The sequence below is a fragment of the Sphingomonas sp. genome, assembly GCF_004799495.1.
Taxonomy (GTDB): domain Bacteria; phylum Pseudomonadota; class Alphaproteobacteria; order Sphingomonadales; family Sphingomonadaceae; genus Sphingomonas.
On the sequence record NZ_SSMY01000010.1, the window covers coordinates 54391 to 112061 of the forward strand.

At 66.8% G+C, this 57671-nt stretch carries 53 protein-coding genes and 1 pseudogene (2 of these 54 only partly in view); 26 read left to right on the plus strand and 28 right to left on the minus strand.

Annotation, left to right across the window (positions count from 1 at the left end):
- Positions 1-1058, minus strand: partial view of a penicillin acylase family protein gene (locus E7773_RS10965; protein ID WP_293991101.1) — the beginning only. 1087 nt of this gene lie to the left of the window's left edge; the window shows 1058 of its 2145 coding nt (coding positions 1-1058); it begins with the start codon at positions 1056-1058; its stop codon lies off the left edge, out of view.
- A 122-nt stretch (positions 1059-1180) separates the two neighbouring features.
- Here E7773_RS10965 and E7773_RS10970 point away from each other — a divergent pair, with 122 nt between their 5' ends.
- Positions 1181-3058, plus strand: coding sequence for a DUF4157 domain-containing protein (locus E7773_RS10970; RefSeq protein ID WP_293991103.1), 1878 nt, complete (start codon positions 1181-1183; stop codon positions 3056-3058).
- Between the two features lie 90 nt (positions 3059-3148).
- On the plus strand, positions 3149-5728 hold the full coding sequence (clpB, locus tag E7773_RS10975; protein ID WP_293991105.1) for an ATP-dependent chaperone ClpB: 2580 nt from the start codon (positions 3149-3151) through the stop codon (positions 5726-5728).
- 99 nt (positions 5729-5827) lie between these two features.
- Here clpB and E7773_RS10980 read toward each other — a convergent pair whose 3' ends face one another.
- The 5 genes from E7773_RS10980 to xseA form a co-directional block, all read right to left on the minus strand.
- A complete protein-coding gene (locus E7773_RS10980; protein WP_293991107.1) occupies positions 5828-8929 on the minus strand; it encodes a TonB-dependent receptor in 3102 nt (1033 codons plus the stop codon).
- Positions 8930-9237: 308 nt separating this feature from the next.
- Entirely contained in the window at positions 9238-12291 is a 3054-nt protein-coding gene (locus E7773_RS10985; RefSeq protein WP_293991109.1) for a TonB-dependent receptor, read from the minus strand.
- Positions 12292-12544: 253 nt separating this feature from the next.
- Entirely contained in the window at positions 12545-13456 is a 912-nt protein-coding gene (locus E7773_RS10990; protein WP_293991111.1) for a M23 family metallopeptidase, read from the minus strand.
- Positions 13453-13653, minus strand: a complete 201-nt coding sequence (locus E7773_RS10995; protein WP_293991113.1) for a DUF2093 domain-containing protein — start codon at positions 13651-13653, stop codon at positions 13453-13455. The genes E7773_RS10990 and E7773_RS10995 overlap by 4 nt, the downstream gene beginning before the upstream one ends.
- 17 nt (positions 13654-13670) lie before the next feature.
- Positions 13671-15044: an exodeoxyribonuclease VII large subunit gene (xseA, locus tag E7773_RS11000; protein WP_293991115.1), complete on the minus strand. Its 1374-nt coding sequence runs from the start codon at positions 15042-15044 to the stop codon at positions 13671-13673.
- Between xseA and purD the strand changes: the two genes are divergently transcribed.
- The 3 genes from purD to E7773_RS11015 all read left to right on the plus strand — a co-directional run bounded on the left by purD (position 15043) and on the right by E7773_RS11015 (position 19010).
- On the plus strand, positions 15043-16305 hold the full coding sequence (gene purD, locus E7773_RS11005) for a phosphoribosylamine--glycine ligase (RefSeq protein ID WP_293991117.1): 1263 nt from the start codon (positions 15043-15045) through the stop codon (positions 16303-16305). The two genes, xseA and purD, sit on opposite strands and share 2 nt — an antisense overlap.
- A gap of 95 nt (positions 16306-16400) precedes the next feature.
- Positions 16401-18206, plus strand: coding sequence for a VWA domain-containing protein (locus E7773_RS11010; RefSeq protein ID WP_293991119.1), 1806 nt, complete (start codon positions 16401-16403; stop codon positions 18204-18206).
- Between the two features lie 66 nt (positions 18207-18272).
- The gene (locus E7773_RS11015) at positions 18273-19010 is read left to right on the plus strand and encodes a hypothetical protein (protein WP_293991121.1); all 738 of its coding nucleotides are present in this window, start codon (positions 18273-18275) and stop codon (positions 19008-19010) included.
- Here the strand turns inward: E7773_RS11015 and E7773_RS11020 are convergent.
- Entirely contained in the window at positions 19007-20302 is a 1296-nt protein-coding gene (locus tag E7773_RS11020; RefSeq protein ID WP_293991123.1) for a hemolysin family protein, read from the minus strand. The two genes, E7773_RS11015 and E7773_RS11020, sit on opposite strands and share 4 nt — an antisense overlap.
- A 116-nt stretch (positions 20303-20418) precedes the next feature.
- Here E7773_RS11020 and E7773_RS15570 point away from each other — a divergent pair.
- Together E7773_RS15570 and E7773_RS11025 are read left to right on the plus strand one after the other, a co-directional pair.
- Positions 20419-20562 (plus strand): annotated as a pseudogene (locus E7773_RS15570) (DUF4236 domain-containing protein); the annotation flags it as partial.
- 123 nt (positions 20563-20685) lie between these two features.
- Positions 20686-21555 carry a hypothetical protein gene (locus tag E7773_RS11025; RefSeq protein ID WP_293991125.1) on the plus strand — a complete coding sequence of 290 codons (870 nt, stop codon included), beginning with the start codon at positions 20686-20688 and terminating at the stop codon, positions 21553-21555.
- 42 nt (positions 21556-21597) lie between these two features.
- Here the strand turns inward: E7773_RS11025 and E7773_RS11030 are convergent, their stop codons facing one another.
- Both E7773_RS11030 and E7773_RS11035 read right to left on the minus strand, forming a co-directional pair.
- On the minus strand, positions 21598-22026 hold the full coding sequence (locus E7773_RS11030) for a nucleoside deaminase (protein WP_293991127.1): 429 nt from the start codon (positions 22024-22026) through the stop codon (positions 21598-21600).
- Positions 22027-22049: 23 nt separating this feature from the next.
- A complete protein-coding gene (locus E7773_RS11035) occupies positions 22050-22298 on the minus strand; it encodes a hypothetical protein (RefSeq protein WP_293991129.1) in 249 nt (82 codons plus the stop codon).
- A gap of 160 nt (positions 22299-22458) precedes the next feature.
- Between E7773_RS11035 and rpmB the strand changes: the two genes are divergently transcribed.
- Positions 22459-22755, plus strand: a complete 297-nt coding sequence (gene rpmB, locus E7773_RS11040) for a 50S ribosomal protein L28 (RefSeq protein ID WP_293991131.1) — start codon at positions 22459-22461, stop codon at positions 22753-22755.
- A gap of 72 nt (positions 22756-22827) precedes the next feature.
- Here rpmB and E7773_RS11045 read toward each other — a convergent pair whose 3' ends face one another.
- Positions 22828-23805: an esterase-like activity of phytase family protein gene (locus tag E7773_RS11045; protein ID WP_293991133.1), complete on the minus strand. Its 978-nt coding sequence runs from the start codon at positions 23803-23805 to the stop codon at positions 22828-22830.
- A 160-nt stretch (positions 23806-23965) separates the two neighbouring features.
- Between E7773_RS11045 and E7773_RS11050 the strand changes: the two genes are divergently transcribed.
- Positions 23966-24352, plus strand: coding sequence for a glycine zipper 2TM domain-containing protein (locus E7773_RS11050; RefSeq protein WP_293991134.1), 387 nt, complete (start codon positions 23966-23968; stop codon positions 24350-24352).
- A 309-nt stretch (positions 24353-24661) separates the two neighbouring features.
- Here E7773_RS11050 and phbB read toward each other — a convergent pair whose 3' ends face one another.
- From phbB to E7773_RS11070, 4 genes are all read right to left on the minus strand, one after another.
- Positions 24662-25384, minus strand: a complete 723-nt coding sequence (gene phbB / locus E7773_RS11055; RefSeq protein ID WP_293991135.1) for an acetoacetyl-CoA reductase — start codon at positions 25382-25384, stop codon at positions 24662-24664.
- 48 nt (positions 25385-25432) lie between these two features.
- Positions 25433-26440: a ferrochelatase gene (hemH, locus tag E7773_RS11060; protein WP_293991136.1), complete on the minus strand. Its 1008-nt coding sequence runs from the start codon at positions 26438-26440 to the stop codon at positions 25433-25435.
- 148 nt (positions 26441-26588) lie between these two features.
- Positions 26589-28838: a molybdopterin cofactor-binding domain-containing protein gene (locus E7773_RS11065; RefSeq protein ID WP_293991138.1), complete on the minus strand. Its 2250-nt coding sequence runs from the start codon at positions 28836-28838 to the stop codon at positions 26589-26591.
- 181 nt (positions 28839-29019) lie between these two features.
- The gene (locus tag E7773_RS11070; protein ID WP_293991140.1) at positions 29020-30699 is read right to left on the minus strand and encodes a class I adenylate-forming enzyme family protein; all 1680 of its coding nucleotides are present in this window, start codon (positions 30697-30699) and stop codon (positions 29020-29022) included.
- A 104-nt stretch (positions 30700-30803) separates the two neighbouring features.
- Between E7773_RS11070 and lgt the strand changes: the two genes are divergently transcribed.
- The 5 genes from lgt (at position 30804) to E7773_RS11095 (ending at position 35496) form a co-directional block, all read left to right on the plus strand.
- Positions 30804-31646 carry a prolipoprotein diacylglyceryl transferase gene (gene lgt / locus E7773_RS11075; RefSeq protein ID WP_293991223.1) on the plus strand — a complete coding sequence of 281 codons (843 nt, stop codon included), beginning with the start codon at positions 30804-30806 and terminating at the stop codon, positions 31644-31646.
- Between the two features lie 46 nt (positions 31647-31692).
- A complete protein-coding gene (locus tag E7773_RS11080; RefSeq protein ID WP_293991225.1) occupies positions 31693-32694 on the plus strand; it encodes an SAM-dependent methyltransferase in 1002 nt (333 codons plus the stop codon).
- 143 nt (positions 32695-32837) lie between these two features.
- Positions 32838-33353: an N-acetyltransferase gene (locus tag E7773_RS11085; protein ID WP_293991141.1), complete on the plus strand. Its 516-nt coding sequence runs from the start codon at positions 32838-32840 to the stop codon at positions 33351-33353.
- Entirely contained in the window at positions 33350-34114 is a 765-nt protein-coding gene (gene pgeF / locus E7773_RS11090; RefSeq protein ID WP_293991143.1) for a peptidoglycan editing factor PgeF, read from the plus strand. Before E7773_RS11085 ends, pgeF begins: the two co-directional genes overlap by 4 nt.
- A 53-nt stretch (positions 34115-34167) precedes the next feature.
- A complete protein-coding gene (locus E7773_RS11095; RefSeq protein WP_293991145.1) occupies positions 34168-35496 on the plus strand; it encodes a cystathionine gamma-synthase family protein in 1329 nt (442 codons plus the stop codon).
- Here E7773_RS11095 and E7773_RS11100 read toward each other — a convergent pair.
- Both E7773_RS11100 and murA read right to left on the minus strand, forming a co-directional pair.
- Complete coding sequence (locus E7773_RS11100; RefSeq protein ID WP_293991147.1) at positions 35493-37061, minus strand: MFS transporter; 1569 nt, start codon at positions 37059-37061, stop codon at positions 35493-35495. The two genes, E7773_RS11095 and E7773_RS11100, sit on opposite strands and share 4 nt — an antisense overlap.
- 5 nt (positions 37062-37066) lie before the next feature.
- Complete coding sequence (gene murA, locus E7773_RS11105) at positions 37067-38350, minus strand: UDP-N-acetylglucosamine 1-carboxyvinyltransferase (protein ID WP_293991149.1); 1284 nt, start codon at positions 38348-38350, stop codon at positions 37067-37069.
- A 167-nt stretch (positions 38351-38517) separates the two neighbouring features.
- Here murA and E7773_RS11110 point away from each other — a divergent pair, with 167 nt between their 5' ends.
- Entirely contained in the window at positions 38518-39225 is a 708-nt protein-coding gene (locus tag E7773_RS11110; protein WP_293991151.1) for a Crp/Fnr family transcriptional regulator, read from the plus strand.
- Between the two features lie 42 nt (positions 39226-39267).
- On the opposite strand, the gene E7773_RS11115 is transcribed toward E7773_RS11110, so the two are convergent.
- Positions 39268-42111: a pitrilysin family protein gene (locus tag E7773_RS11115; RefSeq protein WP_293991153.1), complete on the minus strand. Its 2844-nt coding sequence runs from the start codon at positions 42109-42111 to the stop codon at positions 39268-39270.
- Between the two features lie 121 nt (positions 42112-42232).
- On the opposite strand from E7773_RS11115, the gene E7773_RS11120 reads away from it, so the two are divergent.
- Positions 42233-42832 carry a hypothetical protein gene (locus tag E7773_RS11120; protein WP_293991155.1) on the plus strand — a complete coding sequence of 200 codons (600 nt, stop codon included), beginning with the start codon at positions 42233-42235 and terminating at the stop codon, positions 42830-42832.
- Between the two features lie 4 nt (positions 42833-42836).
- Here the strand turns inward: E7773_RS11120 and E7773_RS11125 are convergent, their stop codons facing one another.
- The 10 genes from E7773_RS11125 to E7773_RS11170 all read right to left on the minus strand — a co-directional run bounded on the left by E7773_RS11125 (position 42837) and on the right by E7773_RS11170 (position 49305).
- A complete protein-coding gene (locus tag E7773_RS11125; RefSeq protein WP_293991157.1) occupies positions 42837-43046 on the minus strand; it encodes a hypothetical protein in 210 nt (69 codons plus the stop codon).
- A gap of 3 nt (positions 43047-43049) precedes the next feature.
- Positions 43050-44186, minus strand: a complete 1137-nt coding sequence (tgt, locus tag E7773_RS11130; RefSeq protein ID WP_293991228.1) for a tRNA guanosine(34) transglycosylase Tgt — start codon at positions 44184-44186, stop codon at positions 43050-43052.
- Complete coding sequence (locus tag E7773_RS11135; RefSeq protein ID WP_293991159.1) at positions 44186-44818, minus strand: HAD hydrolase-like protein; 633 nt, start codon at positions 44816-44818, stop codon at positions 44186-44188. Before E7773_RS11135 ends, tgt begins: the two co-directional genes overlap by 1 nt.
- Positions 44815-45324 carry an EF-hand domain-containing protein gene (locus tag E7773_RS11140; RefSeq protein ID WP_293991161.1) on the minus strand — a complete coding sequence of 170 codons (510 nt, stop codon included), beginning with the start codon at positions 45322-45324 and terminating at the stop codon, positions 44815-44817. The genes E7773_RS11135 and E7773_RS11140 overlap by 4 nt, the downstream gene beginning before the upstream one ends.
- Before the next feature lie 2 nt (positions 45325-45326).
- On the minus strand, positions 45327-46361 hold the full coding sequence (gene queA / locus E7773_RS11145; RefSeq protein WP_293991163.1) for a tRNA preQ1(34) S-adenosylmethionine ribosyltransferase-isomerase QueA: 1035 nt from the start codon (positions 46359-46361) through the stop codon (positions 45327-45329).
- A gap of 89 nt (positions 46362-46450) precedes the next feature.
- Positions 46451-47149, minus strand: a complete 699-nt coding sequence (locus tag E7773_RS11150; protein WP_293991230.1) for a peptidylprolyl isomerase — start codon at positions 47147-47149, stop codon at positions 46451-46453.
- 163 nt (positions 47150-47312) lie between these two features.
- Complete coding sequence (gene coaD, locus E7773_RS11155) at positions 47313-47816, minus strand: pantetheine-phosphate adenylyltransferase (protein WP_293991165.1); 504 nt, start codon at positions 47814-47816, stop codon at positions 47313-47315.
- A 17-nt stretch (positions 47817-47833) separates the two neighbouring features.
- Positions 47834-48730 carry a farnesyl diphosphate synthase gene (locus tag E7773_RS11160; RefSeq protein ID WP_293991168.1) on the minus strand — a complete coding sequence of 299 codons (897 nt, stop codon included), beginning with the start codon at positions 48728-48730 and terminating at the stop codon, positions 47834-47836.
- 11 nt (positions 48731-48741) lie between these two features.
- The gene (locus tag E7773_RS11165; RefSeq protein WP_293991170.1) at positions 48742-48981 is read right to left on the minus strand and encodes an exodeoxyribonuclease VII small subunit; all 240 of its coding nucleotides are present in this window, start codon (positions 48979-48981) and stop codon (positions 48742-48744) included.
- Positions 48982-49044: 63 nt separating this feature from the next.
- Positions 49045-49305 (minus strand): GlsB/YeaQ/YmgE family stress response membrane protein, encoded by a 261-nt coding sequence (locus E7773_RS11170; protein ID WP_293991172.1) that lies wholly within the window; start codon positions 49303-49305, stop codon positions 49045-49047.
- Positions 49306-49425: 120 nt separating this feature from the next.
- Here E7773_RS11170 and E7773_RS11175 point away from each other — a divergent pair, with 120 nt between their 5' ends.
- Positions 49426-49995: an ATP-dependent Clp protease proteolytic subunit gene (locus tag E7773_RS11175; protein ID WP_293991174.1), complete on the plus strand. Its 570-nt coding sequence runs from the start codon at positions 49426-49428 to the stop codon at positions 49993-49995.
- Positions 49996-50001: 6 nt separating this feature from the next.
- Here the strand turns inward: E7773_RS11175 and E7773_RS11180 are convergent, their stop codons facing one another.
- Entirely contained in the window at positions 50002-51660 is a 1659-nt protein-coding gene (locus tag E7773_RS11180) for a hypothetical protein (protein ID WP_293991176.1), read from the minus strand.
- Between the two features lie 134 nt (positions 51661-51794).
- Here E7773_RS11180 and E7773_RS11185 point away from each other — a divergent pair, with 134 nt between their 5' ends.
- The 9 genes from E7773_RS11185 to sucD all read left to right on the plus strand — a co-directional run.
- Entirely contained in the window at positions 51795-52580 is a 786-nt protein-coding gene (locus E7773_RS11185; protein ID WP_293991178.1) for a succinate dehydrogenase iron-sulfur subunit, read from the plus strand.
- A complete protein-coding gene (locus E7773_RS11190; protein ID WP_293991180.1) occupies positions 52573-53049 on the plus strand; it encodes a PaaI family thioesterase in 477 nt (158 codons plus the stop codon). Before E7773_RS11185 ends, E7773_RS11190 begins: the two co-directional genes overlap by 8 nt.
- 115 nt (positions 53050-53164) lie before the next feature.
- Entirely contained in the window at positions 53165-54277 is a 1113-nt protein-coding gene (gene zapE, locus E7773_RS11195) for a cell division protein ZapE (protein ID WP_293991182.1), read from the plus strand.
- Positions 54278-54302: 25 nt separating this feature from the next.
- Positions 54303-55127 carry a hypothetical protein gene (locus E7773_RS11200; RefSeq protein WP_293991184.1) on the plus strand — a complete coding sequence of 275 codons (825 nt, stop codon included), beginning with the start codon at positions 54303-54305 and terminating at the stop codon, positions 55125-55127.
- Entirely contained in the window at positions 55124-55447 is a 324-nt protein-coding gene (locus tag E7773_RS11205; protein ID WP_293991186.1) for a heavy metal-binding domain-containing protein, read from the plus strand. The genes E7773_RS11200 and E7773_RS11205 overlap by 4 nt, the downstream gene beginning before the upstream one ends.
- The gene (locus E7773_RS11210) at positions 55444-55722 is read left to right on the plus strand and encodes a hypothetical protein (RefSeq protein WP_293991188.1); all 279 of its coding nucleotides are present in this window, start codon (positions 55444-55446) and stop codon (positions 55720-55722) included. The genes E7773_RS11205 and E7773_RS11210 overlap by 4 nt, the downstream gene beginning before the upstream one ends.
- Positions 55723-56000: 278 nt before the next feature.
- On the plus strand, positions 56001-56963 hold the full coding sequence (gene mdh, locus E7773_RS11215; protein WP_293991190.1) for a malate dehydrogenase: 963 nt from the start codon (positions 56001-56003) through the stop codon (positions 56961-56963).
- A 45-nt stretch (positions 56964-57008) separates the two neighbouring features.
- Positions 57009-57305 (plus strand): GIY-YIG nuclease family protein, encoded by a 297-nt coding sequence (locus E7773_RS11220; RefSeq protein WP_293991192.1) that lies wholly within the window; start codon positions 57009-57011, stop codon positions 57303-57305.
- 48 nt (positions 57306-57353) lie between these two features.
- Positions 57354-57671, plus strand: partial view of a succinate--CoA ligase subunit alpha gene (gene sucD, locus E7773_RS11225; RefSeq protein WP_293991194.1) — the 5' end (the start) only. Its footprint extends 567 nt past the window's final position; the window shows 318 of its 885 coding nt (coding positions 1-318); its start codon is at positions 57354-57356; its stop codon lies beyond the right edge, outside the window.

The window sequence follows — 57671 nt, forward strand, 5'->3', positions numbered from 1 at the left end:
GCATACGCGCCCGATGTGTTGACGATCACCGGGCCCTGGACGGCGCGATAGACGTATTTGGGCACCGGGACGACGAACGGTCCCCACAGCTTCACGCGCAACCAGATCAGGTGGCGTTCGAGCGGGCGCCACTGGCCGTCATAGCTGTACTGATCCCCGCCCGCGTTCATCTTGAGCTTGTAGATGTCGATCAGGTCTGGGCGGTTGACCGTGTTGGTCCAGCCCAGCGTCTCGTTATGCCCGAGCAACGGATAGGGCGCGCCGGGGAAGGTCGCGCCGGCGAAGTTCCACCCGCCCTGCGAATGGACGACGAGTTCGTACCACGCGACCGGACCGCTCCATGGCTGGTGCGAGTTCGACACCATCCGCGTCGCGGCGTCGGGCGTGCGCTTGGGCGCGACGACGAACGCGTTCGATCCGTTGGGGCGCTCCGCCCCGTCGCCGGTCGCGGGCGCGGCGGCGGGCGGATAGTTCTCCGGCGGTGCCTTTTCCGGCGGCAGCGGCTTGTCGCCGACCAGCGCGCCGAGCGTCCCGTCGAGCCCGAAGAAGAACGGCGACCGCATCACGAACCCCGTTGCGATGTCACGTCCGTTCACCGGGAACAGCCGCGACAGTCGCACCTCGCCGGGGTGACGCTCGGCGTATTCATTAAGCCCCGCCGCGTACCCGTCGAGCAACGCGCGGACATCGGCGGGCTGCTTCATGTAATCGCGGTCCACGGTCGCGCGCGCGTCGATGAAGTGGAGCGCGAAATCGGCCTGCGCGCCCTTCGCCCCGTCGAGCGCGCCGAGCCGCCCGCGCGTCATCGCCAGCACGTCCTGCAGCGTCGAAAAATCGTCCTCGGCGTGCGCATAGGCGATGCCGTACGCGACATCGGGATCGGTCTTCCCATAGATGTGCGGCACGCCCCATTTGTCGCGCGCGATCGTCGTGTCGTAATGGTGATCAGGCGGCGCGTCGGCGCGCGCGGCGGTCAGCGGTTCCCATGTCGCGAGGAAGATCGCGACGAGGAAGATCAGAACGACGAGCCCGGCCCCGATCCGTTTGACGATCCGCACGCTTCACCCCTCCACTATCGCCGATCCCATCGAGGAACAGGCCGCCGCGACGACCTCCTTCCCATGTCGGCACGGACGTGTCACGCTCCGTCTCGGCATCAGGCATCGAAGGAGCGCGGTTCTTGTTCTCTCGGCCCGTTCAGCGACAGGCGGCAGGCGGTTCGGCGGCCGGTTCGGGAGCAGCACCGTCCGGCGCGCCCGGCATCACGTCCGCCCCCCGCATTGCGCATTCGATCGGCACGACCTTGCCGGTCCATGCCGCCACGCCCGACGCGACCGGTACAACGCCGCCCAATCGGACCGGCCTGCCCGACGATCTGAAGCGCGGTATCGAGGCGCTGTCGGGCGTGTCGATGGACGCGGTCCGTGTGCACCGCGATTCGCACCGGCCCGGCCAGATTCAGGCGGAAGCGTTCGCGCAAGGCACGACGATTCACCTTGCCCCCGGCCGCGACCATCACTTGCCGCATGAAGCCTGGCATATCGTGCAACAGGCGCAGGGTCGTGTGAGACCGACGATGAGGCTGGGACCCGGTGTTCCGGCCAATAACGACGCCGCGCTGGAACGCGAAGCCGATGTGATGGGCCGGCGCGCGCTGAACATGCGAGCGACAGCAGCCGATGCGCCGCTGACGCCCGCCACGCCCGGCGGTACGGTCCTTCAGCCTTATTTGGAAGAAATGGCGGATGGCAACCGTCAGTACCGCGCCGGCTTGGCACCACCGACGCACAAGGTGGTCGGAACGACAGCGGCCGGCGAGCAGATCTACACCCATCAGGACGTGCTGAATCAGCGCGCCGCGGCGGCGCAGCAGCAAAAACAACAACGAAAAGCGCTTCGGCGCGAAATTCGCAATCGCGCCATTCCCGAAACGCGCCGTCGCGATTTCACGGTGGCCGCGAAGGCCAGTATCGCCGCGACGCCCGAACTCGTTACCCGGGAAGACACCAACTTGCGCCGTACCACCGGCGACTGGGGGCAGCGCAAGGCGCATCTTACCGATCGCGGCCTGGTAACCGCAGGCAACGTCAAAATCAGCGCAGCCGGTCAGATGAACCAGCAGTCGGCGGACAAGCCGAGAGGCAACCGGGTGTCGGCCAAGGGGCCGGTCGTCGGCGCCAAACCCGACAATTCACAAGGCTACGGTGGCGAGGTCATCGGAATCAAGACGCGAAAGATCGAGCGGGCCCGGCAACGCGGCAAGCCGGATGCGCAACATATCCGGACTCGGACAACGAACGACATTCTTGCCGAGCTCGACGCTGCGGCCCTGAGCCAAGGCGACCGCAACGCGTACAAGGCGATGGCCAAAAAGGACCGCGAGCACCACGTTGTGGTCGATGCTGTGGCGGCGGACGACGAGGACAATTATATCCCGTCCCGTTTCCTGAAATACCAGGGACACGACGTCCACGACAGCGATTCCGAGGCCGATTCGGATGACGATGCCGATGCGGACGGCGATGCTCCAGTGGCGGTCGCCGTCGCGGCGAAGCCGCGCGCGACTTCCGTGGTCGCTGCATCCGCTGCGCTCAAGCCGCCCAGCGCCGAACGCTCGAACAAATCCCCCAAGCCGCAAGCGCCGACGGGTGCGGCAGCGCCGGTGGCCAAGCTCGCCGTCAAGCCAGGCGCCAGCCGGTCGAACAACTCTTCCCCGCCGAACCCGATATCCGCTGCTGCGCTCGTCAAACCGCCCGCTACCAGCCCATCGACCATCGCCGCTGCGCCGAAACCGCAAAGCGGCGCGGTGCCGCCGGTCGCAAAAACCAAAGCAGCGGCCCGCCCAGCGCAATCGACCAATGCACCGCCACCCAAGGCAGCGATCGGGGGAGCAGCGGCCGCCAAACCGCCGGTCACCGGCCAAGTGAAGACCGCGCCTCCGCCCGCACCCAAAACGGCGGCGCCAAAAGCAGACGAATGGCAAACGGCGACCAACGCAAAAGCCAGATCCAGGCAACGCAGGAAGGATACCCAGGGAAACAATGGTCAGGGGTGGTGATCGACAGCTAGGCGGTCGACCGCCGACCAGCCCGATATTGTGTTGCAGGAACGCAACACTACATGCACCCCGACCTATTTCGGAGAGCCAATGAACCTCGAAAAATTCACCGACCGCGCCAAGGGCTTCCTGCAATCGGCGCTGACCGTCGCGATCCGCCTGAGCCATCAGCAGATCGCACCCGAGCATCTGCTCAAGGCGTTGCTCGAGGACGAGCAGGGCTTGGCTGCGGGACTGATCCAGAAAGCTGGCGGCGACGCCAAAAAGGCGGCGAGCGAGACCGATCTTGCGCTGAGCAAGATCGCCGCGGTGTCGGGTTCCGGCGCGCAAGCGCAGCCGGGGCTCAACAACGATGCGGTCCGCGTGCTCGACCAGGCCGAGCAGATCGCGGCCAAGGCGGGCGACAGCTACGTCACGGTCGAGCGGCTGCTCGTCGCGCTGGCGCTCAGCCTCAACACCGCGGCGGGCAAGGCGCTCAAGGCCGCGGGTGTCACGCCCGAGGGCCTCAACGCCGCGATCAACGAGCTGCGCGGCGGGCGCACTGCCGATACCGCGGGCGCCGAGGACCGCTATGACGCACTCAAGAAATTCGCGCGCGACCTGACGCAGGTGGCACGCGACGGGAAACTCGATCCGGTGATCGGCCGCGACGAGGAAATTCGCCGCACGATCCAGATCCTCGCGCGCCGCACCAAGAACAATCCCGCGCTGATCGGCGAGCCCGGCGTCGGCAAGACCGCGATCGCGGAAGGATTGGCGCTCCGTATCGCCAATGGCGACGTGCCCGATACGCTGAAGGACCGTCGCCTGATGGCGCTCGACATGGGCGCTCTGATCGCCGGCGCCAAATATCGCGGCGAGTTCGAGGAGCGGCTCAAGGGCGTGCTCGACGAGGTCAAGGCGGCCGAGGGCGACATCATCCTGTTCATCGACGAGATGCACCAGCTGATCGGCGCGGGGAAGACCGAGGGCGCGATGGACGCGTCGAATCTGCTCAAGCCGGCGCTGGCGCGCGGCGAACTGCATTGCGTCGGCGCCACCACGCTCGACGAGTATCGCAAATATGTCGAGAAGGACCCGGCGCTCCAGCGGCGTTTCCAGCCGGTGTTCGTCGGCGAACCGACGGTCGAGGACACGATCTCGATCCTGCGCGGGCTCAAGGAGAAATACGAGCTCCACCATGGCGTGCGGATCACCGACGCGGCGCTCGTATCGGCGGCGACCTTGTCGAACCGCTACATCACCGACCGATTCCTGCCCGACAAGGCGATCGACCTGATGGACGAGGCGGCAAGCCGGATCCGGATGGAGGTGGAGTCGAAGCCCGAGGAGATCGAGACGCTCGACCGCCGGATCATCCAGCTCAAGATCGAGCGCGAGGCGCTGAAGAAGGAAAGCGACGCCGCGTCGAAGGAGCGGCTGGCGACGCTCGAGGGCGAGCTCGCCAATCTCGAGCAGCAATCGGCCGAGCTGACGCAGCGCTGGCAAGCCGAGAAGGACAAGATCGGCGCCGAGGCCAAGCTGAAGGAACAGCTCGATGCTGCGCGGATCGCGCTCGACCAAGCGCAGCGTTCGGGCGACTTGGCCAAGGCGGGTGAGCTTTCGTACGGGACGATCCCGCAACTGGAAAAGCAGCTCGCCGATGCGGCCGGCGCGAGCAAGGGCGCGATGCTGCGTGAGGAAGTCACCGCCGAGGATATCGCGAGCGTGGTCAGCCGCTGGACCGGCATCCCCGTCGACCGAATGATGGAGGGCGAGCGCGAGAAACTGCTCCAGATGGAGGAAGCGCTCGGCAAGCGCGTGATCGGCCAGGCCGAGGCGGTGCGCGCGGTCTCGACCGCGGTGCGCCGCGCGCGCGCCGGGTTGCAGGACCCCAACCGCCCGCTCGGCAGCTTCCTGTTCCTGGGCCCCACCGGCGTCGGCAAGACCGAGCTCACCAAGGCGCTTGCCGAATTCCTGTTCGACGACCCGAACGCGATGGTCCGCATCGACATGAGCGAGTTCATGGAGAAGCATTCGGTCGCGCGGCTGATCGGCGCGCCGCCGGGCTATGTCGGTTATGAAGAGGGCGGCACGCTAACCGAAGCGGTTCGCCGCCGCCCCTATCAGGTCGTGTTGTTCGACGAGGTCGAGAAAGCACATGGCGACGTGTTCAACGTGCTGCTTCAGGTGCTCGACGACGGCCGCCTGACCGACGGCCAGGGCCGCACCGTCGATTTCACCAACACGATCATCGTGCTGACGTCGAACCTCGGCTCGCAATTCCTGACCGGCCTCGGAGACGGCGAGAGCGTGGCGAGCGTCGAACCGCAAGTGATGGAGATCGTTCGCGCGCATTTCCGCCCCGAATTCCTCAATCGGCTCGACGAGATCGTGCTCTTCCACCGGCTCGGGCAAGGCGAGATGGCGCCAATCGTCGACATCCAGGTGGCGCGTGTCGCCAGGCTGCTTGCTGACCGCAAGATCGCGATCGATCTCACGCCCGCGGCGCGCGATTGGCTCGGCCGTGTCGGCTACGACCCGGTCTATGGCGCGCGGCCGCTGAAGCGCGCGGTGCAGCGCTATCTGCAGGATCCGCTCGCCGACCTGATCCTGCGCGGCGATGTCCGCGATGGACAAACGGTTGTCGTCGATGAGGGCGACGGGAAGCTGAGCCTCAGCGTCGCCTGACCTCTGGCCCGGCAGTACCGATCATCCGCCTTCAGCTTTAGACAAAAAAAGGGCCGCTCCCGAAGGAGCGGCCCGAACTTTTCGTACCGTAGGCCGGCTTTAGAAGTCGACCTTCGCGCCGAAGCGGAACGAACGGCCGATGAACAGACGGTCGGCCCACGCCGGGTTGAACTGATACAGGCCGTAAGCGGCGTTCGGATCGTACGGCGGACGGCGGTTCATGATGTTCTGGACGTCGCCGTAGAAGGTGAACTTCTTGCCGACGTAGAACTCGAAGTGGCCGTCGAGGTCGAAGATCGACTTCGAGTTGCACTGGATCGGATCGCCGTTCAGCGGGTAGATCGCCTGCTGGCCATTCAGCGCGCTGGCCGCGCAGTCGCCATAGACGCCACCCGAGTCCGTCGCCACCGACGAGAAGCCGGCGGTGTAGTAGCCGGTCAGGCTGACGCTGGCGGTGTCGCCGAACTTCAGCGTGTTCTGCCACGACCAACGCCACTTCGGCGCACCCGAACAGGACGTGATGTTGCACGAGCCGAGCGAGTTGTCGTAGCGGTTGATCGTCCCGTCCTCGTTCGTCTGCTGCAAGCGGAGCAGCAGCGAAACGTTGGCGTTGGTCTGCCACTGGATCCCGTTCGTGATATCGAACTTCCCGCTAGCCGAGAAGTCGATGCCCTTCGCCAGGAACGAGTCGGCGTTCTTGTACGAACCGACCGCGAAGCCGAGCAACGGCAGCGCGTTCAGGTTCTGCGGATCGGCAATGCCCTTGATCGCCGTGATACCCGGGGTCGTGATGACGCCGTTGTTGGTATAATATTGGGCGATGTCGGCCGCCGACACGGATGCGCCGATGATCACGTTCTTGATCTTCGTCGACCAGTAATCGACCGTGATCGTGACGCGGCTGATCGGCTGCAGCACGATACCGGCGGTGAGCGACGTTGACACTTCCGGCTTCAGGTTCGGGTTACCCGAAGACGTCAGGCCGTAGCTGTACCCACCCTGATAGTAGGCCGGGTTGCTGGCGTGCGCCGCGCAGAACGCGGTGTACGTCGCCGAGGCGCAGTTGATCGACGCCGACACGTAACCCGTCGTCGGCAGCGAGAACGACTCCGCGAAGCTCGGGATACGGAAGCCCTTGCCGTAGGTACCGCGCAGCTTGATCTGCTCGATCGGCTTGAACTCGGCCTCGAACTTCGGCGAGAACCGGCTCTGGTGCGTCGAGTAGGAGTCGTACGACCCTTCCGCCTTGACCTTCAGCATGTCGAAGATCGGAGCGGTGACTTCGTAACCCGCCGACCAGACGTGGCGCGTACCGTCCACGCCGACCGCGTTGATGCCAAAGTAACGGGCATTCGGGTTAGTCAGGTTAGCGGGGTTGGCACTGGGATTGTGGATCGCTTCGTACCGATACTGCCCGGTGACCGCGACGTTGAGCGCGCCGCCCGGCAGGTTGAACAGATCCTTGTTCAGCGTCGCCTGGATTTGCGTCAGCTTCGAGGTCGACTTGTTGTTGTTCTGCGGGAACACGGCGGCGATCTGCGACGCGGTGTTCTGCGACTGGTCGACGAAGTTGTACGTGCCCTTCGCGATCGCGTCCATCAAACCCTGAAGGTAGATGTAGCCATTGTTCTGGGTCCGCAGAACCACTTCCGAAGCGGTGCCGGCGAGGTTGAAGTTCCAGCCGTCGCCGAACGAGCCGTCGATCCCGCCGCTGATGCGATAGGTCTTGGTGTCCGTGTTGGTGTTGCGCGTCACCTGCGGCAGCGCGACCAGACGGGCGAGGTTACCCTGCGCCGCGAACGGGTTGTTCGGGTTGAGCGTGCCGTTGGCGGCGGTGCAGCCCGACGCGGTCAGGTTGCCGTTGACGATCGTCGAGGTGCCCGCGGAGCAGACATACTGCGGCAGGAAGATAGCGCTGACTGTCGAGATGATCCCGCCAGCGGCCGTCGAGCCGGTGAAGCCCTGCGGACCCGCGTTGTTGCCCTTCGTCGACGTGTTGTAATAATTGGCCATCAAATAGGCTTCGCCGAACGACCCGAGCTTGAAGGTCGCGCGAGCGTTCAGGCCCTTGCGCGTGATGTTCGAGTTGTACGCGCGATATTCGTTGACCAGGTCCTCCTGACAAACCGTTGCGGGAGCGACGAACTGCCCGCCAGCGGTAGTGCCGGAAACGGCGCGCTGCGCAGCCGTGAGCGTGTAGCTCGGGAGCGTCTGACAACCCTGCGCCGGGTTCAGCAGCTGATAGCCGCCGAGCGAGGTCAGGCCAGGGCTGTACGGCCGAACGAACGGAACGCGCGTCGACGCGAAGCCGAGGTAGGTGCCGTCCGCCTGGATACCGTTGCGGATGCCGTTGGTGAGACAGCCCTGCGCGGTGGTGCCGCAGATCTTGCTCAGGTCGGCGGTGTTGAACGGATAGCCGCGGTCGCGAACGAGCAGCGGGTCGTTCCTCTGATATTCGCCGTTGATGTAGACGTTGAAGCCCTGGCGGTCGAGATCGCCATAGCCCGCCGTCGCCGAAAGGCGGCGCTCGCCGTTGTCGCCGAGCTGCGAGATGCCTGCCGAACCGTTGAGGTGCAGACCGGTGATCTGACGCTTGACGATGACGTTGACCACGCCCGCGATCGCGTCCGAACCGTAGGTCGCCGACGCGCCGTCGAGCAGCGTGTCGATGCGGTCGACGATCGAGATCGGAATGGTGTTGATGTCGACGAAGTTGCGATAGCCGTCGTCACCCAGCGGGTAGAAGGCGGTGCGCATGCCATTGAACAGCGTCAGCGTATAGGCGTCGTTGAGGCCGCGCAGCGACGGCGCCGAGGCACCGGTGGCGAAACCGAACGACGACCAGCTCGGCGGCGCGGTGCCGGCGTTGTTGGCGGTCAGCAGCTGGAGCGCGTCGGCAACGGTCGTGACGCCGCGGTTCTGCAGGTCGGCCGCGGTCGTGGTCACGACGGGCGACGCGGTTGCGGCCGCCGGGTTGCGCGAAATCGAACCCGTGATGATGATGTCGTTGCTCTTGTCCGCCTGGGCATCGGCCTGGTCGGGGGTCGGCGTGGTCGCCGGAGTCGGCGTCGCCGTGGTCGCCTGCGCCAGAGCCGGCGTCGCGTACATCGCCGAGGCGATGAAGCCGGCGCCGAGCAGCGTCAGCGCGCGGGTCGCGGTGCTGTCACGCAGCGAGCGCGAAAAATTCGAAGTCTTGGTCACGTAGCGGTTTCCCTCGCTTAACCCGCCGCCGCTGTTTCGCGGTCGTAGCAGGCGGTTGCCAAGCCCCTTAAGACGCAAAGCGCCCCAAGAGCCATGGCGCCGGGGATTGGAACGAAGGGCTTGCGCTGTAAAGGCGGCTTCGCGAGTGCCCGCCTAGATTTCAAACCGCCTGTAGCCAAAATGCCACAGAAGTCCGAGGCGCCGAAAACGGCCGACATGTCCTTCGACACATCGCCCGCGATCGGCTGGTAGCGTTCTGATTATCGGGTCGAAACCGGGGGCGGCGGGACCGCCCCCGGCCCGATCGATCAGAACTTGAAGTTCGCGCCCGCCTTGAACGTACGGCCGATCAGGCCGGCCGAGTGCCACGACGCGAGGTAGTTGGTCTGGGTCGTGTACGCCGTGTTGGCGAACAGCGGGGCGCGCGCGCCGAACACGTTGCCCACGGTGAACGAGAACTGGAACCGGTCGCTCACCTTCGTCGCCAGGTTCACGTCGGTGTAGATGAAGCTGTGGACGTAGCAGAACTGGTTCTTCTGGGCCGTCGTCGTGCCATAAACCGCGGCGTTGCACGAAATGTCGTTCATTGCCGGCGTGGTAGGTGTCGCCGCAATGGCTGAAGTTGCCTGGTCGGCGGCGACCGCCTTGATGCGACCGACATAATAGGTCGTCGCGGTCAACGCGAACGGGCCAGCCACCAGCGTGTTCTGCCAGTTGCCGCGCCAGCGCGGCGTGCCGCCGCCCGACGACAGATCCTCCGGCCCGACGGTCCCGGCATAGTGCTGGACCGGTCCGGTCGCGGGATGCAGGTCGTACTTCAGCGTTTCCTGCAGGTCGAGCCGGCTCTCGAACCGGGCGCCGCCGCCGAGCGGGATTCGCGCGTCGAGGCTGAACTCGAGGCCCGAGCTGATCAGATACGCCGAGTTCACGTACGGCGCGTTGAGCACGAGCAAGCGCGGCAGCGAATTGAGGTTGGACGGATCGGCGCCGTCGATCACGTTGCACGAATAGCCCGCATAGGCGGCAACCTTGGCGCAGCCCGCCGCGGCAGCGGCCGCGGCCGATGCGAAGGTCTGGTTGGCAACCGAGTAATAGTCGGTGATCGCGTTGCCCACGTCTGGACCGGTGACGATCAGGTTCGACTTCTTCACCTGGTAATAGTCGGCGGTGAAGGTCAGCCACCGCACCGGATCAATGATCGCGCCGAGCGTGAAGCTGCGCGAAACCTCGGGCTTGATGTTGGGGTTGCCGACAAAGCCGCGACCCAGGCTATAGGTTGCGGTGTAACCCGCATTGCCCGGGTGCGCCGCGATGAACGCCGCGTTCGGAGTGTAGCCGACGAAACCCGAAAAGGAGCTGGCGGGGTTCGATTCGGCGAAGGTCGGCGCGCGGAAGCCCTCCGAATAGGTACCGCGCAGCGCAATCCCCTTGACCGGCTCGAACTTGATCGTCGCCTTGGGCGAGAAGCGGCCAATCCCCGTGGAGTAATGGTCATACCGGCCCGACAGGTTGACATCGAGCATGTCGAGGATCGGCGCGTCGAGCTCGAAATAGCCCGCCCAGACCGAACGCTTGCCATACGCTTGCGCGGTCGACACGCCCGGCAGATCGAGGTTCGGGTTGAGGCTGCGGTTGGTCAGCTCCTCGCGGCGGAACTGTCCGCCCACGGCGAGCTGCAGATCGCCTCCGGGCAGCGTGACCAGCTTGCCGCTGACCGTCGCGTCGACCGTGAACTCCATCGAATTCGACTTGGCGTTGATCGGCGGCGCCACCGAGTTGCGCACCGCTTCGCTGTTCAGGCTCGGATTGACGAAATTGTACGAGCCGGTGTTGATCGCCTTGATCAGTCCGTTGAGGTTGAAGTTGCCGTAAACGGTATAATCCAGGTTATCGCGCGAATAGGCCGACGCGACGTTCCACTTCCAGTTGGCGCCGATGTCGCCCTTCAGGCCCCCCGAGACACGGTACACCTGGTTGATCCGCTTGCTGCCCGACTTGATGTCGCCGAACAGATAATAGAGCCGCGCCGCGCCATGCGTCGGATCAGCCGCGTAGGCCGCGGCATAGGGGTTGTTCGGATTCAGCTGGCGGTCCGCCGCGGTCGCGCAGTTCACGCCCGACGAGCAGATGTAGACCGGCAGAACGATGCCCGGCGTGCTGGTCGAGGTCGCTGGGCTGCCGCCGAACGCCTGGGTCTGGCGGTCGGAGACTGGCGCGCGGCTGATCTCGACGCGGTTGCGTGCATAGCTGCCCGACACATAGCCTTCGACATTGGTGCCGAGGCGGAAGCTAACGCGGCCGACGATGTCGTAGCGCTCCTGCTTGGGCAGGAAGATGGCAAATTCCTTCTGGAGATCGTGCGCGCACGCCGTGCCGATGCGCGAGGACGTGTTCTCGGAGAAGGTGCCGTACGGGCAATTGCCGATCGGCGTCAGCGAGTTGAAGATCGCCGGCGTGGTGGCATTCGCGATCGTGCCCGCCAGCGGGTTGTTGAGGTCCGTCTGCGTGGTCCGCGTGACGACCGCGTTGGGCGTCGGCGTGGTCAGCGTATCGTCGGCGCGATTATTGTCGTTGCCGCCGACCGCGCGGAGGTCGAGCGTGTTGAACGGGAAGCCGAGCGAGTTATTGGTGACCATCCCGCTATAGTCGTAGTCGCCACCGATATAGACGTTGAACCCCTGGCGGTCATAGTCGCCGAACCCGGCTAGTAGGTGCGCGCGATATCGCGGATAGTCGCCCCGCTCCGAAACGCCGCCCTCGGCGCCCGCCTCGAGCCCCTTCATGGTCTTGCGGGTGATGAGGTTGACCACGCCGCCGATCGCGTCCGCGCCATAGAGCGACGACGCGCCGTCCTTCAGCACCTGAATGCTCTGGACGTTCACCATCGGGATGCTGTTGAGATCGACGTAATTGTTGTGACCGTCGTCGTTCAGCGGGAAGTTGGCCGAGCGCAGGCCATCGATCAGCGTGATCGTCGACGAAACGCCCAGGTTGCGCAACGACACGGCGGAGCCGCCGGCCGAGAAGCCGCTGCTGAAGCCGTTACCGATCGAACCGGCGCCGTCCGCCGAAACTGAGCGAATCGCGTCGGACACGTTGCTGATGCCGGCGCGAGTAAGCGTCTCTGCCGTCACGACGGTGACCGGGGACGCGGTCGTGGTGGCCGCCTTGGTGCTGAACAGCGTGCCGGTGATGACGATGTCCTTCTGATCGTCGGTCGACTGGTCGGCAGCTGCCGGCGTCGGTGTGGGGGCCGGCGTGGATTGCGCGAAGGCGGGTGTCGCGGCGACCATCGCCAGCAGGCCGAGCGGCGCGGCGGTGGTCAGCAGACGCTGCTTCGGCGTCGAACGAAGAAAAGCCATGTGGTGCACATCCCCAAAACGGGACCGACCGGCGCGCAGACCCCCTGCGCGCCGTCCGAATCCCCCCTGACACCGGTCGCAAAGCCCTCCAGCCCGACCGGATGCCAATTCGTTACGGGTGCGCGGCGCGGTGTAAAGCGCGCGATGGATTCGCGCGGACGATTTGCGACAATTCGTTACATTTTGTTACACATTTGCCACAAATGGTCAGAATAGGTGTCTTATCCGACTATGGCAGTCGGTCGAGGCCCGTTCAGCGCGCTTCCGGCATCGGTCCGGCCACCAGCAACGGATCGATCTTCGCGTTGCGCCAGCGCAGACCCCAGTGAAGATGCGGCCCGGTGACGCGGCCGGTCATGCCCGAATAGGCCACGACTTCCCCACGCGCGACGCGCTGTCCCGCCGTCACGACGATCCGCGACAAATGCATCAGCGCGCTATTGAGCCCCATGCCATGGTCGATCATCAGCAGATTGCCCTCGAGCAGGAAGGCATGGTCGGAGGCGAGGATGACGACGCCGTCAGCGGGCGCAAGGACCGGCGTTCCCTGCGGTACGGCGATGTCGATCCCCGAATGGTACGACCCGGCCTCGCCGTTCTTGTAGAGGCGTTGCGACCCGAACAGCGTCGAGATCCGCCCGGTGGCCGGCCACTGGAACGGCTGGCGCCACCCTGCCGACCCGCTGTCGATCCGCCGCGCCGCGTTGATCTGCACGAGTTCGGGCGGGCGCAACCGGTCGAAATCGGCCGGCGGCACGGGATATTTGGGCAAGGTCGCGAGCCGCGAGATGTTCCACGCGCGCGGCGCGATCGCCAGGACCTGCGACACCAGCGAGCCGTCGCGGCGCGTCGCGGCGAGCGTGGCGCTCGGCCCGGCATCGCGGTCGAACGCGATCAGGAACGCGCCGTCGGGCGCGATCGGGACGGCCGCGCCATCGAGCGTTAGCGCGACGGTGCCGGCCGGCACGATGCCGATCGCCATTCCGCCCTGGCTCAAGCGTCCCTTGAGGGCGAAGTTGCCGGGCAGCATGGCCTCCGCAAGTTGCGCCGGCGCGACGGCTACCGGCCGCGCAATGGCGGCAACGACCATCGGCCGCGGCTCGATACAGCTGCCCGTGGCGACGAGGACGGCGATCCCCGCCACCCAGCGCCGCGCGCGTCTCATCCGCGCGTTTCGGCCTCGAGCGCGAAGGCGGCGTCGGCATAGGCTTCCTGCCGCGCGACGCTCCAGTAGCGCAGATCGTCGAGGTCGATCGCCGCGCCCGATATCGCGCACGTCACGTGGCTGCCCGGGGTCAGCACGCGAAACCCGTTGGCCATGTAGTGGAGCCGCGCCGGCCGGTCGGTGTTGGACATCAGCATGAACAGGGCTTCTTCATCTACAGCAGGGTTGGTTGATCGGGTGCGGGCGTAGCATATGCCTTGGCCGCCTTTCCCTCAACCCGCGCGGGCACCTCGCCATCCCCGAACCGGACGGTCAGCGCCCCGGCCTTTCGCGCTTCGGCCGCCGACGTCAGCACGCCGCCGGCGCGATCCGTCACCAGCGCGTAGCCGCGGTCGAGCACATGGCTCGGATTGAGCGCCTCGATCAGCTTGAAGGTCTGGTCGAGCCGTTGGCGCGCGGCGGCGATGCGCTGGGTCAGCAGCACGGGCCGCAAGGCACCGGCCGTTCGGTCGAGTTGCCCTCGCGCCGCCATCAGGCGGCGTTCGAGCGCGCGGTCGAGGCGCTGGCCCGCATCGTCGGCGCGCTGGCGCTGCGGGCCGAGCAGCGCATCGCGTTTGGGGAGCAGCCGCGCCTGCGCCTCGACCCGCTCGCGCCCGCGCTCGACATAGCGCCGCGCGCACCGTTCGCTCCGCTGGGCATACGCATCGAGGCTCAGCCGGAGGTCGGCGAGCACCGGCACCGCGATCTCCGCCGCCGCGGTCGGGGTCGGTGCGCGAACATCGGCGGCATGGTCGCACAGCGACGTGTCGGTCTCGTGCCCGACCGCCGAGATGATCGGGATCGAGCATGCGGCGACCGCGCGGACGACGGCCTCCTCGTTGAACGCCCACAGATCCTCGATCGACCCGCCGCCGCGCGCGACGATGACCAGATCGGGGCGCGGCACTGGGCCACCCGGCTGGATCGCGTCGAACCCGCGCACGGCGGCGGCGACTTCCTGCGCCGCGCCTGCGCCCTGCACCTTGACCGGCCAGACGATCACGCGGGTCGGGCAGCGATCCGCCAGCCGATGGAGGATGTCGCGGATCACCGCCCCGGTCGGTGAGGTCACCACGCCGATCGTGCGCGGCATGAACGGCAGCGGCTGCTTGCGCGCCGGGTCGAACAACCCCTCCGCGCCCAATTGCGCCTTGAGCTTTTCGAACAGCGCCATCAGCGCGCCCTCGCCGGCCAGCTCCATCCGATCGATCACGATCTGGTATTTGGAGCGGCCGGGGTAGGTGGTGAGCTTGCCGCTGGCGATCACCTCGATCCCGTCCTGCGCGGCGAAGGGCAGCATCGCCGCCTGCCCCTTCCACATCACGCCGTCGATCACCGCGGCGTCATCCTTCAGGCACAGATAGACGTGCCCTGACGCCGCGCGCTTGTACCCCGAAATCTCGCCGCGCAGCCGCACGCGCCCGAACTCGCCCTCGACCATCCGCTTGAGCCGGTTCGACAGCTCGCCGACGCTTTCGGGCGCGGAATTGTCGCCGGGCAAGGCCTCGGCTACCAGCCGCGGCGAATCTTCGGAGAATGGGTCGCTCATGAACGTCCTGCTGATCGGATCGGGTGGACGCGAACATGGCCTCGCGTGGAAGCTCGCGCAATCGCCCGTCCTCACGAAACTGTATGCCGCCCCGGGCAATCCGGGGATTGGCGAGGAGGCCGAATTGGTCGCGCTCGACGGGAGCGACCATGCGGCGGTGATCGATTTCTGCCGGTCGCACGATATCGGCCTGGTCGTGGTCGGCCCCGAAGCGCCGCTCGTCGCGGGGATCGCTGACGACCTGCGCGCCGCCGGGTTCGCGGTGTTCGGGCCCAGTAAAGCCGCGGCCCAGCTCGAGGGATCGAAGGCGTTCACCAAGGCGCTCTGCGACCGCGCCGGCATCCCCACGGCTCGCTATCGCGCGGTCCATTCGCTCGAGGAAGCGCGCGCCGCGCTCGATGAATTCGGCGCGCCGGTAGTGGTAAAGGCGGATGGACTCGCCGCGGGAAAGGGCGTTACCGTGGCAATGACGATGGCCGAAGCCGTTGGGGCGATCGAACAGCTGTTTTCCGAAAGCGGCGCGAGCGCGGTGATCGAGGAGTTCCTCCAGGGCGAGGAAGTCAGCCTGTTCGTGCTGACCGACGGCACGACGATGGTCCCGTTCGGCACGGCGCAGGACCACAAGCGCGTCGGCGACGACGACACCGGACCCAACACCGGCGGGATGGGCGCGTACAGCCCGGCGCGGGTACTGACGCCCGAACTGGAAACGCGCGCGCTGGCCGAGATCGTCGCGCCGACCATCGCGACGCTCAGCAGCGAGGGCATGCCCTATTCCGGCGTGCTCTATGCCGGACTGATGCTGACCGCCGACGGGCCCAAGCTGATCGAGTACAACGCGCGCTTCGGCGACCCCGAATGCCAGGTGCTGATGATGCGGCTGGAGAGCGACTTGCTCCCGCTCATGCTCGCGGTGGCAGAGGGTCGCCTGGCCGATACCCCCGCGCCCGTGTTTCGCAACGACGTGGCGCTGACGGTGGTGATGGCGGCGAACGGCTATCCCGGTACCCCCGAAACCGGTGGGGCGATCGGTCTGTCGAAGGTCGAAAATGCGAGAGTCTTCCAGGCCGGCACAAAAATTGTCGATGGCGCGCTCGTCGCATCCGGCGGCCGGGTGCTCGCGGTGACCGCAACTGGCCGAACCGTCGAAGCCGCCCGGGCGGCGGCATATCGCGCGGTAGATTCTATCGACTTCCCCACCGGTTTCTGCCGCCGCGACATCGGCTGGCGCGAGGTCGCGCGCGCTGCTTTAGCGAAATGATACACTGTAACATTCTATTCATCTAAGGGTCATCACGGCCCCGCAATATTCTCCCCGCCGGGCCTGTACCGCCCGGTCTCAAGGGGAGATTTCAGATGACGCGTACCGCTCTGATGCTCGGCTGTTCCGCTTTGTTGTTCACCTCCGCCGCGCCAGCGCCGCTCGTCGCGCAGCAGAATATTCGCGCGCCCGGCCGGCCGTCGCCCGTGCGCTGCCGCGGCGAGGATCGGCCGACCTATTCCAACTACCAGACCAGCCCGTCGCCGGTGACCGTCGTCACGGGCAAGCAACCCAAGGCGAAGCGCGACAAGTCCGCGCAGGACTTGGTCGTCACCGGGTCGCGGGTGCGGTCGAGCGACGCGCGCGGCATGGCAGAAGCCTATGCGCCCCCACCCCCACCGCCTGCACCACCGCCAATGGCCATGCCCGCGCCGCCCGCGCCCGTTATTACCGGCAGCCTGTACAACGCCGCTCCCTACGGCAGCCGCCAGAACACCGAGCGCTATGACGGCAAGGCGGTCGCCTCGATCATGTCGGTCGCCGCCGCGCCCGTCTCGACCTTCTCGGTCGATGTCGACACCGGTTCCTATTCCAACGTCCGCCGCTTCCTGACCGAAGGCAATACGCCGCCGCCCGAAGCGGTGCGGACCGAAGAGATGATCAATTATTTCCGCTACGATTATCCGCGTCCCGCCGACCGTGCGCAGCCGTTCAGCGTGACCACCGATGTCGCGCGGACACCGTGGAACCCCGACACGCGGCTGCTCCGCATCGGGCTGCGCGGGTACGACGTCGCGACAAGCGACCGGCCGCGCGCGAACCTGGTGTTCCTCGTCGATGTCTCGGGGTCGATGAACGAGCCGGATAAGCTACCACTGGTGAAGTCCGCGCTCACCGCGCTTGCCGACCGCCTCCGCCCCGACGACCGCGTGTCGATCGTGGTCTATGCGGGGAACGCCGGGATCGTGCTCGAGCCAACCGCCGACAAGCAATACGTCAAGGCCGCGCTCGATTGCCTCCAGGCGGGCGGATCGACCGCGGGCGGCGCGGGGATCAAGCTCGCCTACGACACCGCGCGCGCGAACTTCGTGCCGGGCGGGATCAACCGCATCTTCCTCGCCACCGACGGCGATTTCAACGTCGGGGTCAGCGACAACAAGACGCTGGAGGAAATGATCAAGCACGAGCGCGACGACGGCATCACGCTGACCACGCTCGGGTTCGGCCAGGGCAATTACAACGAAGCGATGATGGAGCGGATCGCCGACGTCGGGAACGGCAATTACGCCTATATCGACAGCGAGCGCGAGGCGGAGAAGGTGCTCGACGACGAGCTTTCCGCGACGATGGTGACGATCGCGAGGGACGTGAAGGTGCAGGTCGAGTTCAACCCGGCGGCGGTCAAGGAATACCGCCTGATCGGGTACGAAAACCGCGCGCTGGCAGAGGAGGACTTCAACAACGACGCGGTCGATGCCGGCGACATGGGCGCGGGACATCAGGTGACCGCGCTGTACGAAGTCGTCCCCGCGAACGGTGCGGGTTGGCTGCCCAACCGGCGGTATCCCGCCAATGCGGCGACACCCCAACCGGCGCCGGTCGGCGCGAACGAGCTATGCTTCGTCAAGCTGCGCTACAAGCTGCCCGAGGGTGGCGCGTCGCTGCTGATCACGCGGCCCGTGCCCGCGATGAGCTTGCGCACCGCCGCCTGGCCGACCGGCGATATGGCGTTCGTGACCGCGGTCGCGGCGTTCGGCCAGAAGCTGCGCGGCGACAAATATCTCGGGAGCTACCGCTTTGCCGATATCCAGCGGCTGGCGGGATCGCCCGACGGTTACTGGCGGCAGGAGTTCGTCCGGCTGGCCGGAATGGCCGACCGGCGCAATCCCGTGCGCGACTGATCTACCTTACTGGCGTATCGCCCGCCCTCCGCATAGGATGGCGGGCGATATGCTTTTGAGGATGACATGCAAACGACACCGATGAGCCCGGGCGGGGCGGCCGACGCCTTCTTCAGCTGGACGGTGATCTCGCTGATCGCGATCGGGGTGATCGCCGCGCTCGTGATCGCCGGCATTATCTACGGGCGCCGCCTGTCCTACCAGCGCCACCGCGCCGAAGAAGCCGCCGAGGAACGCGCCGACGAAGCAGGCATCCCGCTGCCCGAGGAAGAAGATCCGATCGCGGCGGCGACAAGCACCGAGCCGGTCGCCAAGGAACCCGATTCCGATCTGCCGGTGAAGGTGCCGGAACCCAGGCCGAAACCGGCGCCAGCGCCCAAATCGACGCCCGCGCCAAAGCCGAAACCCGCGCCCAAGCCTGCGCCAAAGCCGGCCCCGAAACCAGTACCCGCGCCAGCACCGGTACCGGCACCCGTCGAGGAAGCGGCGTCACCCCCGCCGCCTGCTCCGCCAGCCGCGCCGGAGCCTGCCCCCGAACCGGCTGTCGCGCCAGACCTCGCCGGCGCGCTCTCGCTCACGACGATCAAGGGACTCGGGCCGAAGGTCGCGGCGATGCTCGCCGAGCGCGGCATCACGCGGGTCGACCAGGTCGCGGCGCTGAGCGACGCCGAGGCGAGCGACCTCGACGCGCAACTTGGCGTGTTCACCGGCCGCATGGCGCGCGACCGCTGGATCGACCAGGCCAAGCTCCTCGCGAGCGGCGACACCGCGGCGTACGAGGCGGAGTTCGGGAAGCTCGGCTAGGCCGCGCGGCTGACCAGCAGCTTGTCGATCCGGCGCCCGTCGAGGTCGACGACCTCGAACGTCCAACCCTGTTCGGTGACGCTTTCCCCTTCCGCGGGCAAGCGCCGGAACGCGGCGAGCGCGAAGCCCGCAGCGGTCGCGTAATCGCGGTCGTCGGGCAAATCCAAGTCGAGCTTTTCGGCGAGCAGATCGGCCGAGGCCGACCCTGCGACCAAGTACGATCCGTCGTCGCGATGGACGAAATCGGGGGCTTCGTGCGGGTCGGTGTCGGAGGCGAAGTCGCCGGCGATCGCGGCGAGCAAGTCGGCGGGCGTGACGATCCCTTCGAAATGCCCATATTCGTCGTGGATCAGCGCCATCGGCACGTCGGCGCGGCGGAGGCGGACGAGCGCGTCCATCGCATCGAGCTGGTCGATCACCACCGGCGCGGCGCGCATCAGCACCTTGAGGTCGAGCACGTCGCCGCGGATCGCCGCCGCGACGATGTCGCGCGCCTGCACCACGCCCACGACCGCATCGACCGATCCTTCGGCAACCGGCAACCGCGTGTGCGGCGACGCGGCGAGCTTCTCGCGAATCCCCGCCGGATCGAGCCCGATATCGAGCCATTCGACCTCGGTGCGCGGCGTCATCACCTCGCGCACGGGGCGGTCGGCGAGCCGCACCACGCCCGAGATGATCGAACGCTCATGCTCCTCGATCACGCCCGACTTCGACGCCTCGGCGACGATCAGGTGAAGCTCCTCGGCGGTGACCTGATCCTCGCTCTCGCGGCTCAGCCCGATCGCCCAGAACAGCGCCTTGCTGGTCGAATCGAGCAGCCACACGATCGGCGCGGCGACCTTCGACAGCCACACCATCGGGATCGCGACGATCGCGGCTATCGGCTCGGGCGAGCGCAAGGCGATCTGCTTGGGCACGAGTTCGCCGACGATCAGCGAGACGAAGGTCGTGACGCCGATCACCAGCACGAACCCGACGGTGCTCGCGCTCTCCGCGCTCAACCCCAGCGCCTGGAGCCGTACCGCGGTCGGCCCGCCCAGCGCTTCGCCCGAATAGGCGCCTGACAGGATTGCGATCAGCGTGATCCCGACCTGCGCGGTCGACAGGAACTTCCCCGGATCGGCGGAGAGATCGAGCGCGGCGCGCGCGCCCCGGCTCCCGGTCCGCGCCATCGCCTCCAGCCGCGCTTTCCGCGACGAAGCGATCGACAGCTCGCTCATCGCGAACACGCCGTTCACCGCGACGAGCACGAGGATGATGACGACGTCGATCCAGGGATAGGGTGCCATGATGCGGGGTCAGCCTATAGGGCGGAGAGCGACCTAAGCAACTCATCAAAAAATTGCTGTTGATTGACCGTCTTACTCCGGGGTGCCAGCATTCGAAATCGGGGGGGCAAGTCGTAATGCCATTCTATTTTCGTAAGTCAGTGTCAGCGGGGCCTTTTCGTTTCAACCTTTCATCAGGCGGCATTGGCATGTCGGTTGGTGTTAACGGCTTACGCTTCGGGACCGGTCCTCGAGGCCACTATGTCCATGCCGGACGGGGCGGCCTTTACTATCACGCATCCTTGGGCGAAAACTCGTCAAGACGGATATATGCGGAACCTTCTCGGAGTCACTTTGCTCCGCCACGTCGCCACCCTGCGCACATTGTAGAGCCTAACGTTGACATGGTGCCTGTGTCTTCCGGCGACGTGATGTCGATGTCAGATGAGCGGTTTTCCGACCTTTTGGATGAGTTTAATTCAAAGCAGGGAAAGTTATCCCTTGCTTGGACGCTCGCCGGAACCGCCCTCGTTCTCGGTCTCATCAGCGCAGCTGGTTTAGGTGTCGGAGCGATAATCGCAGCATTCGTCCTAACGGTGATCGCAGCGATAGTGGGCGCTCACATAGACGCGACCCGGCGTTCCGTAGTTGTCATGTACAATCTCGAACAGGACGCTTCGGCAGCTTATCAATCACTCACTGATGCGTTCGATCATCTCGCCGCATCGTCGCGCAAATGGCATGTAGATGCAGGCGGTAAGGTGCGTGACATTCACACATGGAAACGCAATGCTGGCGCAAGCACCCTGGTCGATAAGCGTCCAACCCAATTTGGTTACGGACTGCCTAGAGTCTTGAAGAGCAATGTCACGCCGCCGACTATGCAGGTCGGAAAAGAGACGCTGTATTTTTTACCGGACCTAACATTAGTGGTCGAAAACGGTCGCGTTGGTGCCGTTGCTTACGATGCACTTCGGGTCACATGGCAAGATAGCCGCTTCATAGAGGAGGACAGCGTCCCAAGCGACGCGCAGATTGTTGGCGAAACTTGGAAATACCCGAACAAAAACGGTGGGCCCGATCGACGTTTCGCGAACAACCGCCGTCTGCCCATTTGCCTGTACGAATCCTTTCATCTGGGAAGCGCCAACGGATTGAACGAATTGTTACAGGTTTCGACGAACGGTCGCACTCGGGCTTTTGCATCTGCGGTGCAGGCGCTAGCGGCTGTTCTAGGCAGGAGCAGTGCCGTCCTCGCGCTTCCAAATCTCTAAACGCGCTCAATCATTGGTGAAGGTTGCGGTGAAATACGCAACTTATCGGCGGCTGGCGAAAAAATCGCGCAGCAGCGCCGCCGCCTCCCCCTCGCCGATCCCGCCATAGATTTCGGGCCGATGGTGCACCGTCGGCTGCGCGAACAGGCGTGGGCCGTGTTCGACCGCGCCGCCCTTGGGGTCGCTCGCGCCGTAATAGAGCCGCTTGATCCGCGCGTGGGCGATTGCGCCGGCGCACATCGCGCACGGCTCGAGCGTCACCCACAGGTCGCAATCGCTCAGCCGATCGTCGCCGATCGCCTCCGCTGCTGCACGGATCGCGAGCATCTCGGCATGCGCGGTTGGATCGTGCCGCGCGCGCGGCGCGTTGGCGGCGGTCGCGACGATTCGGTCGCCCAGCACCACCACCGCGCCGACGGGGACTTCCCCCTCAGCGGCGGCGGCGGCGGCCGCGCCGAGCGCGGCGCGCATTGGCGGCGGTAGCTGGAACGCGCTTATTTGGGCGCCACGCTATTGGCCGGCGGCGCTTCGCCGGGCTTGTTGATCTGGACGGTCGGTACCGTCACGTTGGTCGTGCCGGTCGTCACCGTCGCGACGTTCGCCGTCACCTCGGGCGCCTTGCCGCCCTCGACCTTGACCGTCGGCAGCGTGCCGGCGGTGCCGTGCAGCGTCACCATGCCGGTCGCCAGCAGGATGATCAGGACCACGGCCGCCAGGCCGATCAGCGCGAGCAGGAACCGCATCGTCTCTCTCCCGTTAAATTCGAATCGTTGTCGTAATAACCATCGTCGGCCAGCGCGGTTGCAGGGTAAAGCCCGAATCTGTTGACCACGGGCGCGCTTGCCGCTATCCGCGCCCCCTTTCCGGGGCCAGGTTCGCCTGCCCGATACTCAGGATCTGATCATGTCGCGCATTTGCGAGCTGACCGGCAAGGGCCGGCTGGTGGGTAACAATGTTTCCCATGCCAACAACAAGACCAAGCGGACGTTCCTGCCCAACCTGCAGAACGTGACGCTGATGTCGGACGCGCTGGGCACCAGCGTGAAGCTGCGCGTGTCGACGCACGGGCTGCGCTCGGTCGAGCATGTCGGCGGTCTCGACAATTGGCTGGTGAAGACGAGCGACGACGATTTGTCGCTGCGCGCGCGCCGCCTGAAGCGCGACGTCAAGAAGAAGCTGAGCACGCCCGCCGCGGCGTAAAAGCCGATTCGGCCAAGGCTGTTCGAAAGCCCGCTCTCCCACATGGGGAGGGCGGGCTTTTCGCGTTGGAGCTCAGAAATCGAGGCGGAATTTCATCAACAGCGTGCGCTGGAACACGAACAGATTGTCGTCGCTGACCATCCACAGGATCGTCGCCGGCCCCTCGCGCGTCACCGCCAGTCCTTCGAAATTGTCGACCGTCAGCGGTGCCGCGAATCGGGCGATTTCGGTCCCTGCCACGATCGCGCCGGGCTTGAGCGCGCGCGGGTGGATCAGCGTCAGTACGGCGCTCCAGGCGAACGGCAATGCCAGCTTGCGGTTGAGCACCAGTATGCGCCCGTCGGGCAATTGGGTGGCATCGCTCGGGTCGTAGCCGTCGGGCGGGAGGTAGCCGAAGCGGAACCCGTTGTTCGGATGCACGACCGGGTCTCCGTCGAACAGCAAAGCCTGGCGCGCGTGGCTCCCCGGCCGGTTCGTCGTTTCGGCGACCACCAGAAAGCGCCCATCGCGGAGCCGCACCATCGATTCGGCGCCGCCATTGTCGTCCCAGCCGGCCATCGCGCGCGGGGCCGCCATCGCCGCGGGAAGCGTCAGCCCGGGAGCATAGCGCCAGATCTGGTTGTAGCGTTCGAACCCGACCCAGACCTGCCCCGATCCCGGATCGACCGTCATCGATTCGCTGTCGCGGTCGCTCTTGTCCCAGCCGAGGCCGGGCCCCGCGGGCAAGTCGCCGAACCATGGCTCGCTAATCCGGAATTTCGCGTCCATCCGGAACCGCGCGATCGTCCCGCCGTCGCTCAGCAAGGTGAAGCGGTCGCCCGCGATGCTCATCGAGGAAAACCCGCCGAACGCCCCGTCATGGCTCCACAGCGCCACGCCGCCGAGATACGTCAGCGCGCCGACCCGTGTCCGCTTTGGATCGCCTGGATCGAGTGCCACAGGCGTCGCCTCGATATCGGCGCGCGTCCCCAGGATCGGCCGCCGCTCGGGCCCGCTCCAGCTTGTCGCCAGCGCGAGCACCGTCATCAGGATCAATCGCTTGGCCCGCATCGCGCCCCTCATAGCGGCACGGGCTCCGCTGGCGAGAGGCGTTCGCTGAACGGTGGATAACGGACGCATTCAGCATCCACTCAACGCGAATCGGACATAACGCCTTCATCGAGAGCAACCGCGCTCGTGTGATTTTGAGAGACGGACAAGGAGACGACCCATGTTGAAGAAACTGAGCCTCGCCGGTGCCGCGCTCGTGATGACCGCTACCGCCGTCATTCCCGCCGCGCCCGCCATGGCGCAAAGCCGCGCGTACCGCGACGCCTACAGCCAAGGCTACAACCGCGGCGGCTACGACAACCGCTATTACGACAACGGCCGCACCTATCGCGGGTACGACCAGCGCTATCGCAACAACTACCGCACCCCGCGCGAGTGCAAGACCGACCGCGGCACGATCATCGGCGCGATCGCCGGGGGCCTGCTCGGCAACGTCATCGCCGGGCGCGGCGACCGCTTGCTCGGCACCGTGATCGGCGGTGCGGGCGGCGCGCTGGCCGGCCGCGAAGTCGCGAAGTCGGGGCAGCCGAATTACTGCCGGAGATAAGAGTTTCTCCCGAGTTGCTTATCGGGAGAGATAGTCCCTCGCGTAGCGTTTGAGGGCGGGGGCCGGCCTCTGAAAAGAGGCCGGCCCTTTGTATGTCTTTCGTTTACGAGATCACAATTTTCGCCTTGGAATCCCGTAACGCGTCCCGAAGACGCTTGGCGTCGTCGATATCAGTCCCTTCAGGGAGATGCAGTGCGATAGTCCGTCCGTTCAAGCCGAGGTCCTCGCTGGGATTCAAGAACAAAAAGCAGGGTTCGCCAGCTTGCCGTTCTTTCACCTCGGGTACGAAATTCTGATGCATACGGGCCCTCAATACATGTGTTGGCCACCATTGATCGACAGCGTCGACCCGGTCACGAACCCGGCTTCCTCGGCCACCAAGAACCCGACCGCGCGCGCGATTTCGGACGCCTGGCCCAACCGCCCGACCGGGATCTTCGCGACGATCTTCGCCAGCACGTCCGCCGGCACCGCGGCCACCATGTCCGTATCGATATAACCCGGTGCGATCGCGTTCACGGTGATGCCGAACCGCGCGCCTTCCTGCGCCAGCGCCTTGGTGAAGCCGTGGATGCCGCTCTTCGCCGCGGCGTAATTGACCTGGCCGTACTGCCCGGCCTGGCCGTTGATCGACCCGATATTGACGATCCGGCCCCAGCCGCGCTCCTTCATCCCCGGGAACACTGCCTTCGCCATCGTGAAGCAGCCGCCGAGGTTGGTGTCGATCACTTCGTTCCACGATTCCTTGCTCATCTTGAGCAACGTGCCGTCGCGCGTGATGCCGGCATTGTTGACCAGCACGTCGACCGGGCCGACCTCGTCCGCGACCTTCTGCACGCCCGCCTGCGCGTCGTCGTAATTGCCGACGTCGAACTTGACCGTCTTGATGCCAGTGCGGTCGGTGAATTCCTGCGCACGCTGGTCGTTGCCCGCGTAATTGGCGACGACGGTCATACCCATGTCCTTGAGCGCCAGGCTGATCGCCTCGCCGATGCCGCGGGTGCCGCCGGTCACGATCGCTACGCGGGCCATATCTCTCTCCATGTTTGCGCTCGCAATTCGCGAGTCGTTCGGTTCACGCTATTGAGCGCTGGTCCACCCGGCAAGTTCCCGCGACAAGATGCTGCGCAGCATGGCGATCCCGACATCGCTGTCGTTGAGACACGGGAGGTAGGCGAAATCCTTGCCGCCCGCCGATAGGAAGCTTTCGCGCCCGCGGATCGCGAGTTCCTCGAGCGTCTCGAGGCAATCGGCGGAAAAACCCGGCGCGACGATCGCGACGCGCGTGACCCCCTGCCCCGGTAATGCGGCGAGCGTCGCGTCGGTCGCCGGGCCGAGCCATTTGGCGCGGCCGAACCGCGACTGGAACGCGACGATCAGGTCCTGCCCCAGCGCCTCGCCAAGCAAGCGCGCGGTCTTCTGGCAATGGCAATGATAGGGATCGCCCAGCTCCAGCGTGCGCTGCGGCATGCCGTGGAAGCTCGCGACGAGTGCCTGCGGTTCGAAGTCGAGGCTCGCGAGCGATTGCCGCACCGACGCCGCGAGCGCGGCGATATAGGCTGGGTCGTCGTGATACGGCGGCAGCGTCCGCACCGCGGGCTGCCAGCGCATTGCGGCCAGCGCGGCGAACGCCTTGTCGTTCGCGGTCGCGGTCGTCGCGGCGCAATATTGCGGGTAGAGCGGCGCGATCAGGATGCGATCGCATCCAGCGTCCTTCATCGCCGCCAGCCGGTCGGCGATCGCCGGATTGCCGTAGCGCATCGCCCAATCGACCAGCACGCCCGGCCCGAATGCGTCGTTGAGCGCCGCCGCCTGCGCGCGCGTGATCGCGGCGAGTGGCGAGCCGTCGTCTCGCCACACCAGGCCATAGGCGTGCGCCGATTTCCTGGGCCGCGTATTGAGCACGATCCCGCGCAGGATCGGCTGCCACAGCAGCGCGGGGATTTCGACGACGCGCTTGTCCGACAGGAATTCGGCGAGGTAGCGCTTGACCGCCTTGGGGTTCGCCTCGTCGGGCGTGCCGAGATTGACCAGCAGTACGCCGATCTTGGGCGGCGCGATCGGGGGATGGTTTAGGGGCGTCGTCATAAGTCCTCCCCGTTCACGGGGAGGTGGCGCGCGTAGCGCGACGGAGGGGGTGGGCCGCAATCGCATCGAGTGAGGTGAACCCCCTCCACCATTTGCTGCGCAAATGGTCCCCCTCCCAATTCCGGGGAGAAATTTGAAACACGCAAACTCACTGCTCTCCGACCCTGAGCGGCAAGCTACGGATGCGGAATCCCGTCGCGGATTGCAGCGCGTTGGCGATCGCCGGCGCGACCGGCGGCACCGCAAGTTCGCTGACGCCGCCCGGGTCGGCCTCGCTCGGGATCAGCTCGACCGTGATGTCGGGCACGTCGGCGAGCTTTGGCAAATCGAGTCCACTGAGTCCCAGGCTCTCCGCCCAGCCGCCCCCGTACCGCGTGCTCGCGCCGAGCGCGGCGGCCATGCCGAACACCAGCCCGCCCTCGATATTCTGGCGCACCACGTCGGGGTTGATCGCCCGTCCGCAATCGGCGACCGCGACCAGCCGGTCGACGCCGATCGACTGGTCCTCGTCGATATGCGCCTCCGCGAACACCGCGATGTGGCTGCCGCGGAGCGAGTGACACGCGATGCCCTGCCCGCTGCCCGGCACCCCGCCTTCCCAGCCACCGAGCGCCGCGACCGTCGTCAGGCACCGCGCCAGCCGCGCGTCGCCGCCGAGCATGCCGATGCGGAACGACATCGCTTCGGTCTTCGCGACATGCGCGAGTTCGTCGATGAAGCATTCGGTGAAGAAGCAATTGTAGCTGTGTGCGCCCGAGCGCCAATGCCCGGTCGGCAGCCCGACATCGGCCTCATGATGGTCGATCGCATAGGACGGGATCTGGTAGAAGGGCGTCGCGCCCGCCATCGCGTAACCGTCGCTGCTGCCCGCCACGGCCAACGCCGCCGAGGCGGTGCTGTCGTCGGCGAGCAGGCGATGGGCCAGTTCGCGGCCCGTCGCGGGCGCAGCGATCTTGGCCTGCCAGCCGATGATCCGCCCCTGATTGTCGAGCCGCCCGGCCATTTTCGCGACGGCGGGCGCGCGGACGCGGTCCTGCTGGATGTCCTCGGCGCGGCTCCACATCACCTGCACCGGGCGCTTGAGGTCGCGCGCGAGCAGCGCCGCCTGCACCGCGGCGTCAGGCTCCAGGTTGATCCCGAACCCGCCGCCGATCGGCATCGGGTGGATCACGACCGATGCTTCCGAAACGCCCGTCGCCGCGGCCACCGCCGCACGAATAAGGCCGGGAGCGAGCGTCGGCGCCCAGACTTCGACCGCACCATCGCTCCACGCCGCAGTCGCCGCGCGCGTTTCGACGGGCGCGTGCAGTGCGGGGTCGACGCGATATTCGGCCGTGACGATTGTCGCGCCCTTGAACGCGGCACCGACGTCGCCCGTCGACGCGACGCGCACCCCCGGCCCAGTGAGCGCAGTAGCGAGCGCGCGGCGGATCGTTGTGGTCGAGATGGGAGGCCCCGGCATGCGGAAACGAGGCTTGATCGCCGCCAGCGCCTGGTTCGCCGCCCACCAGTTGCTCGCGATCGTCGCCACCCAGCGATCGTGCCGGACCACCTCCAGCACGCCACGGATCCCGTTCGCGGCCGCCGTGTCGCACCCGATCAGCGTGCTGTCGGGGGTCGGCCCGCTGCGCACCGCGGCGAACACCATGTCGGGCAAACGAACATCGCCGGCGAAGTTGACCGATCCGTCGATCTTGGCCGGGCTGTCGAGCCGCGCGAGCGACTGGCCGCTCATCCGCCCGGTCTCGCCGCCGCGCCACGGAATCGGGTCGGGCACGCTGCCGCCCACCGCTTCCGCCGCGAGCTCGCCGAAGCGCAGCCGATCCTTGCCGTGCACCACGAACCCCTGCGCGGTGCCGCACGCTTGCCACCCGACGCCCCAGCGCTTTGCCGCTGCTTTCTGCAACAACACCCGCGCCGCCGCGCCCGCGTCGCGCAAGTCGCTTTCGAACCGGCGGACCGACGTCGATCCGGCGGTCAGCATCAGCCCGCTCGACGTGACATGGCCGTCGCGCAACCCTTTGGGCAAATGCCCGAACGCCCCTTCGAACAGTTCGTCGGCGGCCAGCGGGTTGGCGTAGAGCGGGTTGAGCGGCGCCGGCTCGACCGCGATCGTCCGCCAGTCCGCGCCAAGCTCGTCGGCGACGATCTGCGGCAGCGTGGTCCACACCCCCTGCCCATGCTCGGCCTGCGGCACCGCGACCGCGATATGCCCGTCCTCACCGATCTTGAGATACGCGCCGAAGACGTGCTCGCCCTTCGCCGCGGTGAGGTTGGGCGCGTAGTGCCGCGGCCACACGCTCCACGCGACCAGGAGCCCGACGCCCGCCCCGCCGCCGATCAGCAGGTTGCGGCGTGTGAGCAGGGGTTTGGAGTCAGGCGGTGGAACGGTTGCCATTGCCATGGCTGTATCGTGACATGCGCGCACGCGCCACACTCTGTTCCCCTCCCGGCCTTCCGGGAGGGGCTAGGGGTGGGTGCGAGCGATAGCGAGGCTCTGCGTGCAAGCATCGGAGCGCGATCCAAAAGGGTCGCGCGCCCACCCCGACCCCTCCCGGAAGGCCAGGAGGGGAGTAGCGTCACGCCATCGCCCGGTACTTCGCCCGCAACCCCACCTTGTCGATCTTCTCGGTCCCCAATCGCGGCAGTGGGTCGGCGGCGATCCAGATGCGGTCGGGCACCTTGAACGCGGCGATATGCTCGCGGAGGAACGCTTGCAGCTCGGCCTCGCTTACCGCGTCGCCCGCATGGAAATGCACCACCGCGCCGGGGACTTCGCCGAGCCGTTCGTCGGCCAGCCCGAACACCGCCGTCTCGGCCACCGCGGGATGCTCATAGATCGCCGCTTCGACTTCCTGGCAGCTGATATTCTCGCCGCCGCGGATGATGATGTCCTTCTTGCGGTCGACGATGAACAGATAGCCGTCGGGATCGAGATACCCGATGTCGCCGGTCAGGAAGTAACCGTCGGGGCTGAACGCCGCCGCGGTCGCATCGGGGCGGTGCCAATATTCGCGGAAGTTGCAGATCGACCGGATCGCGATCTCGCCGCGCTCGCCCTGCGCGACCTTCGCACCGGCATTGTCGAGGATCGCGAGGTCGACCAGCGGCAGCGATGCGCGCCCGGTCGAATTGGGTTTGGCCAGATAATTGTCGCGCCAATTGCCGCAGCCGACGCCGTTGGTCTCGGTCAGGCCGTACCCGATCAACGGCGCGCCGCCGCCCATTTCCTCGTTGATCCTTCGCACGTGATCGACCGGGCGCGGCGCGCCGCCCGCCGCGAAATCGGTGACGGTCGAGAGGTCGTACTTGGCGCGGTCGGGGTGCGTCAGGATCTCGAAGCTCATCAGCGGGACGCCGACGAAATAGCTGATCTTTTCCGCCTCGATCAGCCGCATCGCCTCGGTCGCGTCCCATTTGGGCATCAGGACGAGCTTCCTGCCCATCGCGAACGACTGGAGCATCACCGGCACTTCGGCGGTGACGTGGAACAGCGGGACGTTGAGCAGCGTCGAGGGCTGCCCCTCGGGCGGCTTACCGTCCTCGGTCGCAAGCCCGAGCATCACCAGCGCCTGTGCCAGATAGTTGAGCACCGCCTGCATCACCGCGCGGTGATCGCTGAGCGCGCCCTTAGACTGGCCGGTGGAGCCCGAGGTGAACAGGATCGTCGCGAGATCGTCGGGGCCAAGTTCGGGCAAGGCGGCATCCGCATCCGATGCGATCGGTGTCAGCGCCTCGGCCAGCGGCTGCAAGTCGTCGATCACCACCACCCGCGCGGTCAGCCCCGCCACCTCGGCGAGCCGCTTGCCGCGCGGCGGATCGGCGAACACGATGCTGCACTCGACCTCGGTCAACGCGCCGGCGAACTCCTCGGTCTGCCACCAGCCGTTGAGCAAGACCGCGACCCCGCCCGCCATCAGCACGCCCATGTAGAGCGCGATCCACGACGGCGAGTTGCGCATCGCGATCCCGACCCGGTCGCCGCGCGCCAGCCCGCCCGCGACCAGCGTCCGCGCCACGCGCTCGGCCTCGGCGTACACCGCGCCGAAGGTCAGCCGCTCGTCGCCCGACACGAGGAAGGTCGTGTCGCGATGCTCGGCACAATAATGCGCGAAATAGTGCGACAGGCTCGGTGGTGCCGCGGCGATCATCGGATAGGTGCGCCCGCCGACCGTCACCTCGGTCAGTGCCATCGGGCCGTCGGCCGCGATCAGCTTGCCGATCCCGCCATCCATCCGCACATCGAGCGCGCTCGGCATCATTCTCTCCGCTTGGGTTTGTCCCTTTCCGCCCTTATGGAGGCGCGAAACCCCGGGGAAAAGCCTTGATCCTGCACGCACTCACGTCGATCGATTTCAACGACCTGCACCTGTCGAAGGTACTGCTCCATATCCATTTGTTCGGGCGCGATTTGTTCGACATCAAATGGTATTCGATCGCGTACATCGCCGGGATCGTCGTCGGGTGGATGTACCTGATGCGGCTATTGAAGGCGCCGGGCGCGCCGATGGCGAGCCGCCATGCCGAGGATTTGGTGTTCTATGCGACGCTCGGCATCATCCTCGGCGGGCGGCTCGGGTACGCGCTGTTCTACGCGCCGCAGCTGCTGATCTCGCTCGGTATCTTCAAATTGTGGGACGGCGGCATGTCGTTCCATGGCGGGGTAATCGGCACGACGATCGGGATCATCCTGTTCGCGCGGCGGCACAAGCTCGATTGGCTGCGGATCCACGATTACGTCGCATGCTGCGCGCCGTTCGGGCTGTTCTTCGGGCGGATCGCCAATTTCGTGAACGGCGAACTCTGGGGCAAGCCGTCGGGCGACAGCCTGCCTTGGGGAATCATCTTCCACCAGACGGGCAACGACGTCGCACGCCACCCGAGCCAGCTTTACGAGGCGGGACTCGAGGGGATCGTGCTGTTCGCGATCCTGTGGTTCGCGTTCTGGCGCACCAAGTCGCGCTACGACCCGGGCAAGCTCGTTGGGCTGTTCATCCTGTTCTACGGCCTGTTCCGCTACGTCGTCGAATTCTTCCGCGAGCCCGACAGCCAGTATGCCGACAGCCCGATCCTCGGCGTCGCTGGCCTGCACATGGGCCAGTTGCTGTGCGTGCCGATGGTGCTGGGCGGCGCGTATCTGATCGCGACCGCCAAGCGCCGCCGCCAGCGAGTCACCCCGATCGCGGGCGACGACGCGGTCGCGTGACGTGAGCGACGGCTCGCTGCCCGACCGGCTGGCGCGCGCGATCACGATGGCGGGGCCGATCCCGCTGTCGCAATATATCGCCGCCGCCAACGCCGAATATTATGCACACCGTGATCCGCTGGGGTCGGCGGGCGACTTCACCACCGCGCCCGAGATCAGCCAGATGTTCGGTGAGCTGATCGGGCTGTGGGCCGCCGATCTGTGGCAGCGCGCCGGTTCACCCGATATCACGTGGGTCGAGCTCGGCCCCGGGCGCGGCACGCTGACCGCCGATGCGTTGCGTGCCATGGCACAGGTCGGGCTGACGCCGCCGGTGCACTTCGTCGAAACCAGCCCGACGCTGCGCGCGGCGCAGAAGGCGGCGGTGCCCGACGCGACATGGCACGACGATGTCGCGACGCTGCCTGACGACCGCGCGTTAATTGTTGTGGCCAACGAATTCTTCGACGCGCTGCCGATCCGCCAGCTCGTCCGCGCGGGCGATGCGTGGCGCGAGCGGATGGTGGCGTGCCAGGACCTGCTGTTCCTGCCGATCGCGGGGAAGGACGTGCCCGACAGCATCGTCCCCGAGCATTTGCGCGACGCCGCGCCTGGGTCGGTGATCGAGACATCACCCGCTAACGTCGGCATAGCGCGCGCGGTCGCCGGGCGCCTGGTGCGCCAGGGCGGCGCGGCCTTGGTGATCGACTATGGCTACGAAGGCCCGGCGATCGGCGACACGCTCCAGGCAGTCAGCGGGCACCGATTCGCCAACCCGTTCGAAGAACCGGGCAGCCGCGACCTAACCGCGCATGTCGATTTCGCGACGCTCGGCGCAGCGGCGGGGATGGAGGGCGTGCGCGTCGAGGGACCAGTCGGGCAGGGCGCGTTCCTGACCGCGCTGGGGATCGAGCCGCGCGCGGAGGCGTTGGCCAGGACATCGCCGGAGCGCGCCGAACAACTCGCCGCGGACCGCGCGCGGCTGACCGATGCCGATCAGATGGGCGAGCTGTTCAAGGCGATGGCGTGGACCGCACCCGACTGGCCCGAGCCAGCGGGGTTCGCGTGATAATCGGTGTACGATCCTCCCCGTTTACGGGGAGGTGGCGCGCGCAGCGCGACGGAGGGGGCGGGCCGCAGACGGATCGCTTATGGCCCGCCCCCTCCACCGGCTTCGCCGGTCCCGCTCCCCGTGAACGGGGAGGATTTTAAGTGAACGTCACGATCCAATACCGCGACGCCACGCCCGCCGACGGCGACCAGCTCGCGCAGGTCGCACGGCGCATCTTCACCGAGACGTTCGGGACGCTCTACCGCCAGGAAGATCTCAAGGCCTATCTCGACTCGGCCTATGGCGAGAACGGACTGGTCGGCGTGCTGCGCGATGCCGATTACCAAGTGCGGCTGGCGACCGACGGCGACGCGATCATCGGTTATTGCACGATCGGCCCGGTCGCGTTTCCCGGCGAGTGGCCGGGCGCGATCGAGCTGCACAACCTCTACGTCCTTGGGCCGTGGCAGGGCGAAGGCGTCGCGCGCGTGCTGATGGACTGGGCGATCGGCGAGGCGCGGGCGCGACAGGCGACCGAGATCGTGCTGTCGGTCTATGTCGACAACGCCCGTGCCAAGGCGTTCTACCAGCGTTACGGCTTCGTCGAGTTCGGCAAATACACCTTCATGGTCGGCAGTCATCCCGACGACGACCGGCTGATGCGGCTCAAGCTATGACGGTCGAGGTCAACCGCGCCCGCGCGCTGAGCGACGTGCCGCACGGCTTTCTCGGCCGGCGCGGCGGGGTGTCGACCGGGCTCTATGCCGGGCTCAACGTCGGGACGGGATCGGACGACGATCCCGCGATCATCGCCGAGAACCGGCGGCTCGCGGCCGAGACAGTGCTGCCCGGCGCGATCCTGCTCAACCCGTATCAGGTCCATTCGGCCGATTGCTTCACCGTGGCCGCGCCGTGGGACGCGAGTCTACGCCCGCACGCCGACGCGGTGGTGACCGCCCGGCCGGGGATCGCGCTCGGCATCCTGACCGCCGATTGCGCGCCGGTGCTGCTCGCCGATCCGCAAGCGGGCGTGGTCGGCGCGGCGCATGCCGGGTGGAAGGGCGCGCTGGGCGGGGTGACCGATGCGACGCTGCTGGCGATGGAAGCACTCGGCGCCCGGCGCGACCGCATCCGCGCCGCGATCGGCCCCTGCGTCGCGCGGGCGAGTTATGAGGTCGATGCCGCCTTCCAGCGCCGGTTCGAGGCCGACGACCCCGCCAACGAACGCTTCTTCGCATCGGGGCGCGACGGCCATGCGCAGTTCGACCTCGAAGCCTATGTCGCGCACCGCCTCGCCGCCGCTGGGGTCCGCACGGTCGAGGCGATGGGGTTGGATACTTACGCTGACGAAGATCGTTTCTACAGCTTCCGCCGCGCCACGCACCGCGGCGAGCCGGGATATGGACGCCAGATCAGCATCATTGGCTTGCCGATTTAGTTTCCCCTGAAACCACCCGGCGCTATGGGGGCGGCAATCCCAAGGAGTTTCCCATGCCCGATCAGCCGACCGAAACCGAAGCCGACATCACCGGCGTCGACGCCAAGGCCCTCAAGCCCCATGCGAGTTCGATCGGCGGGCGCAACCTCAAGCCCTCAACGCTGATGATGGGCCATGGCTTCGACCCCGCACTGTCCGAAGGATCGCTCAAGCCACCGATCTTCCTGACCTCGACCTTCGTCTTCCCCAACGCCGCCGCCGGTAAGCGTCATTTTGAGGGCGTGACGGGCAAGCGGCCGGGCGGCGCCGACGGGCTCGTCTATTCGCGTTTCAACGGGCCGAACCAGGAAATCCTCGAGGATCGGCTCGGCATCTGGGAGAATGCCGAAGATGCGCTGGCCTTCTCCAGCGGCATGTCGGCGATCGCCACGCTGTTCCTCGCGATGGTCAAGCCGGGCGACACGATCGTCCATTCGGGCCCGCTCTATGCCGCGACCGAGACGCTGATCGCGCGCATCCTCGGCAAGTTCGGGGTCAAGTGGGTCGACTTCCCCGCGGGTGCGACGCGTGAAGAGATCGACGCGGCGATGAAGAAGGGCGCGGAGACTGGCAACGTCGCGCTGATCTACCTCGAAAGTCCCGCCAATCCGACCAACGCGCTGGTCGATGTCGAAGCGGTCGCCGCGAGCCGCGACGCGATCTTCGCCGACCGCGCGGAAAAACCCCCGATCGCGATCGACAACACGTTCCTCGGCCCGTTGTGGCACAAGCCGCTCGACCATGGTGCCGACATCGTCGTCTATTCGCTGACCAAATACGCCGGCGGGCACAGCGACCTCGTCGCCGGCGGCGTGCTGGGGTCGAAGGCGCACATCAACACGATCCGCCTGATGCGCAACACGATCGGGACGATCTGCGACCCCAACACCGCGTGGATGCTGCTGCGCAGCCTCGAGACGCTCGAACTGCGGATGAGCCGCGCTGGCGAGAATGCGGTCAAGGTGTGCGCCTTCCTCAACAAGCATCCCAAGGTCGAGAAGGTCGGCTATCTCGGCTTCCTCGAACAGCAGGGCGAAACGCGCCAGGCCGACATCTATCGCCGCCATTGCGCGGGTGCGGGCAGCACCTTCTCGCTCTATCTCAAGGGCGGCGAGAAGGAGGCGTTCAAGTTCCTCGACACGCTCAAGATCGCCAAGCTCGCGGTGTCGCTGGGCGGCACCGAAACGCTGGCGAGCGCCCCGGCGGCGATGACGCATTTGTCGGTGCCCGACGAGCGCAAGCAGGCGCTCGGCATCACCGACAACCTCGTGCGCATCTCGATCGGGGTCGAGGACGCCGACGATTTGATCGCCGACTTCGCCGCGGCGCTCGACGCGATCTAGCCCGCCACCGCTTCGTCGAGCAGCCGCAAGTCGCGCCCGCGCGTCTCGCGGCCGAACCAGGCGCACAGGCCGAGCGCGAGGAGCGTCGGAATCATGATCAGACCGGCGGCGACGCCCATCGCCGGCACGAGCGCCGCGATGCTCAGCGCCTGCGCTGCGACCCCGCCCGCCTTGGTGCACGCCGCCACCCAGCCGGTCGCCCGACCGCGCACGCGCAGGGGGAAGCTTTCGGCGGCGTAGGGAAGCAGGATCGCGATGATCCCGTTCGACCCGACGATCAGCAGCGCGATCGGCAATACCGGGCCGCCCCCGCCGCCAAGCTCGAGCCGCAACACGCCGATCAGTCCGAGCAGGGTCACCCCGATCATGGTGACGAGCGACCATTTGGTGCTCCACCGGCTGTACATCGCGGCGGCGACGAACACCGTCGGGAAGGCGATCAGCGCGGATTCGGCGAGCAGCCGGCTCGACACTTCCATCGAATAGCCCTTCGCGACGAGATCGGCGGGGAGCCACAGCAGCAGCCCGAAATTGACCAGCCCCCAGCCGACCGCCGCAACCGACAGCGCGACGAGCTTGCCGGCCAGTTTCGCGCCGATCAGCGCGTGACCGATCGTCCCGGCGGGGAGCGGGGGCAGCGCATCCCGTCGCGTCGCGGTCGCGCCAAACCGCGCCATCACCTCGCGCGCTTCGGCATCTCGACCGCGCGCGAGCAGGAACTTGGCGGACTCGGGGATGAACCCGCCGAGCAACACCAGCATCAGCCCGGTGGGCAGGTTGAGCAGCCACAGGATCCGCCATCCGAAGATCGGCTGTAGCAACGCCGAAAACCCGCTCGCGGCGAAATACCCCCCGACCGCGCCGAGCCCGCCGACGAGCACCAGGCTCCACCCGCGGTGCCGGTTGGGCATCATCTCCGCCAGCAACGCATAGGTCACCGGCAGCATGCCCCCCGCCGCCGCGCCCATCATGAAGCACATGCCGACGTTCCACGCGAGGCTGGGCATCGCCCCGCAGATCGAGGTTCCGACGAACATCACCGCCGACAGAAGGATCGACGCCTTACGCCCGTAGATATCGGCGATCACACCCCACAGCACCGACCCCGTGACGGTACCGATCAGCGCGGCGAACGGAACGAGCGAGGCGGTCGCCTTGGGCACGGCATATTCGCTCACCATACCGGGAATGGTGAAGCCGAGCGCGGCGGGCTTCATCACGTCGATCACCAGCGCGATCACCAACACCAGCATCAACCGCCAGTGCGGCCAGCCGAGCGCGGCATCCTCCGGCGCAGAGATCTCGATCGTTCCCGCGATCGCGCGCTGCGCCGCGACGTTGCGCGGGAGCAGGCCATAGGCGGCGACCGCGACCCCGCCGACGATCAGCGCCATGCCGAGCACCATGTCCCAGCCGACCGCCATCCCGGCGAGGCGATAGTGCATCGCCCGGCCCATCAGGAACATCGGGATGTGCATCAGCACGCCGGCGGTCACCGCGACGCAGCCTAGCACGAACGCCCAGAGCGCCTGGCGGTCGCTGAGCGTGGTGCCGACCCCCCGCATCGAAATCAGCCGTCGCCGACGCGCTCGATATCGGCGCCGACCGCCGAGAGTTTTTCCTCGAGCCGCTCATACCCGCGGTCGAGGTGATAGACGCGGCTGACCTGGGTCTCGCCCTCGGCGACGAGGCCCGCGATGATCAGGCTCATCGACGCGCGGAGATCGGTCGCCATCACCGGCGCGCCGACCATGTGGTCGACCCCGCGCACCACCGCGGTGCGGCCGCGCACCTGGATATCGGCACCCATCCGCGCGAGCTCGGGCACGTGCATGTAGCGGTTCTCGAAGATCGTCTCGGTCAGCACGCTCGCGCCGTCGGCCTTGCACAGCATCGCCATGAACTGCGCCTGCATGTCGGTCGCGAAGCCGGGAAACGGCGCGGTCGACAGCGTCAATGGCTTCAATTTACCGTCGGACGAGATGTGCAGCGACTGGCCCTTCTCCTCGACCCCGACCCCGGCATCGATCAACGCGGCGACGGTCGCGCGCATGTCGTCCAGCTTGACCCCGGCGAGCTCGACCTTGCCCCCCGCGATCCCGACCGCGCAGGCATAGCTGCCCGCTTCGATCCGATCGGGCATCACGCGATAGGTCGCGCCGTGGAGCCGGTCGACACCCTCGATCTCCAGCGTCTCGGTCCCGACCCCGGAAATCGACGCGCCCATCGCGAGCAGCAAATTGCACAGGTCGACGATCTCGGGCTCGCGCGCCGCGTTCTCGATGACCGTCGGCCCTTTGGCGAGCACGGCGGCCATCACCGCATTTTCGGTTGCGCCGACCGACACGATCGGGAAGGTCACGCGCCCGCCCGGCAAGCGCCCGCCCGGTGCCTTCGCCCGGACGTACCCCGCCGCGATCTCGATCTCGGCGCCCATCGCCTCGAGCGCCTTCAGGTGCAGGTCGATCGGGCGGTTGCCGATCGAGCAGCCGCCGGGGAGCGACACCGTCGCCTCACCGCCACGCGCGACCAAAGGCCCGAGCACCAGGATCGATGCGCGCATCTTGCGCACGATGTCGTAAGGCGCCTCGCTCGACGTCAGCTTGCCCGCGCGCATCGTCATCACGCGCCCGAAATCCTCGGGCCGCGATCCCTCGATCTGGGTCGACGCGCCGAGCTGATTGAGCAGATGCCCGAAGCTGTCGACATCGGCGAGCCGCGGCAGGTTCCTGAGCGTCACCGGCTCTTCGGTCAGCAGCGCGCACGGCATCAACGTCAGCGCCGAATTCTTCGCGCCCGAAATAGGCAATTTGCCGGCCAGGCGGTTGCCGCCGCGGATGAGGATACGGTCCATGAGCGAGCTTCTATCGCCCCCACGCGCCCACGCAAGCGATTGCCTATTGCAACGGGTTCGCAACGACCATTGATCGACTTTAATGCACGTCCCCGCGCGCGCTGCTTTGTGACGCTCGAAGGTCCGGGGGAAAGCGTATCGTGTCAGGGAGTTGCTTCGCCGAGCGTTTGGGTGATCTCGTATCGATCACCCCGGCGGAACAGGACGCGCTGGCTAGGCTCGAGGAGCGCGAGCGCCCGGTACGCCGCGGCGCCGCGATTCAGCGCGAGAACGACCGCGTCGGCGAACTGTTCATCCTCAGGAAGGGCGTCATGATGACGTCGATGCTGCTCGACGACGGCAGCCGCCAGATCCTGCGCTTCCTGTTTCCGGGCGACATGATGGGACTGTCGAGTCTCGCCTATCGCGAGGCGCCGGAGACGATCACCGCGCTGTCCGACAGCATCGTATGCCCGTTCGACCGATCGACGCTGAGCGGGATCCTGGCGGCGCATCCCCGGCTCGGCGCGTTGATGATGGTCTACAGCCAGATCGAGCGCGCGGCGCTGACCGACCGGCTCGCCGCGCTTGGCCGCACCTCGGCCAAGGCGCGCGTCGCCGCGGTGCTGATCGAGATGCGCAATCGGCTGCGGATGCTCGACAAGTCGATCAACGCGACGTTCACACTCGGGCTGACGCAGGAAGAGATCGGCGACGCGACCGGGCTGACCGCGGTCCACGTCAACCGCATGCTGCGCCAGATCGAGGAAGACGGGCTGATCGCGCGCGCCAACGGCCACATCACCTTCACCAACGAACGCGCGTTGATGCGGGCGGCCAACTACGTCGACCGATACGAAGGGCTCGACCTGAGCTGGCTGCCGGCGGCGCGATGATGCTCCTTAGCCCCTCCCCTTCAGGAGAGGGGCAAGAACGGCTTACTTCAGCGTCGGGCTATCCAGGTTCAGCTTGTCCGCCGCGATCACCTCGACGTTCGGATATTTCTTGCGCAGGTCGTCGACGAACAGCTTGGCGTCGCCGACCACGATGACGCTCGCGTCGGTCGGGTCGAACAGCCGCTGCGAGATGCGCTGGACCGCCGCCGCGTCGATCCCGTCGATCCTGGGGGTGAACGCCTTGAGCTCCGACAGCGGCACATTCTCGATCACGTAATCGCCGAGCACGCTCGCGATCCCGCTCGTGGTCTCGGTATCGCGGCCAAAATCGCCGATCAGCACCGCCTTGCGCGACGCGAGCTCGCCCGGCGGCACGGGGGCCGCACCCATCCCGCGCATCGTGTCGACGATCAGCCCGACGACTTCGGGGGCCGAGGGGTTCTTGGTCTGGGTGTTGGCCGAGACGTAGCCGGGTGCGCGCCGCGCCGCGATCCCGCTGCCCGCGCCGTACGCTAGCCCGCGCTTGATGCGGATTTCCTGGTTGAGCCGCGACGAGAATCCGATGCCGAGCGTCGCGTTGGCGACCGCCGCGCCGTAGAAATCGGGGTCGCGGCGCGCGATCCCCGGTCGCGCGATGACGACGCCCGCCTGCCCGGCATTGGGCATGTCGACCACGACGATGCGCGGCTGGTACGGACTGTCGAAGGTCACGGTCGACCGCTCGGGCACCGGCTTGGCGAGCCAGCTACCGAAGCTGGTCTCGGCCAGCGCGCGTGCCGCGGCGGGCGTGATATCGCCGACCATGACGAGCGTGGCGTGCGCGGGCCCCCAGGTGCGCGCATAGGCGTCCTGCACGTCGGCACGCGTGATCGCCTTGAGCGAGGCCGGCGTGCCGGCGAGCGGATGGCCGTAGGCACCACCGCGCATCACGACCTTGGTCGCGACATAGCTCGCCAGCCGCCCCGGGTCCTTGAGTTGGACCTGCACCCCGTCGATCGTCTGCGCGCGGTCGCGTTCGAGCTCGGCCGCCGCGAAGGTCGGGTTGCGCACGACATCGGCGAGCACCGCGATGGCCGGCGCGACCTGGTCGGACTTCACCTCGAGCGACACCTGCCCCGAATCCCAACCCGCGCCCGATGCAATCGACCCGCCGAGATTCTCGACCGCGTTGGCGATCTGCGTCGCGGAGCGCGAGCGCGTGCCCTTGGTCATTAGGTCGGCCATCAGGTTGTTGAGCCCCGCCCGCCCCTGCGGATCCGCCGCGCCGCCGCCATTGGCGACGATCACCGAAGTGACGATCGGCAGATCGTGCTTTTCGACCACGATCAGCGTCATGCCGTTGGCGAGCTTCATCGTCACCGGCGCGGGGAGCGCCGCGACCACCGGCCTGGCCGGGTCGGGCGGCAGGATGCGGTCGGCGTCGCTGGCCGGCTTGATCACCTCGACGTTGCCGGGGGTCTTGAGGTCGGCGACTTCGACGGTGTCGGCGACTGCGACCTTGTCCGCCTTGGGCCCGGCCTTCGCCATTTCAGCGGGCATGTAGCGGATCGCCGCCGATCGGTTGTCGGTCAGGTAGCGCCGCGCGACGCGCTGGATGTCGGTGGGGGTCACGCGCTGGATCGCCGCGAGCTGCTTGTCGGCGGCCGCGGGGTCGCCGTCGATGATCACCGATCGTGCGATCGTCGACGCCTTGCCGTCGGCGGTCTCGCGGCTCTGGATCGTCGCGGTGATCAGCTGGTTCTTGGCGCGCGCGAGTTCCGCTGGCGTCACCAGCCCGTCGCGCACGCGCGCAAGCTCCGCGCGCAACGCTGCCTCGCCCGCCGCCACGTCCTTGCCATCGGCCATCGTCGCGGTCACGACGAACGACCCCGTCCCCTGCTTGGTGTCGAGGAAGGTGTTGGCCGACTGCGCCAGCTGATCGCGATAGACCATGTCCTGATACAGCCGCGACGAATCGCCGCGCGACAGGATCGCGTCGAGCACGGTCAGCGCGGGGATGTCGCCGTTGTTGTCCGACGGCACCGGATAGCTGATCAGCACCGCGGGGAGCGGCGTGTTGGGCTCGTACACAGTATAGTTGGTCGCCACCGTCCGCTCGGGCTCATTCACCGTCACGCGCGGGATCGGGCGGTCGGGGCGCTTGATCCCGCCGAAATACCGGTCGACCCACGCATCGAGCTGCGCCGGGTCGAAATTGCCCGCGACCACCAGCACCGCATTGTCGGGGCGATAATAGGTCGCGTGGAACGCGCGCACGTCGTCGATCGTCGCGGCCTCCAGATTGTCGAGGCTGCCGATGCCGGGGCGCGCATAGGGATGCACGCGGTAACTGATCTCCGGGTAATAAATCGAGTAGAGCTTGCCGTACGGCGTCGCGAGCGTGCGCAGCCGCAGCTCCTCCTTCACCACATCGCGTTCGGACGCGTAGCTCACCGGCTCGACGACGAGGCTCGCCATGCGGTCGGCTTCCGCGAACAACAGCCGCTGGAGGTGATTGGCCGGAACCACCTCGTAATAATTGGTGAAATCGTCGTTGGTCGAGGCATTGTTGTACCCGCCGACATCCTCGGTCAGCCGGTCGAAATTCTCCGATTTCAGGTTGCGCGTCGCCTTGAACATCAAATGCTCGAACATGTGCGCGAAGCCGGACTTGCCCTTGGGATCGTCCTTCGACCCGACGTTGTACCAGACCTGCACCGACACGTTCGCGGTCTTGGTGTCGCGGATCGCATAGACGCGCAGGCCATTGGCGAGCGTGCGCGCGGTGTAGGCGATCGGCTTGACGCTGACGGCCGGCGCGCGAGCGGGCGCCTTCTTCGGAGCAGCGGCGGCGGCGAGGGGGAGCGAGGCAACGCCCAGCAACAAAGCGGCACGGAACAGGCGCATTGAGGTCTCCGGCTAGGAGTAAGGATGGGATGTTGTGTCGCGCCAGGACGGTCCAAGTCAATGCGAACACGCCCGCTGTTTCGCCGTTGCAGGCGGAGGGGCTGCGCGGCATGGTCAGATCATGATGCGTCTGGCCGTGCTGCTCGGACTGATCACGGCGGCGGCAAGCGCCACAGCCTCTCCGGCCGAAAAACTTCCGGCGGCCGTCTCACGCGAACTGCCGGCGGGATATACCGTGCTCGCCTTTGCGTCTGCCCGACCGGACCCGCGCCACCTGTTCTACGTCGTGGCACTTGCCGCGCACGGCGAGACGATACCGGACAACGGGCGGGCGCCCGATCGGCCGCTCCTGATCTTTCAACAACGCAGCGGTGGCGGTTACGCAGTGGTCGGACGCAACGACGGCGTCGTGCTGCGCGCCGACCAAGGTGGCCAGTGCGATCCATTCGAGGACGGAAGCATCACCGCGAACGGCGCATACGTCACGGTCGAAAATGGCGTCGCGTGCGGATCGCATTGGACCGACTATATAACGTTCCGGTTCGACCCGCGCGCCGGCTATGTGTTCAGCACCGAGCGATTGCAGTCCTGGTCTTCCAATCCAGACACGGGGCCCAATGCGGCGGCGCTGGTCCCGGACGGCGAAAGGGTCATCCGGCCAGTCAAAGGACGGCGCGTCCCGTTTTCCGCGTGGCGACGAAAAGCGGACCCTTGGCGGTAGGCGATCAGCCCTTGCGCTTGTTCCGGTTGGCATAGATCACCGCCGCCGCCACCGCGGCCGACCCGACCCCGGCGCCGATCGCGGCGATCCCCCATTTGCTCAGCCTGGCCGGCTCGGGGGTGCTTTCCGCCGCGAGCTGCCGCGCCTTCGCCTCGCGCGCGGCCGCCATGATCTCGTTCTCTTCAGGCCCGAAAGTCTTGGTTTCGTCGGTCACGCGTCACTCTCCTCGGCCCTTCACGTAGCGCGCCCGGAATCGCGCCGCAAATGCGTTGAGCTCACCCGCGGCGATCGCCGCGCGCAAGTCGGCCATCAACGCCTGATAGAAATAAAGGTTGTGCTCGGTCATGAGCATAGCGCCGAGGATTTCGCCCGCGCGGACGAGGTGGTGGAGATACGCGCGCTCCCACGTCGCGCAGACCGGGCAGCCGCACTCGGGATCGACGGGCAAGCGATCCTCGGCGAACTTGGCGTTGCGGATGTTGATCGGGCCGGTGCGCGTGAAGGCTTGGCCCGTGCGCCCACTGCGCGTCGGCAGCACGCAGTCGAACATGTCGACGCCCCGTTGGACCGCGCCAACGATGTCGTCGGGCTTGCCCACCCCCATCAGATACCGCGGCTTGTCGGCGGGGAGTTGCCCCGGCGCGAAGTCGAGGCAGCCGAACATCGCCGCCTGTCCCTCGCCCACCGCGAGGCCCCCGATGGCATAGCCGTCGAAGCCTATTTCGGTGAGCGCCGCCGCGCTTTCACCGCGCAATGACTCGTCGAGCGCCCCCTGCTGGATGCCGAATTGCGCGGCATTGTCGGCGTGCTCGCCACCGCCGAGAAACGCCTCGCGCGACCGCTGCGCCCAGCGCATCGACCGCACCATTGCGGCGGCCTGCACCTCTCTGGTTGAGGTGGTCGGCACGAGTTCGTCGAACGCCATCACGATGTCGGACCCGAGCAGCCGCTGGATCTCCATCGATCGTTCGGGGCTCATCAGATGCCGCGTGCCGTCGAGGTGGCTCTTGAACTCGACCCCCTGCTCGTCGCGCTTCGTCAGTTCGGACAGGCTCATCACCTGATACCCACCGCTGTCCGTCAGGATCGGCCGGTCCCAGCCCATGAACGCGTGTAAGCCCCCAAGCCGCGCGACGCGCTCGGCGGTCGGGCGGAGCATAAGGTGATAGGTGTTGCCCAAGATGATATCCGCCCCCGACGCGCGCACATCGGCGGGCTTCATCGCCTTGACGGTAGCGGCGGTGCCAACCGGCATGAACGCGGGGGTGCGGATGACCCCGCGCCGCATCGAGAGCTCGCCAGTGCGCGCGGCGCCGTCGGTGGCGTGTATGGCGAAGTGGAAACGCGGGAGCATCAAGTCAGGTACGCCACGATTTCGGCCGGGTTGGCGAACGTCATATCCGGTTTCATTGCGATCAGCGTTTCGGGATTGGCATAGCCCCATAGCACCGCGGCCGCCGCCAGCCCGACCTCGCGCGCGGCGTCGATGTCGCGCGTCTCATCCCCGATCGACAGGATGGCGGCGGGCGGCAGGCCACTCGCCTTCACCGCGCGGCGAAACTTGGCGACCTTACCGAACAGCCCGGAGCCGCAGAAATATGCTTCGAACCGCGCGGCGTCCTTCCCGAGCACGGCGCGCACATTCGCCTCGCCGTTCGACGAGCACAACATCATCCGGACGTCCGCATCGCCCAGCGCGCTCAGCATCGCGCGAACGCCGTCGAACAAGTGAATACCGGCGGCATCCGCCGCGAACCGCGCGCGAACGTGCCGCGCGATCAGCGGGAGTTTCCAGCGTGCGATGCCGAGATGCCGGATCACCTCGCGCGTCGGGCGGCGGCGCAGCGCCTCCACTTCGTCGGGACCGACGCGGCGGAAACGGAAGCGTTCGGCCAAATCGTCGATGATCGACAGGAACCACTCGCCGCTGTCACTCAGCGTGCCGTCGAAATCGAAGATGACCAGCTTGTAGCAGGGCGCCGTCACGGCCGCCCCTTCTTGCCCCGCCGCTCGAAATCGGGCGCGATGTTGGCGCGGATCGTCAGCAGTTCGGCGCGGGTCAGCACGCCGTCCTTGTCCTTGTCGAGCCGCGCGAAGATCTGGTCGAACTTGGCGTCGAGCTCGGCGAGCGTGATCTTGTTGTCGCCGTCGGCGTCGGTCTCGAACGGGCTGGGGAGCGCGGTGCGGTCGCCCAGCCAGCGCTCCGCCCAATCGGCGAACGCGATATAGCCGAGCGCGCCGGTCCTGGCGGTATCGATGAGGGCGAAGCTGTGCGCGAGGCAGCGGTGCAGTTCGTCGCGCGTCACGCGGCCATCGCCGTCGGCATCGCACGCCGCGATCATCATCGCCGCCGGCTCGACCACCAGGCTCGGCGCGACCGGCCCGACCGGCGGCGCATCCTTGGTGCCGAGCGGAATCGGCGTGCGCCCAAGGTTCTGCGCAAATGCAGGTGTGGCGATCAGCGCGAGGACAAGCAAGGAAGCGGCGCGCATCATCATCCTTTCGACGGCAGCAGCAGCGACGCGTCGCCATAGCTGTAGAAGCGATAGCCGCTTTCGATCGCGTGCGCGTAGGCTTTTTGCATCACGTCCAGCCCCATCAGCGCCGATACCAGCATGAACAAGGTCGAGCGCGGCAGGTGGAAGTTGGTCATGAGCCCGTCGATGCCGCGGATCGGCACCCCCGGCGTAATGAAGATCGCGGTGTCGCCCTCGAACGGCCGGACGCGGCCTGCGGCGTCGCACGCGCTCTCGATCAGGCGCAGGCTGGTCGTGCCGACCGCGATCACCCGCCCACCGGCATCGCGCGCGGCGTTGATGCGCGCGGCGGTGGCGGCGTCGATCCGGCCCCATTCGGCGTGCATCTTGTGGTCTTCGGTGTCGTCGGCCTTGACCGGGAGGAAAGTACCCGCGCCGACGTGCAGCGTAAGCGTCGTATGTCCGATTCCGCCCGCGTCGAGCGCCGCCATCAGCGCGGGGGTGAAATGGAGCGCGGCGGTGGGCGCCGCGACCGCGCCGGGCTCGTCGGCGAACATCGTCTGATAATCGTCGGCGTCGCGCGCGTCGGTCGGGCGCTTCGAGGCGATGTACGGCGGTAGCGGCATCCGGCCGCAGCGCTCGAGCAGCAACTCGATCGGCTGGTCCCCGCCGAAGTCGAGCACGAAGCTGCCGTCGTCGCGCCGATCGGACGCGATCGCGGCGACGCCATTCCCGAAGTCGATCGTGTCGCCGTCACGCAGACGTTTGGCGTTGCGGATGAAGGCGCGCCAGCGGCGCGGGCCTTCGCGCTTGTGCAGCGTCGCGCCGATGGCGGCGTCGCCGCGCTTCCCTTCGAGCTGCGCCGGGATCACGCGCGTGTCGTTGAACACGAGCAGGTCGCCGGCGCGCAATTCGCTCGGCAAGTCGCCGACCGAGCGGTCGCGCATCGTGGCGCCGTCGACGACCAGCATCCGCGCCGCGTCGCGCGGGGACGCTGGACGCAACGCGATGCGGTCAGTCGGCAAATCGAAGTCGAACAGATCGACGTTCATGGCCTGATCACGTCCAGACTGCCGTTCGCCCTGAGCTTGTCGAAGGGCGTGTTTCCCAACCGGGCTTCGACAAGCTCAGCCCGAACGGGTTATTTCGCTTTCCTCGCGGCCGGCTTCTTCGGCGCTGGCTTGGCGGCAGGTTTCGGTATCGTCGCGGGAACGATCGTCGGCGCAGGCGCTACGACCGGCGGCGGCGGCGGGGGCGGCGGCGTATAGGCCGGGGGATTGTCGGCCGCGATGTACGCGTGGAGGATTGTCGACGGGTTCGCCGGCGGCTCGCCGCGCTCGACCGCGTCGACGAACTCCATACCCGAAATCACACGGCCGAAATTGGTGTATTTCTTGTCTAGCGCGAGCTTGGGATCGAGTACGATGAAGAACTGGCTGTTGGCGCTGTCCTCGGCCTTCTTCTTGGTCGCGGCATCGGCGTCGGGCGCCGCGCCTTCGCGCGCGGCCGAGACCGCGCCGCGCACGTGCGGCATCCAGTTGAACTCGGCGGGCAGGTCGGGCAGCGTCGATCCGCCGGTGCCGTCGCCCTTGGGGTCGCCGGTCTGCGCCATGAAGCCTTCGATCACCCGGTGGAACTTGAGTCCGTCATAGAAATGCTGACGAGTCAGGGTCTTCACGCGCTCGACCATCTTCGGCGCGACGTTGGGATAGAGTCGGATCACCACCCGCCCGCCGGTCGACAGGTCGAGATAGAGCAGGTTTTCCTTGTCTGTCAGTGCCGGCGGCGCGATCCGGTCCGCGGCGGGTGCGGCCGCGACCGGCTTCTTCTTCGCCGCCATCGCCGGGGTGCCGGTGACCGCGAGGCACATCGTCGCGATCAGGCCGAGAATGAAACGCATGGGGACTCCGGGGAAATAAGGTTCGGGTTCGCGCTTAAAGCAAATCGGGCGGCGCGCCAATGCGGAGATAATCGGGCGGAATTGCGACAGGATGAACGGGTGTCTAGCTATCCTTGCGCGCGGATTGCGCGACCCTCGCGGCAACCTCGTCGCGCACGCGGGGCGGCACGAACTTGGCGATGTCACCGCCGTACAGCGCGATCTCCTTGACCAGCTTGCTGGCGATCGGCTGGAGTTCGACCGCGGCCATCAGGAAGACGGTTTCGATCCGCGGGTTGAGCGCGCGGTTCATGCCGGTCAGCTGATATTCGTACTCGAAGTCGGTCACGCCGCGCACGCCCCGGATGATCATGCTCGCGCCGAGCCCTTGCGCGAAATCGACCAGCAGCGAATCGAAGCTCACCACCTCGACGCCGTCGATCCCGGCGACCTCGCGGGTCACCATCGCGATCCGTTCCTCGGTCGTGAACATCGGCGACTTGGACGCATTGGTCGTGACGCCGACGACCAGCCGGTCGACCAAGGTCGCCCCGCGCCGGATGACATCCATATGCCCCAGCGTGATCGGGTCGAAGGTGCCGGGATAGACGCCGGTGCGCGTGGTCATGCCAAGTCCCTCATGATCTAGCGATCCCGTTCCAGCACGAAACGCGCGACGGAGCGGAGCAGGTCGGCTTCGGGGCCGAACCCGCGCAGGTGATCGACCGCCTGGCCGACCAGCATTCTTGCCTGTTCGCGCGCGCGCTCCGCGCCGAGCAGCGAGACGAAGGTTTCCTTCCCCGCCCCCGCGTCCTTGCGCAGTTTCTTGCCCGCCTTGTCCTCGTCGCCCTCGACGTCGAGCAGATCGTCGGCGATCTGGAACGCGAGCCCGATGTCGCGGGCATAGCCGCGCAGCCCCGTCCGACCGTCGGGCGCAACGCGGCCGAGGATCGCGCCGGCCTCGACCGAGCACGCGATCAGCGCGCCGGTCTTCATCGCCTGGAGCCGCGTGACGGTGGCGAGGTCGAAGCGGGATTTCTCCGCCTCCAGGTCCATCATCTGCCCGCCCGCCATCCCGCCCGGGCCCGAGGCGCGCGCGACCTCCAGTACCAGCTCGGACCGCACGAAGGGGTCGGGATGCGTCGCCGGATCGGCGAGCCATTCGAACGCCAGCGCGTGGAGGCAATCACCCGCCAGCACCGCGGTCGCCTCGCCATACGCCTTGTGCACCGTCGGCTTGCCGCGGCGCACGTCGTCGTCGTCCATCGCGGGGAGGTCGTCGTGGATCAGCGAGTAGACATGGATCGCCTCGATCGCAGCCGCGGCGCGCGCGAGGCAATCGCGGTCAACCCCGAACAGATTGCCGGTCGCGAATACCAGCAACGGGCGGAGTCGTTTTCCCCCGCCGATCGCGGCGTGGCGCATCGCACGGTAGAGATCGGCGCGCGGGTCGTCGGGAATCGCGAGGAGCGCATCGAAGCGGCGATCGATCTCCGCCCCGATCTCGGTCAGCGCGGCCTGGAGCGGGAGCGAAGCCACCATGGCCGCGGATCTCATCCGCCGTCGAACGGCGCAACGCCGGCGGGACGGCCGTCCGAATCGAGCCGGATCGCCTCGATCCGCGCCTGCGCCGCATCGAGCCGCGCGCTGCACTGCTGACGCAGCCGCGTCCCTTCTTCGTAGAGCTTGATCGCGTCGTCGAGCTTGGCGTCGCCGCTTTCGAGACTTCGCACGATCTCTTCGAGCCGCTTCAGCGCGTCCTCGAACGACAAGTCATCGGGGGGCGTATCCATTGCGGTACGCTATGCGGCAGCGGACCGGCGGGAGCAACCGCCGATCCGCCGCATGAGCTCAGCTCAGTGGCCGAGCAGGTGGAAATGAACGCAGACAAAGATCACGACCATGCCGCCGAGGATCGAGGCGATCAGGCCGGCCGGATGGAGCGGCTGGTTGCGCGACGCGGGGTTCATCATCTGGACGACGAAACCGGCGAGGAACGACCCGACGATGCCGAGGACCACGGTCAGGATGAAACCGAGCGGCACCGCGCCCGGATAGAAGAAACGCGCGAGCACGCCGACGATGAAGCCGACGACGATCATGCGAACGATACCCATTTTCCCTCTCCCACTGTGTAGGTGGAACCGACGTTCGCACGCTTGTTGCGGATACACAATGATTGTTGCGCGCGCTGGCGGGACAAGGGAACGGAACGGGCGATCGGCGGTTGGCGCGCGATGACCAACGATGCCGCGCAAAAATACCCACTTCTCGCGATGCCGCACGTCCGGCTGCACGGGACGGTCGACAATGCGATGTACGACCGCTTCTGCGATCAGCTTTCGGCCAGTCCCGACGAGGGCATGCTGGTCGTCACGATCACCACGCTCGGCGGTGATCCCGAAGTCGCGCGCGCGATGGGCGACGACGTCCGCCTGCTCCGCGAGTTTCACGGCCGCGACATCCTGTTCCTCGGCAAGGTCGCGGTCTATTCGGCGGGCGCGACGTTTATGGCGCATTTCCCGGTCGAGCATCGTTTCCTGACCAAGGGCACGCGCCTGCTGATCCACGAGCGCCAGATCGATTCGACCGTGACGCTGTCGGGCCCGCTCAAGATGCAGGTCGCCAACCTGAAGGCCAAGCTCCACGAAATCGAGACATCGGTCGATATCGAAGAGGAAGGCTTCCGCGACCTGGTCCGCGGATCGAGCGTCGCGTTCGAGGAAGTGCGCAAACGCGCGCCCGACAATTGGTATATCGGCGCCGACGAGGCGCGCGACCTGGGGCTGGTGCTCGACGTGATTTGACCGCGGCTACTTGAACAGATTGACCGCGATCTGCTTCTCCGGCGAATCGTAGGCGCCGTAGCGCACGATATCGACCAGCCGCTGCGCGACGTCGCTCTTCCCCTGGCGCTGCAATTCCTCCGCCAGATAGAGCCGCGGCGCGGGGGCCGCGGGAACCGCGCGGATCACCTTGGCCATCCCCGCCATCGCGGCGTCGGGTACGGGCTCGCCGGCCCTGGCATAGCTTTCAAACCAGGCGATCAGCGGCAGCGGCGCATCGTCGTCGAGCGCGATCGCGCGCTCGATCGCCGCGCGCGCCAGAATCAGCCGCGCGGCACGGTCGGCGGGCGCGCCGGTCAGCGCGCGGTCGGTCAACGCGACTCCCTTCCACGCCAGCGCGCGCACGTTGTCGGGGGACGCGGCGAGCACGCGCTGGGCATCGGCCTGGCATTCGACCGCGTGGCCCGCGCGGCACTCGGCCTCGGTGAGCACCAGTTCCGCCTCGGTGTCGTACGGGAGCTTGGCGACGGTATCGCGCAACTGCGCGATCCAGCCGTCGCGGCGCAGCACGGCTTGCGGGTCGTCCGCCGCCAGCCGCGCGCCGAGTTCGAGCCGCACTGGGACCATCGCCGCGGCGGCAGGTGACAGTACGCTAATCAGCGGTTCCTCGGTCGCGGTCTCGCGCTCGGTCCGCGCGAACAGCTTGTTGCGGCCGATATAGCTGAACACGTCGCGCTGCAGCGCGCCCATGTCGCCGAACGCCTTGGCCGCCTCGGCCATCGGCTCACCCCGGGAGATCGCGGTCATGTACGCCTGGAATTGCCGCGCACGGTCGGGCTTCAGAGGCGACATCACGAAATAATGCGTCAGCAGCCAGGCGTGGTACGGCGTCCAGCCGCGCTTGTCGGGGGCGGCATCGAGATAGCGCCCGGTCAGGATGTTGCGGACATCGAGGTTACCATAGGCGCGGAACACCGGGCCGTAATTCTCCGGCGGCTGGGCATAGTCGAGCGACCCGTTGGCGCGCACCGTCAGCGTCGAGAACAGCACGCCGACGCCGTCGAGATACCAGCGCGGATAGGCGGCGGGCGCGTAGGTCTGCAGGAAATGCCGCGCATAGGCGGCGTACAGCCGTTGCTGCCACGTCTGCAACGCGGGATAGCGATAGGTCACGATGCAATCGGGCACGCCCTCGGCCATCTGGTCGTCGCAGTCGAGGTTGTAGGCGCGGTTGGTGTTGAGATCGACGATCTGGCTCGCGCGCGACACCGCAATCACCGCGCCGTCCTCGCGCGGATCGTAATAGGCCGCGTCGGTGAAGGCGTTGATGTACGGCCCCTCGCGCGACCGCAGGTTGTCGAGCCCCATCGCGCGGAAATCGGCTCCCGAATCGATCAGCGTGACCTGCACCTTCGCCGTCGCGTCGCTCTGATCGCCGCGGCGATAGATGCGCGACATCAAATGGTAGAGCCGCTCGAGGTTGCGCGAGACCCGGACGAGCTCCTCGTCGCTGCCCTGACTGAACACGACGACATGCTCGGACTCGGCGCGTTTCCAGGTGATCGACTGCTTCTTCTTGCCGATCTGGCTGGAGACGACGATGTCGGGGCCACGCGCCTGTTGCGAGGCGGCAGGCACCGCGAGACCGAGACACAGTACCGCGACGCACCAGCGACCAAGCGACATGAAGATACCCTTTTACAATCGACGGTTGGTGGCACTGGACTAGCGGTGCCGATGCACGAGCGCCAGTGCCCGCAAGGACTTGCACCGCACGGGCGAAAGGCATAGCCGGACCCGCGACGCATCACGAGGTACCCATGGCCGAGTTCCGCCTGCCCAAGAACAGCCGCATCAAGAACAATGGCAAGGTGCACAAGGCGGGCGCCGGGGCGACGAACGTCAAGCGCTTCAAGGTCTATCGCTACGACCCCGACACCGGGGACAACCCGCGCTACGACACGTTCGAAGTCGATCTCGACAGCTGCGGCCCGATGGTGCTCGACGCGCTGATCAAGATGAAGTCGGAACAGGATGCCTCGCTCACCTTCCGCCGCTCGTGTCGCGAAGGCATATGCGGATCATGTTCGATGAACATGGACGGAAAGAACGGCCTCGCCTGCACCACCGCGATCGAGGACTGCAAAAGCGAGGTGACGATCACCCCGTTGCCGCACATGGAAGTGATCAAGGACCTCGTCCCCGATTTCACCCATTTCTACGCGCAATATGCCTCGATCAAGCCGTGGCTGCAGACCGTCACTCCGGCGCCGGCGGGCAAGGAGCGGCTGCAATCGCCCAAGGATCGCGAAAAGCTCGACGGCCTCTACGAATGCATCCTGTGCGCGTGCTGCTCGACCAGCTGCCCGAGCTATTGGTGGAACTCGGACAAGTTCCTCGGCCCGGCGATCCTGCTCCAGGCGTATCGCTGGCTCGCCGACAGCCGCGACGAGATGACCGGCGAGCGGCTCGACCAGCTCGAGGACCCGTTCCGGCTCTATCGCTGCCACACGATCATGAACTGCGCCAACGCCTGTCCCAAGGGCCTCAACCCCGCCAAGGCGATTGCCGAGATCAAGAAGATGGAAGCCGAGCGGGTTGTCTGAAGCGCCACCCGAATCGCCGTTTTTCTCTTATGACGACGACCCCGAAGCCCCGGGGTGGAAGACCTGGGCGTTTCGCGACCCCACCCGCTTCAATTCGTTCCTCGAACCGCTCCAGGTCCGTCTCGAAGGCGACATAGCGCGCGTGCGGATGATGCCGCGGCACGAGCATTCGAACATGCGCGACAATGTCCATGGCGGGGCACTGCTCGGGTTCATGGACGTGTCGCTGTTCGCCGCCAGCCGCGCGTTCGGGTGCCTGCAAGCCGGCGGCGCGGTGACGCTCGACCTGTCGGCGCAATTCATCGGCGGCGGGGTGATCGGCGAACCGCTCGAGGCGCGGATCGAACTGCTGCGCGAGACCAGCCGGATGCTTTTCCTGCGCGGGCTGATCGTCCAGGAAGACACCCCGACGATCGCGAGCTTCACGGGGACGTTGCGCAAGTCCTCGCCGCCGCCGAGCCTCAGATGATATGCCGTTCCCCGGCGCAGGCCGGGGCCCAACCCATACGAAATCGCGCGCGGCAGCGCGCTCCCGCGCGCGAGATTCACAGGACTGGACCCCGGCCTGCGCCGGGGAACGCAGAGTGACGAGCGCCCTTCAGCGATACAATGCGCTGGTCACAGCGGGCGAGCTTCGCGCCGATCCCGACCAGGCCGCCGCCGCCGCGCGGCTCGACCGGTTGCAGCGCGAGCTGGAGGCCGTCCCCAAGCGCGGATCGCTCCTGTGGCGCGCGCTCGGCAAGCGGCCCGATAGCCCGCGCGGCGTCTATCTGTGGGGCGATGTCGGGCGCGGCAAGTCGATGCTGATGGACTTGTTCTTCGAGTGTCTGACGATCGGCCACAAGCGCCGCGTCCATTTCAGCGAATTCATGCTGGAGGTTCACCAGCGCATCGCGGAGGAGCGCAAGAAGGAAGCGGGCGACCCGATCCAGCCCGTCGCCGAAGCCTTGGCGGACGAAGCGCGCTGCCTCGCCTTCGACGAGATGATGGTGACCAACTCGCCCGACGCGATGATCCTGTCGCGGCTGTTCACCGCGCTGATCGAGGCCGGCGTGACGGTGGTGACGACGAGCAACCGTGCTCCCAGTGAGCTCTACAAGAACGGCCTCAACCGCGAACATTTCCTGCCGTTCATCGACCTGATCGAGCAGCGCCTCGACGTGCTGCCCTTGAACGGCCCGGTCGATTACCGCCGCGACCGGCTCGGCCAGCAGGAGACATGGCTCGTGCCCAATGGGCCGGAAGCGACCGCGCAACTTTCCGCCGCGTTCTTCCGCCTGACCGACTATCCCCCCGAGGATGCCGAGCACGTGCCGAGCGAGGATATCCCGGTGCAAGGCGGCCGCACGCTCCACGTCCCCAAGGCGCTGAAGGGCGTCGCGGTGTTCAGCTTCAGGCGGCTCTGCGCCGAAGCACGGGGCGCGGCGGATTATCTCGCGATCGCACGGCGCTATCACACGGTGATCCTGGTCGGCGTGCCCAAGCTCGGCCCCGAAAACCGCAACGAGGCGGCGCGGTTCGTCGCGCTGATCGACGCGCTCTACGAGCATAAGGTCAAGCTCCTCGCCGCCGCCGACGCCGAGCCCGCGCAGCTCTACCAAAAGGGCAACGGCGCGTTCGAGTTCGAGCGCACCGTCAGCCGGCTCGAGGAAATGCGCTCCGACGAGTATCTCGACCAAGGGCACGGCCAAGGCTAAGCCTTAGACCGAGGGAGAACCCGCGATGACGCTGACCGCCGAGGATCGCGCCGTGTTGAGCAAGGTGCCGGCGGTCACGCTCGGCTTCTGGATCATCAAGATCCTCGCCACCACGCTGGGCGAGACCGGCGGCGATGCGGTAACGATGACGTGGCTGGGCGAGACCGGGCCGAACGCCGGCGCATCGGGGGTCAGCGGCTACCTGATCGGCACCGCGATCTTCCTGGTGCCGCTCATCGTGCTGGCGATCGCGCAGATCGCCGCGAAGCGCTTCCACCCGCTCCTCTATTGGGCGACGATCATCGCCTCGACCACCGCGGGCACGACGATGGCGGACTTCGCCGACCGGTCGCTCGGGATCGGGTACACGGGGGGCAGCGCGCTGCTGCTCGCGTGCGTGCTCGCGTCGCTCGGCGCGTGGCGCGCGACGCTCGGCAGCGTCGACGTCAACCGCATCGCGACGCCGCGCGCAGAAAGCTTCTACTGGCTGACGATCACCTTCTCGCAGACGCTCGGCACCGCGCTCGGCGACTGGGCGGCGGACGATGGCGGGCTGGGGTATCTCGGCGGGGCGGCGGTGTTCGGCGGCGCGCTCGCGGTGCTGGCGTTGCTCTATTACGGCACGCGGATCAGCCGCGTCGCCTTGTTCTGGGTGGCGTTCATCCTGACGCGGCCCTTGGGCGCGACGGTCGGCGATTTCCTCGACAAGCCGCTCGCCAAGGGCGGGCTCGACCTCAGCCGGCCGATTGCGTCGCTCGCCTTGACCGCGGCGATCCTGATCCTGATCCTCGTCCTTCCCCAGCGCGCCGGCGGGCATCCCGGCGCCCAACCCGCAGGAGTACCGGCATGATCGTCACCACCACCGAAAACATCCCCGGGCACACGGTCCGCGAGACGCTGGGCCAAGTGTTCGGCGTGGTCGTCCGGAGCCGCGGGCTCGGCGGCAACATCACTGCGGGGCTGCGCTCGATCGTCGGCGGCGAGATCCCCGAATATACCAAGCTGGTCGAGGACGCGCGGCGCCATGCGATCGACCGGATGATCCAGAACGCGACGGTGATGGGCGCCAACGCGGTCGTGATGATGCGGTTCGATTCGGGCGAGATCGCGCAGTCGATGAACGAGGTGGTCGCGTACGGCACCGCCGTCGTGATCGATCCCGCGCCATGATGCTCCGCAACGTCCTCCTCGTCATCACGCTCGCCTGGCTCGCGATCGGCGCGTGGGCGGCGCTGATGTTCGGGGCGTGGCCGATGCTGGTGTTCCCGGCGATCGTCGCCGCGGGGATCGTGTTCGAACGGTTCCGTTATCAGGGCAATGCGAGCGATGCCGCGCCAGGCGACTGGCGCCCGACCAACGAGCGTTTCCTCGACGAGGAAACCGGGCGGCCGGTGGTGGTATGGTTCAATCCGACCACCGGCGAACGCAAATATGTCGACGACTGAGCGTTTTTTGGTTCAGCTCGCGCTGAACATTCGGTGCCGGCCCGCTCCCCCACCCGGCCGCCCACACGGTATCCTGTAATGGGCGGCCGGGTGGGGAGCGGGCCGGCACCGCGACAACAAACAAGCTTCACTATTGCACTTGCGAATGAATTGCAGTAAGAGATGTTAACTATCGCCCTTTAGCAGTTGCGCCGCGCAGACGAACGGCCTAATCGCCGTCGCGTCTCGCGCGCGGGTTCCTGTATCGAGCCGGCGCTACGCTGCTCACAGGAGTGTTCATGGCCCGCAAGAAGATCGCGCTGATCGGCGCCGGCAACATCGGCGGCACGCTCGCCCACCTCGCCGCGCAAAAGGAACTCGGCGATATCGTGCTGTTCGACGTCGTGGAGGGCGTGCCGCAGGGCAAGGCGCTCGACCTCAGCCAATGCGGGCCGATCGAGGGCTTCGACGCGAAGATCACCGGGTCGAACGATTACAAGGATATCGCCGGCGCGGACGTGATCATCGTCACCGCCGGTGTCGCGCGGAAACCCGGCATGAGCCGCGACGATCTGCTCGGCATCAATTTGAAGGTGATGAAGGCGGTCGGCGAGGGCATCAAGAACAACGCGCCCGACGCGTTCGTCATCTGCATCACCAACCCGCTCGACGCGATGGTGTGGGCGCTGCGCGAATTCTCCGGCCTGCCGCACAACATGGTCGTCGGCATGGCGGGCGTGCTCGACAGCGGGCGGTTCAGCCACTTCATCGCCGAGGAGTTCGGCGTGTCGGCGCGCGACGTCACGACCTTCGTGCTCGGCGGGCATGGCGATACGATGGTTCCGGTCGTGCAATATTCGACCGTCGCGGGCATCCCCGTCCCTGACCTCATCAAGATGGGCAAGTCCACGCAGGAGCGGATCGACGCGATCGTCAAGCGCACCCGCGGCGGCGGCGGGGAGATCGTCGCGTTACTCGGCACCGGCTCCGCCTATTACGCCCCCGCGACCAGCGGCATCGCGATGGCGCAGGCATATCTCGGCGACCAGAAGCGCGTCCTGCCCTGCGCCGCCTATGTCGAGGGGCAATATGGGGTCGATGGGCTATATGTCGGCGTCCCCTGCGTGATCGGCGCGGGCGGGGTCGAGCAGATCCTGGAGATCGCGCTCGACGACGAAGCCAAGAGCAACCTCGGCGTCTCGGTCGATGCGGTCAAGGAACTGCTGGTCGCGTGCAAGGGGATTGATGCCAGCTTGAACTAAGCTGTTCCCCGGCGAAGGCCGGGGTCCAGTCGGGAGAACCGTCGAGTGGAGAAAGCCGGCTTCGTCTACATCATGGCGAGCCAGAAGAACGGCACGATCTACATCGGTGTCACGAGCGATCTGCCCAAACGGATCTGGGAGCATCGCAACGACACCGTCGAAGGGTTCACGAAGAAATACCGCTGTCATCTGCTCGTCTGGTACGAGGAGCATGACGGCATCGAGTCAGCAAGGCAGCGAGAGCTGCAAATGAAGGAGTGGAAGCGGGCCTGGAAGTTGCGGGAAATCGAAGGACTGAATCCCGATTGGGACGACCTTTACGATCGTATCGCGCTGCCTTGAGCGTTTCGTAACTGGACCCCGGCCTTCGCCGGGGAACTAGGAGCCAGAATGAGCATCCTCGTCGACAAGAACACCAGGGTCATCACGCAAGGGATGACCGGCGAGACCGGCAGTTTCCACACCCAGGCCGCGCTCGATTACGGGACGCAGATGGTCGGCGGCGTGACCCCGGGCAAGGGCGGGACCGAGCATCTCGGGCTGCCGGTGTACGACACGGTCGAGGAAGCCGTCGCCGCGACCGGCGCGACCGCGAGCGTGATCTACGTCCCGCCGCCCTTCGCCGCGGATTCGATCCTCGAGGCGATCGATGCCGAAGTGCCGCTGATCGTGACGATCACCGAGGGCATTCCAGTGCTCGACATGGTC

Excerpts from the sequence above, each read along its gene's own strand:
- clpB (WP_293991105.1), top strand. The coding sequence starts at position 3,149 with ATGAACCTCGAAAAATTCACCGACCGCGCCAAGGGCTTCCTGCAATCG.
- E7773_RS10985 (WP_293991109.1), bottom strand. The coding sequence starts at position 12,291 with ATGGCTTTTCTTCGTTCGACGCCGAAGCAGCGTCTGCTGACCACCGCC.
- E7773_RS10990 (WP_293991111.1), bottom strand. The coding sequence starts at position 13,456 with ATGAGACGCGCGCGGCGCTGGGTGGCGGGGATCGCCGTCCTCGTCGCC.
- E7773_RS10995 (WP_293991113.1), bottom strand. The coding sequence starts at position 13,653 with ATGCTGATGTCCAACACCGACCGGCCGGCGCGGCTCCACTACATGGCC.
- purD (WP_293991117.1), top strand. The coding sequence starts at position 15,043 with ATGAACGTCCTGCTGATCGGATCGGGTGGACGCGAACATGGCCTCGCG.
- xseA (WP_293991115.1), bottom strand. The coding sequence starts at position 15,044 with ATGAGCGACCCATTCTCCGAAGATTCGCCGCGGCTGGTAGCCGAGGCC.
- E7773_RS11010 (WP_293991119.1), top strand. The coding sequence starts at position 16,401 with ATGACGCGTACCGCTCTGATGCTCGGCTGTTCCGCTTTGTTGTTCACC.
- E7773_RS11015 (WP_293991121.1), top strand. The coding sequence starts at position 18,273 with ATGCAAACGACACCGATGAGCCCGGGCGGGGCGGCCGACGCCTTCTTC.
- E7773_RS11020 (WP_293991123.1), bottom strand. The coding sequence starts at position 20,302 with ATGGCACCCTATCCCTGGATCGACGTCGTCATCATCCTCGTGCTCGTC.
- E7773_RS11025 (WP_293991125.1), top strand. The coding sequence starts at position 20,686 with ATGGTGCCTGTGTCTTCCGGCGACGTGATGTCGATGTCAGATGAGCGG.
- E7773_RS11030 (WP_293991127.1), bottom strand. The coding sequence starts at position 22,026 with ATGCGCGCCGCGCTCGGCGCGGCCGCCGCCGCCGCCGCTGAGGGGGAA.
- E7773_RS11035 (WP_293991129.1), bottom strand. The coding sequence starts at position 22,298 with ATGCGGTTCCTGCTCGCGCTGATCGGCCTGGCGGCCGTGGTCCTGATC.
- rpmB (WP_293991131.1), top strand. The coding sequence starts at position 22,459 with ATGTCGCGCATTTGCGAGCTGACCGGCAAGGGCCGGCTGGTGGGTAAC.
- E7773_RS11045 (WP_293991133.1), bottom strand. The coding sequence starts at position 23,805 with ATGCGGGCCAAGCGATTGATCCTGATGACGGTGCTCGCGCTGGCGACA.
- E7773_RS11050 (WP_293991134.1), top strand. The coding sequence starts at position 23,966 with ATGTTGAAGAAACTGAGCCTCGCCGGTGCCGCGCTCGTGATGACCGCT.
- phbB (WP_293991135.1), bottom strand. The coding sequence starts at position 25,384 with ATGGCCCGCGTAGCGATCGTGACCGGCGGCACCCGCGGCATCGGCGAG.
- hemH (WP_293991136.1), bottom strand. The coding sequence starts at position 26,440 with ATGACGACGCCCCTAAACCATCCCCCGATCGCGCCGCCCAAGATCGGC.
- E7773_RS11065 (WP_293991138.1), bottom strand. The coding sequence starts at position 28,838 with ATGGCAACCGTTCCACCGCCTGACTCCAAACCCCTGCTCACACGCCGC.
- E7773_RS11070 (WP_293991140.1), bottom strand. The coding sequence starts at position 30,699 with ATGCCGAGCGCGCTCGATGTGCGGATGGATGGCGGGATCGGCAAGCTG.
- E7773_RS11080 (WP_293991225.1), top strand. The coding sequence starts at position 31,693 with ATGGCGGGGCCGATCCCGCTGTCGCAATATATCGCCGCCGCCAACGCC.
- pgeF (WP_293991143.1), top strand. The coding sequence starts at position 33,350 with ATGACGGTCGAGGTCAACCGCGCCCGCGCGCTGAGCGACGTGCCGCAC.
- E7773_RS11095 (WP_293991145.1), top strand. The coding sequence starts at position 34,168 with ATGCCCGATCAGCCGACCGAAACCGAAGCCGACATCACCGGCGTCGAC.
- E7773_RS11100 (WP_293991147.1), bottom strand. The coding sequence starts at position 37,061 with ATGCGGGGGGTCGGCACCACGCTCAGCGACCGCCAGGCGCTCTGGGCG.
- murA (WP_293991149.1), bottom strand. The coding sequence starts at position 38,350 with ATGGACCGTATCCTCATCCGCGGCGGCAACCGCCTGGCCGGCAAATTG.
- E7773_RS11115 (WP_293991153.1), bottom strand. The coding sequence starts at position 42,111 with ATGCGCCTGTTCCGTGCCGCTTTGTTGCTGGGCGTTGCCTCGCTCCCC.
- E7773_RS11120 (WP_293991155.1), top strand. The coding sequence starts at position 42,233 with ATGATGCGTCTGGCCGTGCTGCTCGGACTGATCACGGCGGCGGCAAGC.
- tgt (WP_293991228.1), bottom strand. The coding sequence starts at position 44,186 with ATGCTCCCGCGTTTCCACTTCGCCATACACGCCACCGACGGCGCCGCG.
- E7773_RS11140 (WP_293991161.1), bottom strand. The coding sequence starts at position 45,324 with ATGCGCGCCGCTTCCTTGCTTGTCCTCGCGCTGATCGCCACACCTGCA.
- queA (WP_293991163.1), bottom strand. The coding sequence starts at position 46,361 with ATGAACGTCGATCTGTTCGACTTCGATTTGCCGACTGACCGCATCGCG.
- E7773_RS11150 (WP_293991230.1), bottom strand. The coding sequence starts at position 47,149 with ATGGCGGCGAAGAAGAAGCCGGTCGCGGCCGCACCCGCCGCGGACCGG.
- coaD (WP_293991165.1), bottom strand. The coding sequence starts at position 47,816 with ATGACCACGCGCACCGGCGTCTATCCCGGCACCTTCGACCCGATCACG.
- E7773_RS11160 (WP_293991168.1), bottom strand. The coding sequence starts at position 48,730 with ATGGTGGCTTCGCTCCCGCTCCAGGCCGCGCTGACCGAGATCGGGGCG.
- E7773_RS11165 (WP_293991170.1), bottom strand. The coding sequence starts at position 48,981 with ATGGATACGCCCCCCGATGACTTGTCGTTCGAGGACGCGCTGAAGCGG.
- E7773_RS11170 (WP_293991172.1), bottom strand. The coding sequence starts at position 49,305 with ATGGGTATCGTTCGCATGATCGTCGTCGGCTTCATCGTCGGCGTGCTC.
- E7773_RS11175 (WP_293991174.1), top strand. The coding sequence starts at position 49,426 with ATGACCAACGATGCCGCGCAAAAATACCCACTTCTCGCGATGCCGCAC.
- E7773_RS11180 (WP_293991176.1), bottom strand. The coding sequence starts at position 51,660 with ATGTCGCTTGGTCGCTGGTGCGTCGCGGTACTGTGTCTCGGTCTCGCG.
- E7773_RS11185 (WP_293991178.1), top strand. The coding sequence starts at position 51,795 with ATGGCCGAGTTCCGCCTGCCCAAGAACAGCCGCATCAAGAACAATGGC.
- E7773_RS11200 (WP_293991184.1), top strand. The coding sequence starts at position 54,303 with ATGACGCTGACCGCCGAGGATCGCGCCGTGTTGAGCAAGGTGCCGGCG.
- E7773_RS11205 (WP_293991186.1), top strand. The coding sequence starts at position 55,124 with ATGATCGTCACCACCACCGAAAACATCCCCGGGCACACGGTCCGCGAG.
- E7773_RS11210 (WP_293991188.1), top strand. The coding sequence starts at position 55,444 with ATGATGCTCCGCAACGTCCTCCTCGTCATCACGCTCGCCTGGCTCGCG.
- mdh (WP_293991190.1), top strand. The coding sequence starts at position 56,001 with ATGGCCCGCAAGAAGATCGCGCTGATCGGCGCCGGCAACATCGGCGGC.